The sequence below is a fragment of the Neobacillus cucumis genome (assembly GCF_023715505.1).
The window spans coordinates 1-57,671 of sequence record NZ_JAMBOH010000030.1; the positions used below are offsets into that span (position 1 = coordinate 1).

The window sequence follows — 57,671 nt, forward strand, 5'->3', positions numbered from 1 at the left end:
TAAAACCAAAAAAGGAAATAAGTATTTGAGATCAGCATTAACTGAAGCAGCTCATTCAGTAAAAGGTTCGAAGAACTATCTCGGAGCACTGTATCGACGAACAGCATCACGAAAAGGCAAAAAACGATGGTTGTCTTAAATAGAAATGGACAAACATGGAGTATTAGAAAATATAAGAAACCTTTTTAGGTTAATGTTTCAGCCAGTAAAAGATGCAAACTCGTCTTTTCCTTCTTCAACTAAACTGTCCGTTAGCACAAGAGGCGACTGTTAGTTAAATAAGATTTATCCTTTTTATTTAGATAAGGTAAAAGTTCACTTGAGGAACTCATCAAGTGAAACAACGTATTCAATTTCGTGAAGTTCCTTATTTAACTCCTGCATATAATACGTTACAGCTTCTACTAATGCAGTTGTAGTAATGTATGTGTGTGTTTCAAACACCTGCCAAATTGAATAAATCCTCCAATTGTCATTACCTTTATAAATAAAGTTAATTATCGCCTCATTATGGTCAATTGTGTCGTAGTTCATATTTTCTCTAAAACCACTACGAATCTTTTGTAACCATCCACCTAATTGGATACCTAGCTCAGCAAGATTGACATATGGCTCACCGAAAAACAATTTTTTATCCGCATAAATGTTTAAAGTACCTTCTATAAAACCTTGTTCGTAAGCAGTATATTGTAGTCCAGTTGGTACATTTTTGTCTAAAGCAAACGAGAATCTTATATCCATAGAATCACTCCTCAGGCAAATATTCTATATTCAATCACTATTCCCTCTTCTTCAAGTAACCTGCTAGTTAACACAAGAAGAAAAGCTGCCTTTGATTTCAGCAAATAGATCTTCAAACAGAGCACCCCGTTAGTTCAATATCTACCCCAAAACTTTTCAATTTCATCTGAAGCTTTCCTTGTTTCAGTACCCATATACTTATATGCGGTTTGTAGCAATTTCTTGGAGTCGCCAAGTCGTGCAAGAATCGTAACACTTAATAATTCTTTAACATCATCATCACCTTCAGTTGCCATCAGTTCAAGAAAATTAAATAATTCTTTAATCTTGGCTATATCCTGCTCTATACCAATTAATTCAACAAAATAATCGTTACACTCACCAAAGAATACGTGATTTAAAACTTCATCGTTTAAGTCCATATGTTCCTGTAATAAAGGCTTATACTCCTTGAGGTTTTCAGTAAAATGCTTTGCTAAGTCATTGAAATTCATCTTTTTCTCCCTGTTTCAAAACGTGTTTACACTTATCGTTCTCTAAAGTGGATAGATTCTCCTTCTTCAACTAACCTGCATCCGTTAGTTCCATAAGAAAAGCTGCCTTCGATGGCAGCTAGATCTTCAACATAAGCACCCGTTACTTTAAGTGCAATTTTTCACAATCGCTCCAAAGGAACAGTACCCTGCAAAATTATTTCCCCCTATATTTGAATAAATCATTTAGAGGGAGATTGGTGCTGTGTTACTCTGTCCTATTTTGATAGAGGTAAAGCCCAAAATCTTGCATAACGGAGGTGTGCCCCATTTGTCGTAACATAGTAGCTATATTGCCACGGTGATAGGAACCGTGAGTGACAACGTGTAGTACCGTCTCAGAAATAGAAGTTTCAAGTAACCCAGCATATGGGTTATCAACTACAATCAACTTTTCAATATCTTTTTGATTGTCCAGAAGTGCTCTGTATCGTTCGGATAAGTCTAGAAATATTACTTTCATTTCCTCAATACTTTTCATTTCCACCTGTTCTCTTAATTGATTCGTGGTCGCCATTGCTTCATTCATACTTTTACCTGAGATAATGTCAAACCAAGTATAATCTGTGAGATAAATGTGAGACAACACCTTTGATACCGAAGAAAAACCACTCTGAATATCCTTATGATAAATATCCTGTGGAAGTTCTCTCAAACGGTCAATTATAACTTCATTTGCCCAAACGTGGTAGTTGTACATTTTTATTACGGGGTGTGTCATATTAATTTTCCTCCATTTCTATTTGTTCTTCCTTTGTGACAAACGGTACTTAAAAATCTAAATTTTGGAAAAACCATTAACTTATATATTCTGTTTTATTAAAAAAAATTCCTTTAACTAAACTGCATCATTAGTTGAATAACAAAAGGGATTGCATGAGTAATTCCTTCTTCCACATAAGCACCCGTTACTTTAAGTGTAGTATTTCACAAAGTTAGTAAAGAAAAATTAATAAAAGCAATCCTATTTTATTATTGATAATGGTACTTTTTGGATATTATACTGGAGGTGAATAACTATTTAATAATGGAGGGAGATTTACCATGGAGGTAACATTTACAGTAAGCAAATGGGATGAAAAGCCAGTAGACGATACTAGAAAAGAATTCCCTATTAATATTGCCCATGTCGAATATGATATTGAGGGTGAATTAACAGGAAAAGCTTTTGTTGAATATTTATTATTTTATATAGACTCTACAATGGATGATGGTCACTTAGCCACTTCTAAAATTTCCGGATTTCTGCATTTTGAAGGAACTTACAAGGGAAAACATGGAACATTTACGGCTTTAGAGCAAGGAATATTTGATAATGGAAATCTAGATTCTCCAGGAACAATCATCAAAGCTACCGGTGACTTAGAAAGCTTGAAAGGGTCTTATAACTATAAGTTTATAGGTGAAACCAGTAAGATGATTCTAGACTTTAAATTCTAACACAACAGTAAAAAAGGGCATTTCTGTACTACCAGGAATGTCCTTTCGTCGAAAGATCGATCTACCAGATATTTAAACAAGAAAGTATATTTTCTCCTGTTTGTAAGCAATATAAAGGAAACAATGCTAAGGAGTTTTATTAATGTTGGCAACAATAATCAGAATCGGTCTATTATTAATACCGTGGTTAACTGTTTTCTTTATTCCAAAAAATGTGTTTAAAAAATATTCGCCCGTTGCAATTTTCGCCTCTTTATTAGTTGCAATTAATTGTATGTTTTCTGTTCCTTTTAAATGGTGGACAGTAAAAGGTGGTTTAATAAATAAGGTTATTAATGATTTGAGCTTTATATTAGGACCATTCTTTATAGGAACCATTTGGATTTTTCGTTTGACTTTCGGGAAATTCTGGTTATATCTTTTGACTAATATTCTAATAGACTTATTTCTTGCTTATCCAATTAACTGGATAATGCAAAAATTAAAGGTCTATAAATTAGTAAATTATAAATCAAAACACGTTTTTTTCATTGCTATCTTTTTTGCTCTGGTTATTTACCCCTACCAATTATTCATAACTCGAACAAAATCCAGTAAATGAAGCTGGATTTCTTTATTTTCTCTTTGACTTTGCCTCCCACACTAGTGCAAATTGAAATTCTAATATCCACAAGTGTACAACAGTTACTGTCAAACTAAACTGCCAGTTAGTTTTAGTGAAATATTTCACAAACTTCTTTTCTTCCCAGTGAATCGAGGAGAATCTTTTTCGAGATGGTGGATAGAATTCAAAAATTGTCGATAAGATCTAAACTAATATCATGGAAAAAAATGCTAAAATAAAGTAGATGTTAGAAATTTGAATAGGTTAATAGATAGAAATTTGAATTTGGAGGGATTCATGTTGCCGAGAAAATGGTTTAGTCATTTTGCCATGGCGTTTCTTCTGGTGTTTAGTTTAAGTATCGTTGTACCTCCAGATTCCGCATCCGCGGCTGGATCCTCTGCTCTTGTTAGTACAAGTGGGGCCATTCTTAAAAGAGGAAGCCGGGGACCTTCTGTAACAGAGCTACAGAGGAAACTAACATCGCTTGGATACAACACAAAAGGAATGGATGGGATCTTTGGAGTAAACACAGAAAATGCTGTTAGGCAATTCCAAAAAGCTCGTCATCTACAAGTAGATGGAATTGTGGGCCCGGTTACGGCAAAAGCGCTCGGAATAAACATCCAAAGCAGCAGCATTGTATTGAATGTACCATTGATTAATCAAATGGCTACACCTCGTTTAAAAAATGGATGTGAGATGACCAGTTTAGCTATGGTTTTAAACTATCACGGTGTGAAAGTGACGAAAAATACATTAGCAAACCAGGTGAATAAAGTTCCTTGGACGTATAGTAATGGCTTAAGGGGAAACCCAAATATAGGGTTTGTAGGTGATATGGCAAACGGACCGGGGTTAGCTGTATACAATGGCCCCGTTTTATCACTTGCAAAAAAATATGTAGGAAATAAAGCTGTGAACCTAACGAAGAAGCCTTTTTCTGAAGTATTAAGCTATGTCGGCCAAGGGCTTCCAGTTTGGATTATAACGACAACCACTTTTGCACCGGTATCAAATTTCCAATCGTGGAATACCCCACAAGGGCCGATTCGAATTACGTTTAGCGAGCATAGTGTTGTGATTACCGGTTATGATCAAAACTATGTTTATATTAATAACCCTTATGGCAGTAAAAATCAAAAATTAAACAAGACTACCTTTATGAAAGCTTGGGAACAGATGGGGAGCCAAGCGATAGTCATATTAAAGTAAAGTAAAGTAAAGTCACATTAAGAAAATGCGAGAATTATGTTTGTTGTGATCCATTATTTCATACAATTCCACCGGTTGCATGCTCCCTCAAACAGACTTGCACTTTTACATATCACTGCAATGAATCCGACCACTTATTCCGGGGCTGCCTCATGATTTGATGCTCCGTTTTCCCAGCCCTGGAAGCAGTTGGAACAAAGTCCAGAGCGAAGGCTGTGAGCACAAAATGGGCAGGTTTCATGCCAACCTTTTCACAACTGCCTTTTATAATTAGTCTCACCGTTCGAGGAGTCCATCGGTCTTGAATGTTCCCACGACGATCGATTCCTCGGAAAAGTGCCCCACTATCAATCTTGGATTCTTCCAATCAATCTTGTAAAACGCAAACGGGGCAGGTAAATCGGTTGCTTCCGCATGGCAAAGCAATCCAAGTTTTGAGAAAATCGTAATCATGTTATACTACCCGTTTAAGCACAATTTCTCACATAGTTATTCTGGATTATATTCCATTGTCTTACCGTACTTTCCAACCTGCGGAGTACTAGAATCAGCTGAAGGAAAAAAGTATAACGAATTTAAAAAAAGACCAGTCTCAAGTTCACCCGAATAACCAGCTATATAATGAATAGCACTCTGCTTATTTTCATCATCGGTAATGGCCTATCTAACGAAAGGTCACCGTATAGTTTATGTTGTAATTCTAATACATTCTTATTATCAAAAAATTCAATTGAGATTTTTCCTCCATCTTCTTTAACCAATTTATTTATTATGTATTTCACATCATCTATAAAAGCTGTATTATTTAATTCCCCTGGATCAATTAAGGCATAATGTTGCCAATGTCCTGATATATTGAATATTAACTTAAACCAGCTACATATATAAATGCCTTAACGCATTGATATAAACAAGAAAAAGACGTATGCCAAATTCATACGTCTTTTTGAATGCTATTTGTTCTATATACACCCGAAAACGGAATCCTTTATAAAGGTTTCAAATTATAGAAACAGCCGCTGGAACAGCCAAATCGCACCTAAAGCAACAATCGCATACGAGCCATAGGTGATCACTTTCCCAGAGTTCTTTAATTTAAATAAGTATGATAATAATGGAAGCAGTAATAAGACAATCGTCAGCTGAACGGCCTCAATTCCCAGGTTGAAATTGAGCAGTGCCACAGCTAAATGGCTCTTCGGAATACTCATCTCTTTTAAAATCGTCGCAAAACCGAGACCGTGGATCAAGCCAAACAAGAAGGTGATGCTCCAGCGATAGCGGATTTCCTTTCGAAAAATATTTTCCAGCGCTACATAACAAATACTAAAAGCAATGACTGCCTCGACAAACCGGGATGGGAGCGTAACCCAGCCCAAAACGGCCAGACTAAGCGTAATACTATGTGCAATCGTAAACGCCGTAACAATCGCTGCATACTGCTTAAAGGTTTGCTTCCTCAGCAGCAGGGCAAGCAAGAACAATAGATGGTCATAGCCAGTTAAAATATGAAGCATCCCAAGTTTAAAAAAGGAAAACCACGACGTGACAGCTGTTTTTTCCGCAGGCTTTGCCGCTGAATCTGGCTGAACGTGCGCGGCATCCGGCTGTGTGGTCTGACCTTGCTCCTGTTGGGCCTCAGTCACTAAAAACGTCCAGGTACGCTCTTTTCCTTGAATCACACCCTCGCTCGATTCGCCATAAATCGAAGCCGTGATCAGATCCACATAATTGGTAGCAGTATCATGATAATAAAAACCATCATTATAATTAATCGTGTCACCTGGTGAGAAGGCCGGAAATGTCATAGTAGTCGATAGATACTCTTTATTTTCTTTTTTTACAAGCTTCATAGACTCAATCGTTGGCGTTTGTTCCTTATTTCCTTTATCAAGGGTAAGGCCCTCCTCGATTAACTCTTCCAAATGATGCTTATTCTTGTTGATTTCCGATTTTTCAAGGACAAAGTTTTTGTTTGCATCGAGATGGGGTACTAATTCTATAACGGATAGCGTGTCAAGGGTAAAGACCACTTCGGTGTGTTTACCGTCCACAGTCATTTTTGTATAACTCGCACTATAGGCATGAGCAGAAGCTTTAGAAGGAATCGTTATCCAAACTAATAGAATAATTGCTAATAAGGACAAAATTAAAGGTCTAGAAATATAGAACATTCGATGTTTCTCGAAAAAAGCACCCACAGTTTTCCTCCTTAAATTACTATTTATATATAATTTTATGGTTGGTAATAGGTCGGGATTTAATCCAATTCTACTTCTATATAATCATATTCGAATCCCATTTGTACATATGGAAATGAATTATTGTTCATAAATCCGTCACACTTTCTATCTTTCTATTTAGAAATTTTGTAGAATAATGATGTAATTAAAATTATTCAGAAAAAAAGGGGGATTGGGGGCTGCTTTTTTTATAAAAATTATATATAAAAGGGTGGAGTTTGAATGAAGGGGAATAGTATGAAGTTCAAGCGTTGGACGAGTTCGTTTATGGCAGCGCTTCTATTGATCAGTACATTTTTGCCGAGTAGTTTAATAGGCAGAGCGCATGCGGATATGGCTGATCATGTGGTGATTTCTCAAGTGTTTGGCGCAGGAGGAAATGGCACAGGTTCTGCATCTTCACCATATGCACCATACAATAAAGACTTTATAGAACTATATAACCCAACAGATCAGTCGGTTAATTTAAAGGATTGGTCTGTGCAATATGCATCTAACACGGGGGCCTTTAGTGCTTCAACTAAACTAAACAACACAATCCCTGCCCATGGGTACTACCTAATTGCAGAGGGTGGCGGGGCAAATGGGGCCGACATTCTTCCTAGCGATGACTCAGGTACTATTGCAATGGGTGGAACAAATGGAAAGGTTAGATTAGTGAATAAGGATGCGGTTGTTATCGATTTGGTTGGTTACGGAACTGCAACAACATTCGAGGGTTCTAATCCAACAAAGGCACTTTCAAATACAACAAGTGCACAACGAAGACCGTATGCAAACACAGACCCAGCCCCTGGAAAAGGAAACGCCTGGGATACAGGTGATAACTCCGCAGACTTCTATGTTGGACCGGTCACAGCCCCAAGAAACACAGCAAGCTCAACAGAAGCCCCAATGGTTCCACAAATCAGCTTACAGCCAAAAGGAAACAATATCCAATATACGGCAGGCAAAGTGACAGGACTACCGGAATCAGTAGAAGCTGGATCAACTGTAAAAGCCTATGCAAGTGCAACAAAAGGCACTGCTCTTGGGACAGCTACCGCCAAAGCAGACGGTTCATTTGAACTTACCGTTACAGCTGATAACACATTAACATCTGTTTATGTTGCTGCAACCCAAAATGGCTTGGCAGAAAGTGCAGCCATCCAAATAAATGCCGCAACAGCTAGTAATGTTGTGGATCAAGTAAAACTAAGCTATGTAGTAGCAGATGGCGTCGGGACATTAATCGGCAGTGCAGGAGCAGCTTCTGCTAATGCTGTTGTCAATGTGTACTCACCGGATTCCACTAAATTAAATACAGAAGAAATCAAAGCAGGTACACAAGGAGACTTCACTGTTACCATCAACAATGCTCCTAATACCGTATCTGTGACACAAACAACGAGTTCCGCTAAAGGAATCATGCTAGAAAGTAAGCCAGTTTCCGTAACCAAAGCGGATACAACAAAGGTTTCGAAACTAAATGAAGTTCGTTCCTATGATTCCAATGGAAAACCTTTAAACGTAGATAAGTACTTTACGATCGAAGCAGTGGCTACAGTTGATAATCAGATTCTCGGAACACAGAAACAAAACTTCTATGTTCAGGACGATACAGCTGGAATCAACATTTTTAGCACAGCATTAGAGACACCTTTTAAAGTAGTAAAGGGGGATAAGTTAAGAATAACCGGTAAAGTACTTGTTTATAATGGCTTAACCGAGTTCGAACCTTCCTCGATTGAAAAAATAAGCGAAGGGAATCCAATTCCTGAAGCAAGACCATTAACCATCTTAGATTCAACAACCTTTGCAACAGCAGAGCCGCTTGAAGGAAGTCTTGTAACGATTACAGGTAAGGTTTCTGCGACGGCAAGCACACCTCCTAACTATAATGTGACCTTTGTCGATGAAAACAACAAGGCGACAACATTAAGGGTGATGAGCAATACAGGAATTGTTCCAGATAAAGATTTAGTAGTTGGAAAAAGCTACACCGTGACTGGAATCCTAGGTCAATATACAACAAACAAAACACAACTGACATCGGGTTATCAAATGTATCCGCGTGCGGTAAGTGATATTGCACCGATCCTTAGCATTACTCACACAGCGCTGACAGAAGTCTATAAAGGCGCGCATGTGGAATTCGAAGCCACAGCTGATGGTGCTGAATCTGTAAAAGTGTACTATCGAGCAACAGGTACGACTGAGTATACAGCACTAGAAATGGCAAAAGGCAGCGAAGGTCGTTATACCGCAACATTAGAGGCCGCAAATGTACCGCAAAATGGATTCGAATACTATATCGAAGCAAAAGCAGGTACACAAGTACAAACGTCTGGTACTAGTGCGGCTCCACATCCAGTCACCTTAATTGAGGATACCACTGGACCAGAAATATCAGGTATGACACCGCAAGACACAACAAAAGTAGAAAATCCAACACCAGAGATTTCTGCTTTGATTGATGACGCAAGCGGGGTGGACGCAACAACGGTTCAACTGTGGCTGGATGGCCAAGAGCTAACAGCACCAGCGGCAACAATAAGCAAAACACAGGTGAAATATACACCTGGACAAGACCTTGCGCTTGGAAAACATACCGTTAAGGTGGCAGCAAAAGATACAAAAGGCAACTTAACCGAAAAAACATGGACATTTGAAGTGGTCCCACGTTTTACAGGCGGAAATCACTACCGCGGTACAACGCATAACCATACAAATATATCCCATGACGGAGCAGGTACTCCTGAGGATGCGCTAAAAGCAGGTCAATACCATCATTACGATTGGTTCGCCTTCTCAGACCACTCTCACGATATCGCCCCTGAAAAATTGGGTACAGATACCGTTGAACGGAAAACAGCAGACGGTAAGGCAGTCCCTGAACGTTCCGGCGGTTCGGACTGGCAGTTAACGAAAGACCTTGCTAAAAAGTACACAACCGATGACTATGTAGTATTCCCAGCATTTGAGATGACCTCCACTACATGGGGACACTCTAATATCTTCGGTACGGATAACTTTATCGACCGAAATATAAACGGCAAACAATACCAGGACTTAAGCCAGTACTATGCATGGGTCATGACATACGACGATATCGTGGGTCAATTCAACCACCCGGATATGTCAGCCAATGCGTTTAACAACTTTAAGCCTTATAACGCGAATGTTGATAAGCTATTCACAATGTTAGAAGTCGGAAATGGTTCCGGCCACTACGGCTATGCGAATGCCGAAACGAAATTCTACTCAGCTTTAGATTTAGGCTGGCATGTCGCACCAACTTACGGGGAAGACAACCATGAAGGAACATGGGGTCAAGTCAATGCCCGTACGGTCATCGTAGCGGACGACCTTTCTCAAGCATCCCTTCTTCACTCCATGCGTAATATGCGTGTCTACATGGAAGAGGACCCTAACTTCACGTTAGACGTATTAGCCAACGGCTACTACATGGGTTCAACAGTTGACAGCAAGTCCCTAAAATTTGATATAAAGGGAAGCGACTTAGTAGCGGAAGCTCATAATGACAGTGATTATAGCTATTTACCAACAAGCTACAAATCAGATGATAGAATCCAAAAAGTAGAACTCATTACAAACGGCGGTAAAGTAGTCGATACTTATGAGCCAATGACGAAAGACTTCACTTGGAAACCAACCTATACGGTTTCAGGCGGCCAGCAATGGTTTGTTGTAAAAGTAACGCAAATGGACGGGGAAAGAATTTATTCTTCACCAATCTGGTCAAAAGAAGAACCAGTCGACGTAAAAGTAAACAGCATTGACATCGACGGCGGCGTCATCATTGGCGGCAACCCTGCAACATTAAAAGCGACGGTTGCGAACAATGGTACACAACCAGTCAGAAATCTAAAAGTAGACTTCTATTATGATGAAGTAAAAGAAGCTGATTTTATCGGGACAAACAACATTTCTTCGATTCCGACGAAAGCTTCCGCAACGGCATCTGCAATATGGGCTGCCCCGTCAACAGGCGACCACAAAATTATCGCGGTCGTGACCTCATTAGATGGTCTGGATCTAGGGGATACGAAGTTTGTTTTACCAGTGAAAATCAAACAACCGCTCGGCGTGAAAGTATTAATTGATGCCAACCACGGCAATGAAAATACTTCGGGTGACAGCGGAACGTATAAGGATAACTTAAAATCCTTTACCTTAATGCTTCAAAAAGAAGGTTATACCGTAGCTGAAAATAAAACAGTCCTTACGGATGAAGTGTTAAGCGGTGTAAAAGTATTAGTACTCACACACCCAAGATATGCACTCACTGCAGCAGAAAATGCAGCTGTGGCTAAGTTTGTGAAAGATGGCGGCTCCTTGTTAATGGCAGGGAAGAGCAATAACAACACAGACCCAACGGTTAACAACGCCCTACTTGGCGAGATGGGTTCAACCATCCGCATGGGGAACGATGGTGTCTTTGACTTAAGCAAGAGCGGTAACTTCTGGAGTGAGCCAACCGTCAGCCCATATGCAGTCAGAGTGCATCCAAGCTTGGTTTCCAACTTGATCACCGACCGCGTATCATTTATTGATTACTACAGCGGAACAAGTCTATCTGGAGCCGATAATCAGGCGTTAACAGACGGCGGTAAAGTGACAATCCTTGCAAAAGGAAATGAAACCACCTATCAAGGAAACATTAAAGGCGGATACACCTATGATGCCGTCTCCGATGAAACAGGCGGTTCAGCCATTCCGTTAATCGCGTCAGAAGAAATTGGTACCGAAGGACGTATTGTCGTTTCCGGTATGAATATCTTCAATGACAAACAAATGGATGAATCGTACGAGCCAAAAGGAAACGACGAATTCACACTAAATGCCGTCAACTGGCTAGCACATCGTGAAACGAAAGTGTCCAAAATTGCCGATGCACGTTCGAAAGAAGATGGCACGGATGTAGTTGTAGAAGGTACAGTAACAACAGGAGCAGGCAATTTCTTCGATGCGTTCTACCTGCAAGATGAAACCGGCGGTATTATGGCATTCCAGGAAGTTCCGGAAGGCTCGCTGAAACTAGGCGATAAAGTACGTGTTCATGGGCACATCAAGACATTTGAAAATAACAAAGAATTAGAGTTTACTAGCTTTGCAAGTGACGTGATTAAAATTGGTTCAGGGAATCCAGTCCAGCCTAAGACAGTGGCTACTGGTGAAGCGACCAGTGCGGCCAACCAAGGATTACTGGTTAAGGTAACAGGAACCGTTAAATCAAAATATGACGATAATTCTTATGTAATCAACGATGGTTCAGGAGAAGTATTAGTCTTTACAGACGGATATATCGTCAACCAAAGCGGTCCTGTTCCAGCTCTTAAAGTGGGCGACACGTTAGAAGCAGTCGGTCTTTCTGGGTCATTTTCAGAAGGGACACGAATCCGTGTTAGAGATACAAAGGAATTAGTAGGATATGATAGAACAGCTCCAGAAGCACCAGTAGTTACTGGTGTAACTGATCAAGCTGTGGAGATCACTGGAACAACGGAAGCCAGTGCCACTGTAAAAGCAACAGTTAACGGTGAAGAAATAGGTAAAGCAATAGCGGATGGGGAAGGTAAATATACCATCACCATTCTGAAACAAACAGCAGGAACTAAAGTTGCTGTAACAGCTACAGATGCTGCTGGCAATGCTAGTGTAGCAACGGAAGTAACAGTAAGTGATGTAACAGCACCAGAAGCACCAGTTGTAAATGAGGTAACAGATCAAGCTATTGTAATTACTGGTACGACTGAGGCTAATGCTAAGTTAGAAGCAAGGGCTGCTGGCGAAGTGATCGGTACAACAACAGCAGATGCGGACGGTAATTATAAGATTGACATTGAAAAACAAGCAGCAGGAACCAAAATTGCTGTAACATCAACAGATGCAGCAGGTAATGTTAGTGAAGCTGCTGAAGTAACCGTAAGCGATGTAACCGCACCGGATGCACCAGTCGTAAACAATGTAACAGATAAAGATGAAGTCATCACGGGTACAACAGAAGCCGATGCGACTGTAAAAGCTGTGGCAGGCGGTCAAGAAATTGGTACAGCAACATCTGATGGTGATGGTAAATTTACCATTACAATTGTAAAACAAACAGCAGGAACCAAAGTTGCCGTAACAGCTGCAGATGCTGCTGGCAATACTAGTGCAGCAACAGAAGTAACCGTAATCGATGTAACGGCACCAGATGCACCAGCCATTAATCCAGTAAACGATAATGATGTCGTGATTACTGGAAAGGCAGAGGCTGGCGCAACAGTTGTGGCAAAGGTGAATGGCCAAGCTATTGGTACAGCAACTGCTGAATTTGATGGAACATATTCCATTGGTATGGCGAAGCAAACAGCCGGTTCCACGATCTCTATTACAGCAGTCGATGCAGCTGGAAATAGTAGTTCAGAAACAACGATCACGGTGTTAGATGAAAAAGTAACAAAAGTAAGTGTCACAACAGCTAAGCCTGGTACGCAGGTATTTAAAGAATCGATTCAATTTATCGCAACTTCTGAAGGAAGCAGAACTCCTCAATATCGTTTCTATATCATTGATAAAAAGGGAGATACGATCTATTCGCAAGCCTATGGGGTAAGCAATACATTGATTTGGACAGCTAAAAATCCTGGCACCTATACCATCGTTGTCGAAGCGAAGGACAAGTACAATTTCGGTTTATTCGCAACCTATTCTGAGGCGAAGACGCAATTGACCTTTGACGTGGCAGCTGGCAAGGCAAAGAAATAGTTTTTAAAAACTTAAATGTTTTTTCATAGTTTATTCATAAACAGAAGATAGAATAAGGTCATGGAGAGGACAAGCTAATTCAACCCTTTTTCATGACCCCCTTTTGTATATCATATTTATCCGGCCTAGTGCCGGATATTTTTTTTCTAAAAAATGTACTAGTTTTAGAAATTGGCAGGTCAATTATAAAAATTGGCCGGTAAAATTCAAAAATGGCAGGTATTTTTCCAAACCGGCAGGTATTTTCGCCAAAGTGTCCGGTAAAAGACTCAAACTGGCAGGTACCCCCCAAGACCCCCATTATATAAAAAAGGACCCTTACAACGAATGTAAGAGTCCTCCATTTTTAATATACCTTTACAAAAACCGAGCGACTTTGATTACCCGCTTTGTCCATTGCGGACACATCAAGAGTAGATCCCTTTGCCTGTGCTCTTATGGCAGCTTTATAATTACCGTACCGGTCGGAAACCGCTTTTCCTACCAGGCTAGTGCCCTTATAAATATAAACCGTTGCTCCAACCTCCGCTTTCCCTGTCACAGTCGTTGATTTATACGTCACTTTATTAACACTCGGAGCGGCAGGAGGAGTCTTGTCAACAACCGTTACCAAAGTTTGGCTCTGATTACCTGCTGTATCACTCGCATAAATCGTGACAACCGTCCCTGCCTTTTGGGCACGAACCATTTTGACTACGAAAGTTCCTGAGCCAACAGCATAACCTTGGCCTAAGACAGTGCTTCCGGCCTTGATGACTACCTTTGCACCCGCTTCTGTCTTTCCGATAATAACCGTTTGATTATCTTTAATAGTTGTTGATACAGCTGGTTTTATAGGCGCTGTCTTATCTAAGACGATAATCGTCACATCAGTACTTTTATTGCCTCCGCCGTCCTGAGCATAAATAGTCAGTTTGGTTCCAGCCTTTTGCGCTATGATTTTTACCGAAAACCCTGTACTAGTAGCAGTAGCTGTTCCTAACACGGTTGAGCCAGATTTTACGTATACCGTTGTTCCGACTTCTGCTTTACCTGTCACAGTTGTTTGATTATCACTGACAGGATTGACACTTGGTGCAGCCGGTGGGATTGTATCTTTAACTGTTATGGAAGTGGTACTACTTGGGTTCCCTGCTGCATCTACAGCATAAACAGACAAGATGGTACCGCCAGTTTGTTTAGAAATAGGTACGCTGAAATTACCTGAATCATCAGCGGCAGCATATCCGAGTTGTGTGCTGCCTTTCTTTACATAAACGGTCGCCCCAGCCTCTGTTATGCCTGTTACGGTGGTATCCTGATCACTCACTTGATTAACCGTTGAAAGGACCGGTGCAGTCATATCAGTATCGTCGCCTAAGAGCGTATAAGTGATATCCGAATCCTTATCTTCTGGTGCTGTAAATGGTAAATCAGCTATTTTAACGATTGCCCCGCCACCGTGCAGATCGGTTCCATAACCGTTGTAAATCTTTGGATTCAGCGCAGAGAACGCAGTATCCCCTTTAAAACCATACAGTCCAGTTGCCTGCTTTAATAATAAGGCTTCTCTGAATGAGGTCATAAACTTTCCAAATGTCATAGTAGGGTCAATGTATTTATGGATCACATCTTCGACTGCTCGATAATTATTGTTTGGATCTTCCAGTATTTCCTTAAAGATCTTGTCGCCTTGGTTTGCTTGCAGCTTGAGATATTCGGCAAACAAATAGGACAAGGAGTAATTCGCCAAAACGTCACCTTCGTCATCCCAATACAATAACGAATGGCCATCTGTGATCGAATCAGAGTAATTATAATAAGCAATCCGATCCGTTAATGCTTGACCAGTATAGATCTGTTCAGCTGCCATTGATAATCCTTCATCTAACCATGTATCCATTTGGGAAGTACTGTTTTCAATAAAGGCTGTGCGGTTAAAGTTGACCATGTGTTGAAATTCATGGGCTAACGTACTATAAGCCTGTGTCACATCCTTAACCGAACCCGTTCCCATTGATGGGTAGGTATCGATGTTAAAGACCTCCATTTGATTGGAGTCAGGTAAATCAAATAAATCATAAGGGTTGAAATATCCTGCCACATAGCCGCCGCTTCCGCTAAAGCCATCCTGGATATCATAGCAGAGGATATTGACTTTCCCATTCCCATCTACATCTGATTCAACTCCAAAGTTGGTATTGACGATCGGTTTAATTTTATTATCAAACTCTTGACCAAGCTTTTGAGCATCTAAAGAGCTAATTTGATTATTGTAGACCCATACATTGGATTTTGTGCCGCTGTATAGTAATTTCGCCGTAATGGAATAATCCGAATCTGATTCAATATCGGTTACCCAAAAGGCTTTACTGTCTCCTACAGCAAAAGGAGTATACATCGTTTTTCGACGGATTTTACTATCTTTGTGTTTTGCGATATTAAAAGGTTTGACTAAATCCATTTTATAAGCACTAGGCTGCAATTTCTTATTCATCGTATAGTTCTTGTTTTTTATCGTAAAAGATCCTGTATAGGCGTATCCATCAGCATCTGTCGATTCGTTATTAATGATCACATAGCCCTGACCTGCTGTTAGAGCATGAGCCGTTTCTCCAGCTGAAAAAGAGAATAGTAGAAGGCTGGATAAGACGATACAAAATAATCGTTTGAATGTTTTCATAAGAGCTCCTCTCAAATCATTGGTTTCTATCTAGTAAGTTAGTTAACGGTTGCCCAAGCAGAATTACTTTGATTGCCGCTTTGATCGATGGCCAGCACTTCTAATTTTATGCCCCGCTTCTGAGGAGGTATAGCTGCTTTGAAGTTTCCATAACGATCACTTGTTGCCTGTCCGATCAGGTTGGATCCATAAAAAATATAAACCCCTGAACCAGCCTCTGCTTTTCCAGTTAGAGAGGTCGAGGTAGTTGTCACTTTACCTACGCTTGGAACAGCGGGAGCCGTTACATCCGTCACCGTTACGGAAGTACCTGCACTGCGATTCCCCGCTTTATCGATCGCATAAACGGTTAAGATGGTACCTGCTTTCTTTCCTGCTGTGAGTTTAATAGTAAAAGAACCTGTACTTGAAGCAGTGATTTGACCTATCAAGGAGGATCCTTGTCTAATCTCTACTCGCGCGTTTCCTTCAGTCGTTCCATTAATAATCGATTGGTTATCAGCTACTGAATAAACAGTTGGTTTTCCTGGAGCCGTTTTATCAAGCACCGTAACGGTAGTGCCTGCACTCTGATTTCCGGCAGCATCTTTCGCATAAACGGTTAGTTGTGTACCTGACATTTGTGTGGGAGTTGTTACAGTGAAGTATCCAGCCGAGTTCGCTTTATTACTACCAATCGTGGTACTTCCTTTTTTTACAATAATCGTTGAATTCGCTTCTGCCTTACCGCTAACACTTTTATCATTATTGTCAACTGCATAAACAGTTGGCTTTGCAGGTGGCGTTCTGTCAACAACTGGCGGAGTATAGAAAGGGTTCGCTACTCTAAATTGAGTAACATCTTGGTAATACAGATCACTCGTATACTCTGAAACACCTACTCTCATATAAATGTAGGGCTGGCCTTGGTACATTGATTTAGGAACGAAAGAATTTAGCGTACCGGCAGTCGCTCCATATGTATTAAAATTAGTTTCACCTGTGTACTGTAAAGTTCCCCCATTATTTTTTAGGAACTCAACCGTAAGATATGGGTCTTTTAAGTATCCGTATTCAGATTGGTATAAAATTTTAACATTCATTTGTGTGGTGGAATAATTGGAAACCGAATTAAAGGTTAGAGTGTGATATGTATACCAGCTATCTAACAAGTAATCTACAAATGTGTTGTTTGTTTTTAGGGGATAATCTCCCGGGTTTACGGATAAGGATTTCTTCAAACCTTTTCCAGGTAAATTGATTGTGGTCATCTTGCTGCTAAAACTTTTAAGTACGGGTTTAATTTCCTGCGCGTGTGCATTAATCGGTACTGCGATGAAACAAAATAATAATAAACCTAGTAAAAACCTAAATTTCTTCAAACCCATCTACTCCCTTAATCATATATTCCTAAAAAACTATAGTTCTTTATAAGGAATATTATAAACTATATTTTCCGTAAAAAGAATGAAGTGGAGGTAAAAATTTGAAGATTAATAAATAAATTCTACTATTCCGAGAGATGGAGATTAAATACTATAAACCTATATTATTTAAATTGGGGGAAGTTGAAGCTGCATCGAAAGGCCTCTGAATATTTTGAGAGTCATTTGGTATAATTACTGTTAACTCACAAGTGGCCGGTTGATGAAAAATAGAAAACCTCTGAATCAACTAACTTTTAAAAAATAAAAAAACCGAGTTTCTTCTATTATATATTCAATAATAGCGTTTACATAAAGTTGATTAAAAAAAGCAAACTCTACGGAAGAGTTCGCTATTGGTTAGTAAAATATTTAATTAAGTAATTACTCCATACCTCATATCCTTTTGCGCTTGGTGCGCTTCCATCTGGCAGAAGGTAATCTTTAAATGCATTTGTATTGGGATCCGGCCAGGCTGTCCAATGATCAAGATAGGCAATCTTATTTTCCTCTGCGAACTTCTTCAACACGGCTACCTGATTAGGATAGAACTTAGCTTGAAACAGTGGATAGGATGGCTGAAGTATAAATGTTGTTTCAGGCTGCTTAGCTTTAATATCATCCATAATCTTTGTTATATCCTTTAGGGTGTTCTCTGGTAATACTTCCCCGTTATTAAGTAAAATAAATGGCTCTAATACAATTACATCAGCCTTTTCAGCAGCTAAATCAGCCTGTTTATTATCACTGATAAACTTGGTGGAAGTTGAATTAAAAGTTTTTAACTTAACTTGAATGTTTTTTTTGCCAAATGTCTCTATTAGCTTTTCTTTAACGCTGGGATAGCTGCCAGCAGTATCAGAACCAATGGCTGGAGATCCAACAAAAAGGATCTTGTAGGCCTTTTTCTCTTTTATCGCTTTTTTAAATGTTTTAACAGCAGTTGAAGGCCAATTAGAAGTGTAGGCTACTATTTCTTCTTGATCAAAACCAGTAGTAATCTTCTGCGAACTAACCCCATCGGCCTGCGTGAAAGAGGATAGATGATTCGAAGCAACGGCGATTTTTTTATTCCAATTGGAATGGCCCCAAACGACCACCGTAAGGCAGGCAATACCTAATAGTATAGTAAAAAAAGTCTTCATTTATGATACCCCCAAATTATTCTGCACATCCATTATAACAAAAAGATTTTGAAAAATAATTCCAATTACACTTTTTAACTACAAAATATTACAATACAGTGTAAAATAAGAAAGTGGTGAAAGAAATAAACAAATATATGACAAAAACAACAAAAACTTTACAAATAAAGTCAACATTAGTCGAAATATTTATGCTATAATACACATTGGCTTATTTTTGGAAATAAAGGGAGGACAACATGGAAGAAACCATTAGCTTAAAAGAGTTGTTTGAAACATTACGCAAACGACTAAGTTTAATATTGAACATTACATTTATAGCCATACTAATCAGTGGTGTGATAAGTTATTTCTTCATAACACCTATCTATCAAACATCCACACAATTGCTAGTCAATCAGGCAAAAAATGAGCAGTCTCCGTACCAGAACAATGAAGTACAAACGAATCTCCAGTTAATAAATACCTATAACGTAATTATAAAGAGTCCTGCCATCCTTGAAAAAGTGATTAAAGAATTGAATATAGATATGACAGTTTCGGAGCTAAATGGAAAAATTACCGTTCAAAACGAAACGGATTCACAAGTAGTGAACCTATCTGTACAGGATGAGAATGCTGAAAGGGCAGCAAAAATTGCCAATACAACAGCCGATGTATTTAAAAAAGAGATTGTAAATATCATGAATGTAGATAACGTTAGTATTCTGGCAAAAGCAACCGTAACGGACCAAATATCCCCAATAAAACCAAGACCTTTATTAAATATTGCTATTGCTATGGTAGTTGGTCTTATGGTTGGAGTAGGATTAGCTTTCCTTTTAGAATACCTTGACAATACCGTCAAAAATGAGGAAGAAATCGAAAAATTGCTTGGGGTATCAGTGCTAGGTGTCATTGCTGCGATGGATGATTCAAAATTAAAAGACAGTAAGAAAAAAAGTTCTGAGAAAAATGCTAGATTAAGAGGTGAGACGATTGGCTCTTAAAAAGAATAAGAAAGCTTTAAGTAATAAAAGAAATATCATTACCAAGTTTGACTCAAAATCCCCAATTTCAGAGCAGTATCGAACAATCCGTACAAATATTCAGTTTTCTTCAGTAGATAACGAAGTTAAATCGTTAATGGTAACATCATCTGGACCAGGGGAAGGTAAATCGACTACAGTTGCAAATCTGGCTGTTGTATTTGCACAGCAAGGAAAAAAAGTATTGCTTGTAGATGCTGATTTGAGAAAACCAACGGTTCATTATACATTTAATCAAACCAATACATTCGGCCTAACAAGTGTGTTAACTAGGCAATTGACGTTGGATAAGGCTGTTGCTGATACAGGAGAAAAGAATCTTTTTGTCTTAACAAGCGGACCAATCCCTCCTAATCCAGCTGAATTATTAAGCTCGAAGGCAATGGAACAATTTTATCAGGATGCACTAGATTTATTTGATATTGTTCTATTTGACACCCCGCCATTATTAGCAGTAACAGATGCGCAAATATTAGCTAATAAATGTGAAGGTACTATTTTAGTAGTTTCTAGCGGAAAAACAGAGAAAGATCAAGTAGTGAAGGCAAAAGAATTACTAGATTCAGCTCAAAGTAAACTATTAGGTGTTGTTTTAAATAATAAGAAAATGAAAGACACAAATTACTACTACTATTATGGTGTAAAGTAACAAGATTCGACATTTTGCACCACTTTACCTTAATGAGGTAAAGTGATAATATGAAAAATGTTGTGTTTTACTGACAATATTTTGTAAAGGGTGTGCGTATTATGGTGGATATTCATTGTCATATCTTGCCTGGTATTGACGACGGAGCAAAAAATATATCAGACAGTATTATGATGGCAAAGGAAGCAGAAAAAGAAGGGATTCATACCATCATCGCCACCCCTCATTTAAATAACCAATATGATAACCGAAAAGATTTGATACTAGCAAAAGTGAACAAGTTAAACACAGCTCTAAAAGACGCAGGAGTAAATGTTACCATCCTTCCAGGACAAGAACCAAGAATATATGGTGATATCATTGGAGATTTTGAAAAGAATGATATTCAAACGCTAAATAATAGTCAATACCTTTTTGTTGAATTCCCTTCAAACCACGTCCCACGATATGCAGAAAAATTATTGTTTGATATCCAAGTAAAAGGGTTAACCCCAATCATTGTCCACCCTGAAAGGAATTCTGAGATTATAGAGAGGCCTGAAATACTGTATCGCTTTGTTGAAAAGGGGTCCTTAACGCAAGTAACAGCTTCAAGTCTTTCCGGTTATTTTGGTAAAAAAATCAAGAACTTCTCCATGCAAATCATAGAGGCTAATTTAACTCATTTTATTGCTTCGGATGCCCACAACATTAACTCCCGTTCCTTTAAAATGATGGAGGCATATGATTTGATAGACAAGGAATATGGTACAGACTATGTTTATCTATTCAGTGAAAATGCTGAGATGTTGATTACTGGAAAGTCTATTATAAAAGAAATTCCAGAACAAATTAAAAAGAAAAAGAAGTTCATATTTTTTTAATTAACCAAATGCCGAGAGTTACTGATTATTATTAACTTTATTAATTAGGTCAATACCTAATTTGTCAGGCTACCCTGTCCGTTTTTCATGGGGGCACTCGATTATGCTGTGGGAATTAGAAGTTATTTCTCTTTCCTTCGAAGCTCTTCTGCGAGAGCATGGTGCGAGGGATGGAATATATGCCCAAAAAATTAACCTAATAAATATCTAATGAAAAGGCCAGTCTGAGAGCAATTACAGTTCCATTAGATATTTATTTTTGCCAATACATTAACTAGGAAAAAAATCAAATAGATAATTAAAATAAAAAAATGGGGGATTAAAGATGAAAAAAGTAAGAAAAGCGATTATACCAGCAGCAGGTTTAGGAACTAGATTTTTACCAGCAACAAAGGCTATGCCAAAGGAAATGTTACCAATCGTTGATAAGCCAACAATCCAATATATTGTAGAAGAAGCTGTAGCTTCTGGAATTGAGGATATTATCATTGTCACTGGTAAAGGTAAGCGTGCAATTGAGGACCATTTTGATATGGCGATGGAACTTGAGGAAAACTTAAAAGAAAAGGGGAAACTTGATCTTTTAGAAAGAGTTCAATTTGCTACCAATCTTGCAGATATCCATTACATCCGTCAGAAAGAGCCAAAAGGACTTGGACATGCCGTTTGGTGTGCTCGTAACTTTATTGGAGACGAACCTTTTGCTGTCCTATTAGGAGATGACATTGTTCAAGGTGAAACTCCATGTTTACGCCAATTGATTGATCAATATGAAGAAACTTTATCTTCAGTGATTGGGGTTCAAACCGTTCCTGACCATGAAACGAATCGCTACGGTATTATTGATCCCGCTTCACAAGATGGCAGATTATACCAGGTGAATAATTTTGTTGAAAAACCAAAAGCGGGCACAGCGCCTTCAAATTTAGCAATTATGGGCAGATACGTTTTAACTCCTGAAATCTTTATGTTCCTTGACCAACAAGAACAAGGAGCAGGCGGCGAAATTCAATTAACAGATGCCATTCAAAAATTAAATCAGATTCAAAGAGTGTTTGCTTATGATTTTGAAGGTAAAAGATACGATGTTGGGGAAAAGTTTGGTTTTGTTAAAACAACCGTTGAATTCGCACTTCAACATGAAGACCTTCATGATGACATGATAGATTACTTAACAAATCTAGTTTCTTCATTAGAAAAAGAAAAAGTAATGTTATAAGGGAAGGAAGAGGTCTAGGGTGTCTGATTTGGCGAATCAAGAGGCAACGTCTATTGTTAAGAAGGATGTAACGAGTCTAGCAAAAGAGAGAAAGTCATATTTACTAGCAAAGAGGACTATTGACATCTTCGGTTCCTTATGTGGGATTATGGTATTATGTTTTCTATTTATTATTGTAGCTATTCTGATTAAATTAGAAGATCCAAAGGGTCCAATTTTCTTTTCCCAAAAGAGAATAGGATTAAATGGAAAAGAATTTAAAATGTATAAATTCCGTTCCATGGTATCAGATGCAGAGGAAAGATTAAAAGAACTTTTAAAATATAATGAAGTGTCCGGTGCTATGTTTAAAATGAAGGACGACCCACGAATCACAAAAATAGGGAAGTTTATTCGAAAAACAAGTATTGATGAACTGCCACAACTTTTTAATGTGCTAAAAGGGGATATGAGTTTAGTGGGACCTCGTCCCCCTCTTCCTCGTGAAGTTGCTCTCTATACTGAGTTTGATAAACAGAGATTACTGGTTACTCCAGGCTGCACCGGACTTTGGCAAGTAAGTGGGAGAAATAGTCTGGGATTTGAAGAGATGGTTGAATTAGATATTCAATATATTCAAAAACGTACGGTACTTTTTGATTTAAATATAATTCTAAAAACAGTACTTGTGTTATTTGGATCAAAAGATGCTTTTTAATACAAATTACTTGTTATAGGAATAACAGAGGTTAGTTCATATAACATATTCTACTTGGGATAAAGAGGAATACTTTATCCCATATTTTTAGAAGTCTTATTCCTTTTGTGTATTTACTTTATCAAGATGTTTTTTGTGTAGCTATATTTTATTTATTACTTAGTTTATGAAGGGAAGTATTCCTTTTGAAAAATATATGTATTGTAAACGAAGGATTCGGTATGGGGGGAGTAGAAAGAGTAGCGATTCAATTAGCCAATTCCTTTCAACAATTCGGTATTAATACATCATTAATTGATTTTTCAGCTAAAAATCAATTTTATTACGATATAGATAATCAGATTAAGGTACCCCATGTAATCAATCCAAGAAAGATTAAGAGAAAGATAGTTTATAAGTTACATGAGGCAAAGTATAAAATAAATAATAAACCATTAGAAGTTTATTTTCTATATAAAGAACAAACAAATGATTTAATAAACTATCTTAAGGAAAGTCAATGTGACATTTTGATATTGTGTCAGGGAATTCTTACTGCACTGATCCCAAATATTAAAAAAGCATTGCCCAATATAAAGATAGTAGCTTGGCAGCATAATGATTTTGATATCTATACTAAAAATTACTATCAAAACATTTTAGATGATTATTTTAGGGGTTTAAAATCTGCTGATTTAGTTGTTTGTTTAACAGAAGAAGATATGCAAAAATTTAAATCGTATAATTCAAACTCGTGTTATATATATAATCCGTTAACGCTCAATAATCCAAAGATTAGTAATTTAGATAATAAGAATATAATTTTTGTTGGTAGATTAGTTATCAAACAAAAGGGACTTGATTACTTAATAGAGATTGCCAAGAGTTTGGAACCAGGCTGGAGAATTCTCGTTGCTGGGGCGGGGTCAGATAAAGAAATATTTGAGAATATGATACAAGATAATAATTTAGTTGATAGGGTTGTACTAAAAGGTTCCCTATCTGAATCAGAATTAGCAGACTTTTATTCATCAGGTTCAATATTTATTTCCACATCAAGATGGGAAGGATTTGGGCTGGTTTTAACTGAAGCTATGGCAACTGGTTTGCCAGTAGTGAGCTTTTCGAACCACGGACCTACTGAAATCTTAAAGGATGGAATGTATGGGGTATTAGTAGAAAACTATGATATTAGCAAGTTTTCAAATGAGTTGAAAGAATTAATGCTTTTCAAAGAAAAGAGAGAAAAATTACAGCAATATAGTATAGAAAGAGCAGCTGATTTTAGCTCTCGTATTATTTTAAAAGAATGGATAAATAAGCTAAGATTACTTGAGGATTAAATATGTATTTTAAATTGGGGTGAATTTAGATTTATATCTAAATTAAAATTATGAATATATTTATTAAAAAATTAGTTGGATTTTCTGTTGGTCCAGTAGCTGGTGCATTTATTGGCTTGATAACAATTCCTTTAACTACTTATTTTATTGTACCAAGTGAGTATGGTAAAGCGAGTATGTTTGCATTATTTCAAATGATATTTGCTACATTAATATACCTTGGAATCGACCAATCTTATACTAGAGAATATCACAGTGAAAAAAACAAAAAGAATTTATTTCAGAATGCTATCATTATTCCGTTAGTGTTTTCGTTATTTATCCTACTCTTAACAATCTTGTTCTCTAAACATACTTCAATTCTGTTATTTGATAGTCCGAACTATAAATTCTCCTCTATATTATTTGGACTTATGATAGTTTTCATGGTATTAGAGCGATTTATTCTTCTATCCATAAGAATGGAAGAAAAGGCACTAGAGTATTCATTATTAAATATATTTGTAAAACTGGCAGTTTTAGTACTCACTTTGTTTTTCATTATATTTGTTAGACGTGATTTTTTAACCATTGTGTATGCAACGACAATTGGTCAAGTGATCGGGGATCTTTATCTTCTTTTTAGATATAGGAAATTATTTATTTTAAAAGATTTCAAACTAGATACTGTCTTATTAAAAAGAATGCTGTCATTCGGGCTGCCAATTTTAATTTCAGCTTCATTATCAAATCTACTCAATTCTCTAGATCGTTTGTCTCTAAGAGCTTGGAGTGATTTTTATCAGTTAGGAATTTTTACGGCTACATTAAGAATAGTAGCTACATTAACTATTATTCAAACAAGTTTCACTAGTTTTTGGGTTCCGACTGCATACCGGTGGCATGAAAAAGGTAAAAGTATGGATCATTATAAAATAGTAAGTGAGGGTCTACTTTTAGTATTGTCAGTTCTGTTTTTTGGAATACTAACTTTTAAGGGTTTAATTGTTACACTCTTATCATCCAACTATGAAGATGCCAAATTTGTTGTTGGGTTTCTATGTTTGCAACCAATTATGTACACGATTAGTGAAACAACATGTTTAGGAATCGTATTTTCTAGGAAGAGTTATTTGAATATCTGGATAGGGATCATTTCTATAATTCCAAACATTATTTTAAATATAGTGTTGGTACCGCATTTTGGAGCTATTGGTGCGGCTATAGCAACAGGGATTTCATATATTTGCTTCTTTGTAGGTAGAACCTACTTTTCGGGTAAATGTGGTATGAAATTTAATGTAAACAGACATTATCTTGTTATCTTTTTATTACTAATAGCTGCATTCATCAATTTAATCCATAGTGAAATCGTAGTGTTGTTAAATATAGTTATGTTAATTTTAGTTGTGGCTGTACAATTTGGAACCATAAAAAAATTTATAAACATACGTAAAGGAAATCATAAAGAACTTTATGATTTTTCATAGATAATGAACCTTTATGGCAAAAAATAAGTTTCATAAATTTGAAGATTGGTGGAAATAATGAAAAAAAATATTAAAGTTTTAATGGTTGGTTCAGACACTAGTGTTAAAGGTGGAATGACTACTGTTGTCCAATCTTTTCTGAATTACAGTAAAAATAGTAATTTTAAATTGATGTTTATACCAACACATATTGAGACCGATAGTCAAATGAAAAAAATTTCTTTTTTCTTATCTGGTTTATTAAGTATATTTTTTCAATTGTTATTTAATCGAGTAGATATTGTACACATGCATATGTCTGAGAGAGGTAGTTTTAGTAGGAAGTTTATTATTTTTAAGCTTTCTAAGTTATTTAATAAACGAGTAATAACTCATACCCATGGGGCAGAATTTAAAGAGTACTATAATGAAAGTAACAGTAAGGTACAGTCTAATATTAGGAAGTTATTAAAAGAATCAGATAAAGTTATTACATTAGGTGAAAATTGGAATGATATTATTAAGAGTATTGAACCACAAACAAAAACCTTAATACTTAGGAATTCAGTAATACTACCTAAAAAAATTAATACCCTAAACAGTCAAGAAATTAATGTTCTATTTTTAGCTGTTTTAATCAATCGTAAGGGAATTATAGATCTAATCAACTCATCGTATAAAGTAATAAAAGAGTTAGAAAAAGAGGGTAAGTCCATTAAGTTTTTAATAGCAGGTGATGGCCCTCTACTAGAATCCTCTATTAATTTAACCAAAGAGTTAGGTATTGCGGAAAATTTTGAGTTTTTAGGATGGATAGATGTTAATCAAAAGGAACAGTTATTAACGAAAACAGACCTATTTGTTTTACCATCTTATAATGAAGGTTTACCTCTATCTATTTTAGAAGCATTAAGTTATGGAATTCCAGTTGTTTCTACTCATGTTGGAAGTGTAAATGAAGCAGTAATTGATGGAAAAAACGGCTTTTTAATCAATCCTGGTAATGTTGAATCTCTGTCTAAGAGTATGTTAAATATTTTACAAAGTAATGACTTCCAAGAAATGGGGAGACAGTCAAGACTACTTGCTGAAGATCACTTTAATAGTGAAAAATACTTTGAAATAATTGAAGATCTGTATGCTTCCCTTATGAACACAAAAAATATTTAAATCTATACTTGCTAAAAAGATAAAGTTTTTTAAAATTACTTTTTAGATTAGGATGAATTAATGAATGATTCAAAATAAAAAAGATTATTATTATTATTTACAAGCAGATAAAGAGGCATTAGATATAAAAAGAAAATCCCCACGACCTATTGTTGATGATATTTGGAAATTCCAAAGATTACTTAGGAAGTTAGAATATACTGTAAATTGCAAGAATGGTAAAATTGCAAAATTTTATATTTTATTATTGAAATATAGATTTCATAAATTTTCAAGATTATTAGGTTTTGATATACCTATAAATGTTTTCGGTCCTGGATTATCTATTGCTCATAGAGGCACTATAGTGGTTAATGGTGGGGCCAGAGTGGGTGCAAATTGTAGAATTCATGCTAGTGTTAATATAGGGACTGGAAAAGATACTAGTACTACTCTGGTTCCTACCCTTGGTAATAACGTGTATATAGGTCCAGGTGCCAAGATATTTGGAAAGATAGAAGTCGGAGATAATGTGGCAATTGGTGCAAATTCGGTAGTCAATAAATCATTTGAATCAAATGTTACAATAGCTGGAAGTCCTGCAAAAATAATAAACCACAAAGGATCAAAGGATTTATTATTTAGATATGAAACGTTAAAGGAAAAGGAATAAAAATAATTAATTTTGTTTTTATAGCTATGATAATATTTCTAAGGAGTTAAAAATCTATGAAACAACCTTTAGTTACTGTTTTTATTCCTATGTATAATGGTGAAGAATATATACAAGAAGCTCTGGATAGTATAATTAATCAAACTTATAAAAATCTAGATATATTAGTAGTTGATGATGGTTCGACAGATAATTCAAATAAAATAGTTAGTTCTTACAATGATCCTCGAATTAGACTCTTAGTTAACGAAACTAATAAAGGTTTACCGTATACAAGGAATTTAGGTGTTAAAGAGGCAAAAGGCAAGTATTTAGCAATTATGGATGCTGACGATATTGCCCTGCCAGATAGAATTGAGAAACAAGTTAAATATATGGAAGAAAATATAGATATTGATGTGGTCGGTACTTATTATCAAGAGTTCGGTGGTAGGTTTAATAGAATTAGAAAATCAAGTGCAGATAATCAGGAAGAATTAAAAATTTCTTTAATTTTTCATAACTATATCGGTAATTCTACTTCCCTTATTCGGTTAAATACTTTAAAAGAAAATAATCTGAGTTATAATCCCAATTTTTTTGTATTACAAGATTATGACTTATGGATCCAAATATCAAAAGTAGGAAAATTGTTTATTATGCCAGAAGTATTATTAAAATATAGGACTGGGCATACTAATATAACAAAATTGTCAAAAACTGAAAAGGCCGCAAGAAGAAAGAAATTAATGGATTCAATTCATAATGACATATTAGATTTTTATAATTTTGAATTAACAGATCAAGAAAAAAATACATTTAACGAAGTTTTTAATGACGATTTTTATGACGAAATTGGTAATGATCTCCTTAATGATATTTATTTGGTAATCAGAAGAATTACTGAACAAAATAAGGAAAAGCAAATTTTTAATGAGGTTAATTTTAATAATACAATCAAAAGAGAAATTCTTAAAGTTTTAGCTAATCCAAATATAAAACTGTCTAATAAACTTGAGTTCTATAACAAGATATGTAAGTTAGTGAATTGTAAATTAAATACAGCTGAGTTTTTCAAAATTATTGCCAAACATTCATTTAAGAAGGTCTTCTTTTAAAGACTAATTTACATTTAGGAGTGTTTTAAAATGTGGTTTTTCATAGAGATCCAAGGGAGAAAACTAATCTTCTTTAGCTTTAATCGGATTCGTCTATAAAAAAATTTAAAGAGGATGAAATTATTAAATGATTACAGAAGAATTAGGCAATGTAAAAGTAAATTTAACAGATGAGAAGGAATTGCTTCCTATATTGCATGATAGGTTAGTAAATAAAGAAAAAACCAAGGTATTTTTCTTAAATGCTCACTGCTACAATATAGCTCAAAAAGATGAAAAGTATAGAGCAAATTTAAATAAAGCGGATTTTGTCTTGAATGACGGTATTGGGGTTGATATTGGGGCTAAAATATTTAATTTTAAATTCAAAGAAAACTTAAATGGTACCGATTTAACACCCAAAATTTTAGAAGTTTGTGCAGAGTTGAGCTTAAGGGTATTTTTGTTAGGAGGTAAACCAGGAGTTGCAGAAAAAGCTTCCGAAAATATGAGAAAAAAAATACCTTTTTTAAATATTGTAGGGACCTTAGATGGGTATTTTAAAGAATCGACAGATGTTGTTTCAATTATTAACAAAACAAATCCAGATGTAATTATATGTGCTTTAGGCGTGCCTTATCAAGAAAATTGGATATCTGATAATTTTAATAAGATTAATGGTACCATGTTCTTGGCGGTTGGGGCTTTTTTAGATTTTGCATCCAATAATATAACTAGAGCCCCAAAAGTATTTAGAAAACTAAAATCAGAGTGGATTTATAGATTATTATTGGAACCTAAAAGAATGTGGAAAAGGTATTTAATTGGAAACTTTACGTTTATATATTATATCCTTAAGAATAAGGTAATCAATAATAGTCGTTAATAGAAAAAGTGGTTTGATTGAATATATCCGATAGTTAATTAATTGTAAAATTCCTTATTACTACGTTGAACCAATAATATAAAATATTATTGGTTTTATTATTGAAATGAGGAAGAGTTGAAAAATTAAAGGTGGAGTTAAATTAAAAATTGCAGTAGCTGGGACTGGATATGTAGGATTAGTAACAGGTGTTTGTCTTGCAGAGAAAAAGAATTCAGTCACATTTGTAGATCCATCGATGTGATCATCAAATTATCAATAATGACTAATTGTGATTCTTTTATTGTCTTAATCCTAGTTTGGGACTTCCTCGTTATATCCCTGGTTTTCAAGGTATGAATCAAATCTCCCATCGTTATATAGGAGACCCTGTAACCTCGTTTAATGGCTTCTAATCCTAATCCAACCGCCATGTTTGTTTTCCCACACCAGGCGGTCCCAATAGAATAAGACCAATTGATTAAACTGCTTTAAGCTTAAGGATTCTAGTTCTTCTGAATTAAATTGCTCCAACGGAGTGATACATGGAAATACTGCGAGTTTCAAGCGTTTTTACATGTGTTTCTCGTCTCTCATTTTTCGTTCATATTCTACTATATTGTTCAGGAACGTTATATAACTAAGCTGCTCCTTTTCAGCTTCTTTTGAAGTGAAGGGAGCTTTTTTGAAGTTTTCACCAACCGAAGTGTAAGCCCGAAATATAAAAAATAAGAGGCTGGGACAAAACCCACCTCTAAGATGAAAAAGCCGGTGGAATTTTACGATAAGTAAAATTTCACCGGCTTTGATTTTTTTTAAATAAAAATAAGGACCACTTCTGATAAAATAAAGTTACCACACCAAATCTTGAAAGAAGGGTCCTTATGTTTAAAAATTATATCATGAATCAATTAGTTTTGCCTTTAGATTTAGAAGTGAAATTACAAACTAATGATATTGCCTTCCATGTTGTGAGCGTCAAGTAGAAATGAACAATTTTGCTGATTATTTTTGAACACTTTCTTCATTAAAAATCCTTTGTCTGTTTCTCATTCTGTGGCTATCTTCATTGAAACTCACAATCTCAGCACGATGAATCAGACGGTCCAATATGGCTGTAGCTACACCTACATCCCCAAGCAATTCTGTCCATTCCTTCGGAGATCGGTTGGACGTAAGGATGATTGATGATTGGTTATATAGATCATTGACTAGCTGAAAGAAAAGGTTGGCTTCTCTTGGGTCCATTGCTGCGTACATTAAGTCGTCAATGATGACTAGATGTGAGTCCTTAATTCTTTTTATCCTAGTTTGTGATTTCCTCGTGATGTCCAGCGTTTTTAACGTGTGAACCAATTCTCCCATTGATATAAATGAAACCTTATAGCCTTTTTGTATAGCTTCAAGTCCTAGTCCAACTGCCAAGTGGGTCTTACCAACTCCTGGAGGTCCCAATAGGATTAGGTTAAAGATCTGCTCCACCCATGCCAATTCCTTTAATTGATTAAATTCCTTTTGGCTCAACGATTCCTGTTCTTCTAAATTAAAATCATCCAAAGGTGCTATACATGGAAAAGAGGCAAGTTTAAGCCTTTTTTCCATGTTCTTTTCATCTCTTTTGTTTCGTTCGTACTCTACCAGAGTATTTAAGAAAGAAAGGTAGCTAACTTGATCTTTCTCAGCTTTGGCCAGAATAGCGGGAAGCTCACTTGAAGCTTCCGAGAGACGGAGAGATACAAGGGCATCCTGAAGTTGCTGGATCTGTCTCATTTAACTCCCTCCATGATTGCTACATATTGATCAAATGGACGCTGCTTAGCTTCTGCGTTAAGTAAAGGCAATTCCTCTACATCGGCAGATGTTGGTTTAGTTTCAGCGATAGCGTTTGGACTGTTCATGTTAACTTGGCGCTGGCGTTTCAATAGCTGGACCACATCCTGAAAATCATTAGCGCTAAAAAGTTGTCTTTCCATACATAACGCAAGTGAATCATCAAGTACTTCGACAGAACTTACATCAATACACTTTTTTATGATACTCAACTGATCACGGAGGTATCTTGGATATCTTTTTCGTAGTTCCTGAAAATACATCTGGGTCATCTCACTGTTTGTAAAGTGGCTACCCACAACCTCCATTAGTTCCTTAAGTCCTTTAGAGCGATCACGCTGATGCGATGTATTACGAATTAGTTGACCTTTATCGGGGCTGATTGAATGACTTGCCAATACTTCTCCTGTCTCTTTAACATAAATGATTAGTTTATTTTCTTTATTTCTCATTATCTGAACTTCTGGGTGTTTCTGATAGGTGCCGAGAGGCACCGTATAACGGTTCGAAAGGAATAATACCGTGTTGTCCTTCCGTACACTTCTTGTTATACTATTATTACTATTATGATTTAATAGACTGACCTGCCTCATGTGTTGCTTTTCCAGGAGAAACACATCGGCGGGTCTTCTTTTTGTCCCATTGTGGATTTTACCGTTTCCGGTTCTGCCCAGCCAGTGCTGGCATTGCTCATTCCAGGAATCAATATTGTGAAAAACTCTATGTATTACAAAGTTTTTCTTGATGAATCCCACGGTGTTTTCGACCCTTCCTTTGCTTTCAGGATCTGCCTTCCGGCATAAAACCACCTTAAACTTTACTTCGTTGACAAACTGCTGAAGAAAAAACTGCTGATCCACTCCTGCACATATTAGGTACTTTGCTACATACTCTCCCACTTGTGCACGGTCATAATGTCCCAATTTGAACTGTATATCAATTCTTTGCCGAATGGCTGCGAATGATTGAAGACGTAGGCCGTCCCAGAGTTCGCTCTGACTAACAAGGATAAGTGCCATTGGACCATGGTCATCCATTTTGAAGTTAAGCAGGACCCTACCTCTTTAAGCATCTCCTTGTCTAATTGGTGAGCTTCGTCTATTACAACCACTGGCTGAATACCACGAATTCCTCTGAACAACTATCTCCCGATGGAGTTGCCTTTTAGCATCACCTCTATAAAACTTTGCCTCAGAGCATAATTGTTCAAGCAATCCCATGTAAAAGTGTCTAGGGGTTATAATTTTGAGTCAGACAAATAGAGTACTTGAAACTTCCCCTTATCAAGTCGATCTACAAACCTATTAATTAGCTGATTACGGCCACCTGAATGTACCACTAATAACATGATTTGTAACAAAGAATAACAAGAAATTAACCACTAATCGACAGGTTATTTACCAACCACTACTTTATATAATTAGTGAGCATATCTTACGATTTGACACTTTATATGGGAGATATTATTTTATGATCCAATATCATAAGATACTGGAATTATATGATAAGGGAATCAGTTTGAGGGGGATTTCCGCAAGTACTGGTAACTCTCGGCAAAAAGTAACAGAGGTCATTGAATTGGCTAAGAAGAAAGGATTAATTTGTCCGTTAGACGAGGAAATTGATGATAAATGGTTTAAAGAATTTCTGTTTCCAGGGTAGTCATTGGAAGCTTCCGGGAGGCAGCCTCGACTTTGAATACATTCATAAAGAGTTGGCCAAACAGAACGTTACCCTTTCTCTTCTACACTATGAATATGAAGCAGAAAGTAGGGCAAATAACAAAATCCCTTACTCTCATCGAAGTTTCATCCGCCATTATGGCCATTATGCGCTGAAATACAAAGCTACCTTACGTATCCGCAGAAAACCGGGGAAAATAATGGAGGTGGATTGGGCAGGGTCCACAGCCTTTATAATTGATAGGGATACAGGGGAAAAAGTAAATGCATATATATTCATGCGTATAAATATTTTGGTTGATCCACTCAGATTGTTGTATCGGATAATTTGAAGACGGGCGTGACGAAACATACTTCAAGGGAACTTGTATTGAATCCTACCTACAAGGAAATGGCCAGTCATTACAATCCAATCGTCATGCTGTGACTGCTAAACTAAAGTTGACAGTTTCCGCTAGATAAGAAGAAACACTTATTTACCCAAATGTACCAGTAAAATATAAGCATCTTCCATTGTAAGATAACTATAAATTTATTTATACATCAATGGAGGGTACAGAAAAGGTGGATAAGTGGGAAATGTATATGGAAATACAACAGTTAATTAAGAAAGGATTTAGTAAATCCAAAGTGGCAGAAAAGCTGGGAGTTTCAAGATCAACCGTATACCGAAATCTTAAAAGATCTCCCTCGGATATGGCTGAATGGGTCGAGTCCATACAAACAAGAAGAAAGAAGTTAGACAATTATAAGGAAATAATTTTATCCTGGCTGAGGGAACATCCTGATATGTCAGCAGCTCAGGTACAAGATTGGCTACAAGAAAGGAATCCAGCACTAGAGATAGGTGAAAGCACTGTGAGGGCCTATGTCCGGAATCTACGTAATGAATATAAGATAGAGAAAGAGACATCAGCCAGAGAATATGAAGCTATCCCTGATTCACCTATGGGGGAACAAATTCAAGTTGATTTCGGATTCACCAAACAAAGAACCATAAATAATAAGGAAGTCAAACTTAGCTTTATTGCTTTTGTTTTATCTAATTCCAGATACAAATATAAAGAATGGTTAGATAGACCTTTTACAACAGAAGATGTCATTAGAGCTCATGAAAATGCATTCAAATGGTTTGAGGGAATCCCAAGAGAATTAGTTTATGACCAAGATAGTTTAATAGTAGTAAGTGAAAATGGTGGAGATTTAATTCTTACAAAGGAGTTTCAGCAGTATAAAGATACCAGAAAGCTAAACCTTCGGGTTTGTCGAAAAGCTGATCCAAAAAGTAAAGGAAGAATTGAAAATATGGTAGGTTTTATCAAGCACAATTTCGCTAAACACAGAGTATTCTACAATATTGATTCTTGGAATGACCAAGGATGGGAATGGTTAAATCGGACAGGTAACTATAAAATACACAATACAACAAAAAAAAGACCAGTTGAAGTGTTCTCCTCGGAAAAGCAACACTTAAGACCGGTCATCCAAAAAAATAAATGTCATAAACAAATATGAGAATAGTATAACAAGAAGTGTTCATAAGGACAATACCATCCGGTATTTATCTAACAGGTATTCCCTCCCACTCGGGACGTTTAGTAAATATGAAACTGTAGGTATAAAGGAATCTGAGGATCAACATCTATTAATCTATATCCCTGAAACAGGAGAATTAATTGCAAAACATAAGATACCTGATGGGAAAGGCCAATTGATAAAGGATAGAAATCACACTCGCGACCGAACAAAAGGAATAGATGCATATCTTGATACGGTTGCGAACCAATTTAAGGATATGGAAATCGCATATGAGTACTTAACCATACTTCGTGAGAAGTATCCTCGATATATTCGAGATCAGTTACAAATCATATTAAGAGAGACAAAACAAAATAGTGATGAAATATTATCAGCAGCACTACATGAGTGTGTTAGAAGAAAATTATATAGTGCGACAGACTTCAGCGACATCGTTCAGTACATTAAACGGCAACGCCAAGTTCGTGAAACAGTGAACGACAACGCTGAGAATGTCACTCCATTAAATAATTTTACAGGTTGGATTCTAGAGACAGAAGCCCCAAAAAGAGAAGTTGATGCCTATCCGGTTTTATTGGAAGGTGATTCAAATTGATTCTACTTCAACAGCTTCAAGAACTGATGAGAACCCTTCGTATGTCTGAAACCGCAAATCATTTACCAGAACTAATAAGAGAGGCTGAGCAAAAGGATTTATCCTTTACTCAGTTTCTCCTTGAAATGGCAACATATGAGCAGAGTCGAAGAGATGAAAAGCAACTAGAAAAGCGATTTAAGTGGGCGACATTTCCCTTTAATAGCACAGTTGATGAATACGATTTAAAAGAACAAAAATCATTAAGTACTAAGAAATTAAACCAATTAAAGGACTTAACATGGATTGAGCAGCTATATAATATTATCTTTCTTGAACCGCCAGGTGTGGGTAAAACCCATCTTTCGATAGGGTTAGGAATAGAAGCTTTAAACTAGGGATATAAAGTGATTTTCACTACCATTGGAGATTTAATTCATGTGTTAAAGACAGAAGAAATTACGAGAAAATCGAAAACCAGAATGAAACGAATAAGAGAGGCAGATTTAGTTATTATTGATGATCTGATGTTTATGGCAATGGATAAGCAAGAAGCTAATATGTTCTTTCATTTAATAAATAACCTTTATAATCAAACATCTATTATCTTGACCTCAAATAAAGGTCCAAAGGAATGGGGTGAGTTATTGGGGGACCAAGCAATCACTACTGCTATATTGGATCGAATTTTACATCGTGTAGAGATTATTCATTTAAACGAAGATAGTTGGCGAATGAAACATCGAAAAACAATATTTGGTGACCAAAGTGTTTCAAATTAATCAGCAGAAATTGTGTCATTCTACTTGACGGTCACACATGCCGGCACGCGTACGTAACCCTAAAGATAAACCGAGTTTCGAAGGCTCTGTTGGGATATTTCTACATGGATCATAGCTGCATTAAGTAGTACCCACTGTTTAGTATTGAAGCGTTGAATGTAAGCCCCCAATCAAACAACGCATATAAACACACAGCGCCTCCTGGTACTATGAATGTATCAATTTAAGGGAGGTGCCTTTCGTATGCCGCAACAAAAACTAACCATTATCCCCGTTACATTACATACCGAAAACAAAGATACCTCTTCAAAAAGTCGAGCAGTCCCTTCCTCACCCCCGACTTGCGCGATCAAAACCGGCAATGTTGAAATTTCCTTCTTCAACAGCGTAGATGAGCACATTATCCAAACGATCATGAAGGAGTTGAAAGATTGGTGAAACACGATTATACAAATGTGAAAAACATTTATATCATTTGCGGTAAAACGGACATGAGAAAAGGAATTGATGGACTAGCAACACTGATTCAAGATTCTTTCGAACTTGATCCATATAGCGATTCCATTTTCTTATTTTCAGGATGGAGTAAAGATCGCTATAAATGGTTATATTTCGACGGTGATGGCTTCGCCATGCTTTATAAACGATTGGATAACGGCAAACTCCAATGGCCAAAAGATGAAAATGAAGTACGCAATCTTTCTCAACAGGAGCTTCGCTGGCTCCTCGAAGGGTTATCGATCCAGCAGCCAAAGGCAATTCAGCTATCATCAAAAGGTGTTTTCTAAATTCGTTAAAGCCATTCATTTTATCTTTATTCCACTGTTCGAACTCGTTATAATAATATAAGTGAATCCGAACGAAAAGTGGTGAATGATGTGGCTAACGCTTCTTCTACGAATGAAAATCAAAATGAGAAATTAATTCGACTGCTCGAAGAGCAATTGGCTCATTCGAATCAACAAAATAAGAACTTATCGAAACAGATTGAAGTGTTAACTGAGCAAGTTCGCCATTTAACCAAACTTTTATATGGATCAAAAACCGAAAAATCGAAATACAATACTCCGGATGGGCAAGCGTCACTTTTTGAAGATGACCCGTCTTTTAATGAACCTGAGCACACAGGAGAACAAAGCCAACAGACAATTTCTTACACTGTTGTACGAAAAGTCCAAAAGAAAAAACGAAATGATTCATTGCATGATGGTATTGAAGTAGAAGCTGTTCACCATCATCCAGAAAATACGATTTGTGACTGTTGCCTAGGAAAAATGATTGAAATTGGCAGTACAATCGTACGCGAAGAAGCAGAATTTATTCCTGCTAGAATGAAGAAAGTCCAACATATTGAACATGCTTATGAATGTAAAAGTTGTAAAGGCTCTGCATTTCATCAAGCACAAATTAAACGTGGTAAAGTGCCACAAGCTCCCATTCAACGTAGTATCGCAAGTCCTAGCGTACTTGCAAAAGTAATATATGATAAATTTTCACAATACTTGCCCCTTTACCGTCAGGTAAAGGAATGGGATCGTTATGGCCTCAATACCAATGATAAGAACCTTTCCAATTGGGTCATTCGTGCATCTCACGATTGGCTATTGCCTATTTACGAGAGATTGAAAGATTTGATGATGGATAAATCACTTTTACATATCGATGAAACGTATGGACAAATCCTCCACCGATCCGATGGGAAATCTGGTCAAACAAATGCTTATAATTGGGTGTGTCGAAGTGTTCCATACCAAGGACCGCCAATAACTCTCTTTCATAGCGCATTATCACGGGCTCGATCAGTCCTTGAAGGTTTCATTGAAGGTTTTTCTGGAACGATTATTTGCGATGGTTATTCTGCCTACGGTAAGTTAGAAGGCATTACCTTCGCAAATTGTTGGGCGCATGTCCGTCGTTATTGGCTAAAAGCGGACAGCAAACATGGGCGAATCGGTGTGAGCTATTGTGACGATTTATATCGACTCGAAAGGAAATTTAAGCATTTGTCTCCGAGTAAACGTAGAAAAAAGCGCCAAAAATACTCGAAGCCGATTGTAGATAAATTTTTTAAATGGGTGGAATCGTCACCATTCTACGGGAAAAATGCCCTCGCGAAAGTGCTGAATACACATTGAACAGGGCAAATGGGCTCAGAGCATTTCTGAACGATGGACGCATTGAAATCGATAATAATCCAGCCGAGAATGCAATCCGTCCCAACGTTATAGGAAGAAAAAATTGGCTCTTTAGTGTTAGTGAAGCAGGTGCAAAAGCGAATGCCATCTGTTTAAGTATTGCAGAAACTGCCAAAAGTAACGGTATTGATTTCTATGAATATATAAAAAAACTTTTGACGGACCTACCGAATCTCGCATTCCATCAAACCCCCGAAATTTTAGACCAATACATGCCCTGGTCAAAAACGATTCGGGCAGAATGTAGTAAATAAATGAAATAAGCCGTAATTCGATTAAAAAAATCAGAATTTACGGCTATTTATGATGCGTACCAGAAGGTACGCTTATTTTTTATATTTCGGGCTTACCGTTGAATGAGGAAGTAGGAAAGAAATTAGTGGAATTTAATCATCGTCCTTTTACCTGAAAAGAAGGATGCCGTTTTTCTGCATTTAAGAAGAGGAGAAATTTGCGCTTTCTCCTCTTCCGGACATGCCCTAACAATTTAAAATAAAAAGAACCCCTTTTTTGGGTTCTTGATAGTGTTATTCTACATTACATCATTTTTTGTTCTGTATTTGATAATTTTAGCAGGGTTTCCTCCAACAATTGCATAAGGTGGTACATCTTTAGTTACCACTGCCCCAGCACCAATTACCGCCCCATCTCCAATTGTTCTGCCAGGAAGTATAATTACTCTTCTTCCAATCCAAACATCATTACCAATTGTTACTTTTTTAGGTTTAGTCATACCCTGATTATATATAGGTGTACTTACGTCTCTAGTTTCGTGATTTTCTGTATAGATTAATGTTTCTGGACCCATCATAACATAATTACCTATAGTTGTTGGGCCTTGTACAAAACAATCTGTACCAATGTCAGAGTAGTCGCCAATTATTACATTTCTTGAAAAAGTTGCGTTTTTATGAATGTTAATATTTTGACCGGTACTACCTGTTATTTTTTTATACAAGTAACCTCTAATCTTTTTGCTAGGTTTACCGAAAAATTTGGAATAATAATTTGGTAAACGTTTCGCGATACGGTTATACAATAAGCTATAAATTTTTTCCATAAAAAGTCTTCTCCCTTTATTTAAACATAACAATTAGTATATACAGGTTTATCAAATTTTGGAAGGACTTTTTACTAACAAAATGATACATCAGCTAAATTAAAAAATAACTTTTCCGGTATCGATTGGAGTATCACATTACCGTTTTGAACATTAGATGTCCCTAAATAAATTTGTACTTTGCTGACCGAAAATGAAGCTAATAAAGTAATAAAGTTAATTCTTGAAAACTTGATGATGAAAAGGATGGAGATGTGATAGTTACCTTTTTACTAATATGATTCCATAGGCGGCATATTTTTTCACCTTCCCAAAAATGAAAAGAGCCTTTAAAGACTCTTTTTCGGAACAAATTAATTAACTAATTTATTTTTATCTACAACTATATTTGAACTGGGTTTGTTCCTCAAATAAATGACAGTTGCTTTATTTTTTACTTTGTTTCCTATTACCGAAATATTAGCGTAACTATGATCTGAATTTAAATCAATACCATTATTTTCATTGTAACGATTATCAGAAATTATATTATCAACTATCTTATAATTAGAGATAGCACGGCTACTATAATATTTAATTCCAGCGCCTTTTGTATTTTTTATCTTATTTTTCCTTACAATTACGATTTGATTAGAATCTCTCGGTTGAAATGGATAAATCCCTTCAATTGAAGGTGTTGGATGGTTAATCGTGTCAAGGCCTGTTCCATTAATTATATTACCTTCAATTATGTGGTATAAGCCTTCAATTCCATTTTCTAGTACGTTTGAAATCCGATTATTAGAAACTGTTACGTCATATGTTGACCCTGCAGAATAAATTCCATTGGCCCCTACACCTGAGTTGGTTTGGTTAATGGATCCGCAATTCCATATATCATTATCATCAATCAAGCCAGTACTAATACCCCCATAGAAGTTAATGCCTCGAAATGCTGTATCATGTATTTTATTTCGATTAATGTGAATGTTTGTTACTTTTATTAGAAATACTCCTCCGTGCCCATAAGTATGTGAAATTTCACAATCTTGAACAATGAGTTTGTTACCCACATTGGCGTAAATTCCAGAACCTTGATAAGTAGGATTTTTAGACGATGATCCAATGTTATGAATCTTGCTTTCAATAAATTGGACATTATTAAAATTGCTAAGAGTTATTCCGAAGTCTATAAAATCAATAAATGTACAATTTTCAAATTTAATATTAGCACTAGATGGTAAATCAATCTGGGAGAAATTTTTAAAAGTTATATTTCTAAATGTAACATCATTTAAATTTGAAACAGATATCTTATGTTTTCCGCCGTCAATTATGGAATTGTTATGTCCTTGAATAGTGACAGAATTTGATATCTTTGTTATATCAGCAGTTAGTGTATACGTTCCATTCTTTAATGTTACATTTTTGCCAGTTGTTAACGAAGAAATAAATTCACTTTGTGTTTCTATATGATTCGCATTGTGGTACCTAATGAGTACCACTAAAGATGCAATTGTTATGATGGCAAGAACATAAGTTAAAATCCGTGACTTGGTCAAAATTCCCACTCTCCCAAATTGGTAATATTTTTTAGTATACTTCAATATTACCTATCAGAAAATGGTGAAGTTTAGTTACTTTTGTTGGTTTAGGATCAAAAGTAACTAAAAAAGAACTCTTACTGAGTTCTTTTTAGGTCCAAATTATGCAGCTTTAACTGCCTTATTATCATTATTGTTTTCTACACGAGTGAGATATTTTCTATTAATAATTGATAGACTATTCGCTACAGATAGCAATAGTATAGCAAAAGATTCCCCAGCAACAAAAATGTTTTCAGAGTAGCTATAAATCATAATTAACAAAACAATTAGAGACAGTGAATAATATCCTTTTTGTCTTTGTTTTTTAACCGCATAGAAAAACAACGATAACAAGGCGATTACATATACTGCAGCTCCAATTACGCCAAAATCAACTAGCATTCTTAAATATTCGTTATGCATGGCCATTCCATTAAAAGCCCGAGATAAAATAGGACTCGTTTGCCATCCATAGCCAAAAATCTGATTTATAAGCGGATAGTCCCTAAATGATGAAAGCCCATCCGACCATCTCATCAATCGCCATTGATAAGAATCTATTTGACCGGGCATGGTATAACCATACGACATATTGAATATTCTTGTTGTCATTAAATATGATGAAAAATATTTATATAACGGTAATGACAAAATTGCTAATGACACTAACCCGAATATATTTAAAAGTCTCCTCTTACTAAAAATAAAGAAGTTGTATGCCAAAATAACCATTGCCACTGCAAAAGAAGTTCTTGCTCCAGTTCCAAATAAGAGTAGTAAGAGTATGAAAATGATATACGAATAGGATAAAAATTTCTTTCTACCCTCAAAATTTACTTTTTCCATAATGAATATAATCACCACTATAAGATACAAAGAGTAAAAATTAGGGTGACTAAATAGACTTTGTATTCTCCCTTGTTGCCCCATTATAACGTATTGAAATATACCAACAGCATTAAAAACAAAGGAAGAACGGATTAAGTATTTTGATAAGTCTCTTTTCTTCCAAATCATAAAAATGAAAACTGGAATATGCAGTCCTATCCTTATTACCTCGCTCAAACTATAAATTTGGCGGTCATATAGATAAAACACTAATGACGTTGTAAATATCCCTAAATATAAAGTTAGAACAATCAGAGTTGATACCCTTAATAATGGACTTACTCTTTTTAATATTAGGGGAGAGTAAAGAAAAATAATTGCATAGTCCATTGCAAATAAGGAACCATATTTAATTAAATAAAAAATATGATTCCCTGGGTCCAAAGCTAACAGAAATCCATAAAGAATCCCAATTAATAATGTCATAGAACAAACTCCTAGTGTGTTTATCGGTATTTATTTATCGATTAATTATAAACGTATTCTAGAAATTAAACAATTGGGAATTAATTGGACTATCATATTTAGATACTGTGTTGCTTGCTACAGGAACTAACTTCCTACTCAGTTACCCATATATTGTTAGGGAAATCAGTTGTTGCAAATCCTTCTTGCTTTATATTTACAAACATATTTCCAGCCATATAGGTGTTGTTCGTAGGTACAGGACTACTCGTTGGTGTATAGAATGACAACAAATGGGGAGTCGCATCTGTGAATTAGGTGGGAACAAAACTTTCCTTTAAACGACAGGATTATCAAAAAAATCCTGTAATTTAACACTATCATCTGTTATACCATCTAATTTACATCCAAATAATTTTGGGTTGTACTCTATATCCTCCTAAGATGACTTACTAAATTCAACTTTAGGACACAAAAAAGATTCCTTCCTATTTTTTCTCTATTCCACACCCCCCTTTTTAATGCTATATTAAAAATTGGCAAATTTTTTATAATTAGAAATTGTGGGGGGAAAATAGTGAAAACAGCATTTTCGTTAAATACAATCAAGAATGACAGTAAAGCTTCTAGTACTTTAGACTTATTAAGATTTTTATCAGCTTTAGTCGTATTTTTGTATCACTTTTATTTACCAGTTCCCGGATACCAAGCTGTAATGGTCTTTTTTGTTCTTAGTGGATACTTTATTTCATCTAGCGTTCTTAAAACCATAAAACAAAATAGATGGAATTGGTCAGTTTACTTGTTTAATAGGGTCACTAGGTTATGGATTGTTCTTTTACCATGTTTGTTATTAACCCTTATGTGGGCAAAATTACAGTCAGGCATTTTCGGTAATCATGAAATTGCAAATCATCTAGATATTAAAACGTTTATTGGAAACTTTTTTTTTGTACAAGATATCTTAGTTGACCAATATGGATCAAATGGTCCCTTATGGAGTTTAAGTTATGAATTTTGGTATTATATTTTATTTCCTTGCTTAATATTGGTTGTTTACTCCAAAAAAGTCAGTATGAAATGCCTTTATGCGTTTTTATTCGTTGCGATTTCATTTTTTGTCGGACAACGTATAATGTTATATTTTTTAATTTGGATGTTAGGTGCAATGATCCCGTTAGTTAAACCACTAATACTTAAAAATAAAATTGTAAAAAATATAATATTGTGGCTTTCAGTTGTTGTCTCAGTTGTATTGGCGAAATATCTCTACATCTTACTACACTTGGATCATCCGACCTATGAGCAAACAGGGAGACAATATTATGCTGATTTTGGTGTTGGTTTGGCATTTACTATAATGGTTTACTTAATCGTTTCTTTTCTAAATGAAAAAAAGATTAAAAGGATGTTTAACATAAATAAGTATCTTGCTTCATTTTCCTTTACTTTGTACTTAACCCATTACCCATTATTAAATATAGTTACTACTTGGAGAAATTCTGCATATTGGAATTTTAACCAAATCGAGACTCTTTTATTAAAACCAACAATCATACTTTCTGTTCTTTTATACGCAATTGTTATAGCATCTTTAACAGAAATGCATACGGATACTATAAAGAAATTTATATTTAAGAAGAACTCAGTAAAAATCACTAATGAATCTGTAACGAAAGCTAGTTAATGGTAAGGAGAGGAGAGACCTCTCCTTTTTTTATGCGTGCCCAGCAAGCCGTTAATTGCTAATTGGTGAAAGTCCAATCTGAGTAAGTACCAAGACGCTCAGTAGCTGACAGGCAACTGGTGAAGAAATTCTAAGGTTGAAGCCCTGTGACAAAGTAACTCTCTTGCAGAGTGCGAGCAAACTAACAGGTTGTAACATAAAGTGAATCCTACCGTCTCGTCAAAGGAACCCATCGTAGGTGGCTAAAGAGAAGTCGAGCCTTGATAAGATAGGCGAAGACCATAGAAGGTGCGAAGAACTTGGAGTAGCAGCACCGAAGAATCTCTCGGGGTAAGGGGAACGACATGTTAGGAAAGTAAATAACGGAACTGGGATACCCTCCTCGTCACTTTCTTATGAAAGTAAAGCAGAAACCTATAAGTATAAACGAAATGGTGGATGAGAGGGAGTCGGAGGGGGTCATAGTACCTATGATGACAATGACAACATAACATTGTCTAGGGAAGGACGGCGAAAGCCAGTACCCTACTTCGTTCATATGTCAGAAGGAGGTAAGAGTCAGTGAATGCCAAGAAAATGGCTAACTACACCAATAATGCAAAAGCTCAAGAACTTTGGAAGACATTATATCTTTGTGCCAAGGAACACACTGGCCGCAGATTTCATGCATTATATGATAAAATTTATCGTCCTGACATCCTATGGGAAGCGTGGAAACGTGTGAAACAAAAGAAAGGCAGTGGAGGTGTAGATGGACAGACAATAGAAAATATTGTCGACGAATATGGGGAGAAGAAGTTCTTGAACGAACTCTATTTAGAGTTAAAGGAGAATAGATACCATCCCAATCCAGTCCTAAGAACCTACATACCAAAAGATGACGGAAAGAAACGTCCACTAGGGATTCCAACTATTAAAGACCGAGTTGCACAGATGGCAATTAAAATGGTCATCGAACCTATCTTTGAAGCAGACTTTCATGACTGCTCATTTGGTTTTCGCCCTAAACTTAATGCCCATCAAGCCATGGCAAAGATACGAAAGGTAAGTAGGAAATGTTTTTGGGTAGTAGACGTCGATATCCAAGGATATTTTGATAACATCAACCAGGACAAATTGATGAAGTTGGTGGAACAACGTATCAGTGACCGAAGAGTCCAAAAACTAATTCGTAAATGGCTGAAGTCTGGCATTATGGAGGAAGGTAAAATAAGAAATCCGATTACTGGAACACCGCAAGGTGGTGTAATCTCTCCGCTTCTAGCAAATATCTATTTAAATACAATGGATATGCTTTGGGAAAAGAGATTTAACCACTTAGGTGAATTAGTTAGATATGCGGATGACTGTGTGCCACGAAAGCAACCAAAGTGTGCGTAAGCACATAAGGAAGCTATGCTGCACTCAAGATGAGAGTAGGCCTCTCGTAATCGCTATACAGGTAGAGATTACAAACCACCTTAAGGTGCTGTAGTCAAAAGCTATGGTATTGAGCGTTAAGGAAAAGGCAGAGCCAGACTTTGTCAGGTACATATTAAGGAGACGAAAACCATTGAACCGCTGAAGAAGTATCGAAAGCGTAGGGATGTCATCAAAACTGAGGGGGAGTCGTTAACTCAGGAGAAGTTCGGAGGAAACCTGTTTACTGTCCGTTAGGTGACCGGTATAAAGGCGGCGTGAACTTAATATAGGCTTGAGTGTGGAACGTGGGAACCTACGACATGGATGTTAAGGGAGAAATTCAAGTGGAAGCCCCACAAGAATCAGAGTACCAATGCCATGTATAGGGGCGGAATAACCCGTAGTAGTAATGAAACCTCCTAACGGAGGTGGAACAAAGGGGTTATGTTATTCAGTTTTATGAGCAAGTCAACCATTTTAGTGGGAGGAACTTATGAGTAAAACAAAGCCATATGCGATATCTAAAAAGGTAGTTTATGAAGCTTTTCTAAGAGTAAAGGCAAATAAAGGGTCAGCTGGAATTGATGAAGAGTCAATAGAAGAATTCGAAATGAATCTAAAAGATAATCTCTATAAACTATGGAATAGAATGTCCTCAGGAAGTTACTTTCCCCCAGCAGTAAAGGCTGTAGAGATACCGAAGAAAGCTGGGGGTACTAGGACATTAGGGATTCCAACTGTTGCAGATAGAATTGCACAAATGGTTGCGAAACTGTACTTTGAACCTTCCGTAGAACCTTTCTTTCATGAGGACTCTTATGGTTATAGACCTAACAAAAGTGCCATTCAAGCTTTAGAGATAACACGTAAAAGGTGTTGGAAATACAACTGGGTTCTAGAATTTGATATTAAAGGCTTATTCGACAACATTGATCATGGATTACTAATAAAAGCAGTGGAAAAACACACAAATATTAAATGGGTAAAAATTATATATTAATAGATGGCTAAAGGCACCTTTTCAAACGAAAGAAGGAGTAATAGAACGCACTTCTGGTACACCGCAAGGTGGAGTCATAAGTCCTGTTCTTGCAAACCTTTTTCTACATTACACATTTGATAAATGGATGACTATTAACCATCCTAATAATCCATTTGCGAGATATGCGGATGACGCAGTCATTCACTGTAAGTCAGAAGCAGAAGCAATGAGATTGCTTGAATCTCTAAACAATAGGATGAACGATTGTAAGCTTGAACTGCATCCAACCAAAACACGAATTGTATATTGTAAAGATGAAGATAGGAAAGAAAATTACGAAAATACTTCATTTGATTTTCTTGGATACACGTTCAGACCAAGACGTTCGAAGAATAGATGGGGAAAGCATTTTATTAACTTTACACCTGCGATTAGTAACAAAGCTAAGAAATCAATTAGGCAAAAAGTGAGGGACTGGAAACTACAGCTGAAAGCTGAAAAGGACCTTACGGACCTATCGAATATGTTTAACTCTAAAATCATAGGCTGGATTAATTTCTATGGCAAGTTCTACAAATCTGAAATGTACTCAACGTTAAGGCATATTAACAAAGCCTTAATAATGTGGGCGAGGAAGAAATACAAAAGATTGGCTCGTCACAAGAAGAGAGCAGAATATTTCTTAGGTAGAATTGCAAAACAAAACCCCAAGCTCTTTAAACACTGGGAAATGGGTATTAAGCCTACGGCTGAATAATGGGAGCCGGATGAGCTGAGAGGTTCACGTCCGGTTCTGAGAGAGACTACTGGGGAGGTTCCAGTGGTCTACTTGCCTCGTCATCATGTGCAAATCCAAACAACAAGCATTGGAAAGCATTAAAGTAATTCAGTCAATTAATGGGGAGACTCGACCTTTCAATCAATCGTGATAAATCCAGGTTGGTCCACCTTTGGGATGATATCGAAGGTTTTGACTTCTTAGGGTTTCATAACCGAAAGTTTCCAATCCGCAAAAAGGGCGGGTATACTCTGTTTGTCATGTCTCACATTCCGAAAAAGAACGTAATGAAGAAAATGCGAGCAAAGATTAAAGCATACACAGAGCCAAGAGCAAAATTGTATTTGGATATTCATGACTTAGTGATGGGGTTAAACAAGAAACTGCAAGGTTTCAAGAACTACTATCTCTTATCTTCCAATGCAAAGAAATGGCTTAATCGGATTGATTGGTATGTTTTAGAACGCCTTACTTTATTCTATAACAAGAAAAGAAATAGGCAGAAGAAGCATGGGAATTTAACAGACGTAAGAAAAGAGATTGGTCATATATTGGTGAGGCTATCTGGTTAATATCTGTAAAGCCAAAGAAAGAAGAACGTCGGAAAGCTGTATGAGGGAAAACCTCACGTACGGTTTGATGAGGAGGAACTGAAAGTAAAAGAGATAGCCGAAGGCTATCCCTTTGAAATCAGTTTCTTACTCTACTGTCTAACCAGCCGTTAGTAAACGCATTTTTATAGTGATGTTTATCGGCACAATTGCCGGGAACTAATACCCTTAGCAAAATAACGATGTTGTTGCCTATGTTTAATTTATACACCAATTATTCATCTTTTGTTTCCCTATGCCCACAATCTTTGCATATAAAAATCACTTCCATATCTATTGTTGCAAAAACCTCGACAATATTTGAATTACAAATGGGACAGGTAATAATAAATTCCATAAAATTTTCTCCAATTATACATTTAGCTGCTTCTTGTGAATTATGCATTTTGTAATCTTGCTTTGATACTTAAATTTGTCGGCGCAACCGCCAGGCTTGCTATACCCCTTACTAAAATTGCTGGATTATTAGCATCCCTATAAAATTGATATTTTAGTATTATCATAAGCCGCTGAGAATTTAGTGCTATCTGACGTGGCTTTTAAAATGGTCGTTTTGTCCTCTTTAACATAAAATTACCCACATTTCCGTCATCATAGGCGTTAATGTATCCGTATAAAGTTGCTGGCATTGGAAATGTGTTTCCGCTTGCTGAATTGCCAAACAGAGAACAAAATAATTGTGAACCTTTATCAAGTTTGATAGTGGTTTCTATATCCAATATACAAGGATATGTCGTTTGTAAATTTCGTCATCGTAATGAAGAATTTGGAACGGTACTGAGCATCAGAGTATTGACGTAAAAAGGGTCATTATAAGAGTTATTGATGAAAATGATTGTCCAAATGGAGTTTTTCGTGTAAACTTGTCAGAGACCTTTTAAGTGGATGTGGACAGGTTACCACCTAACTTATCCAGTATAAAGGACTTTTCTTTGTCTAAAATTATAATACTGAACCTTTTAGTACTTTTATTAGTTAAATTATAAATATTAATTAAAAATAATGTAACACTTATCATTAATATTTCGTTATCAAAAAAAGAGCAGTGGAGATGTAATGACAAATGAGAATAACAATTGCTGGAACAGGCTATGTAGGATTATCGAATGCAATTCTATTAGCACAACACAATGAAGTCATAGCCCTAGATATTATTCAAGAAAAAGTAGAAATGATTAATAATAGGAGATCTCCAATAATTGATCATGATATCGAAGAATACTTAGCATCAAAAGAGCTAAATTTAACTGCTACAACCGATAACTATAAAGCATTTAAAGATGCAGAATATGTAATCATTTCAACTCCAACAAACTATGATCCGGAAAAGAATTACTTTAATACTAGAACGGTTGAAGCAGTTATTGCCAATGTATTATCCATCAATCCAGATGCAATCATGGTAATTAAATCAACCGTCCCGGTAGGTTATACGGAAAAAGTAAAAGAGAAGTTTGAAACGGATAATATTATTTTTTCTCCGGAGTTTTTAAGAGAAGGTAAAGCCCTTAATGATAACCTATATCCTTCAAGAATTATTGTTGGAGAACAATCAGATCGAGCAAGATTATTTGCTGATCTACTAGTAGAAGGTGCATTGAAAGAAAATATTGATGTCTTATTTACAAATTCAACAGAAGCGGAAGCAATTAAACTATTTGCAAATACTTATCTAGCAATGAGAGTTGCCTTTTTTAATGAGCTGGATTCATATGCGGAGGTTAGAGAATTAAATACTAAGCAAATAATCGATGGTATTGGGCTTGATCCACGAATAGGGAATCATTATAATAATCCTTCATTTGGTTATGGGGGATATTGCCTGCCTAAAGATACGAAACAGTTATTAGCTAATTACTCTGATGTTCCAAATAATATTATGTCAGCCATTGTTGATGCTAATAGAACTAGAAAAGATCACATTGCAGATATGATTATTAAAAGGAACCCGAAGATTGTTGGGATTTACCGTCTTACCATGAAAATGGACTCTGATAACTTTAGGCAGTCAGCTATTCAAGGGGTTATGAAGCGTATTAAGGCGAAGGGCATTGAAGTGGTGGTATACGAACCGGCCATTCATGAAGATCAATTCTTTAATTCAAGAGTTATTAATGATTTTGAAGAGTTCAAGAAAATATCTGATGTGATTGTTGCTAACAGGTTATCTGAAGATTTACATGAGGTAAGGGATAAGGTTTACACTAGAGACTTGTTTAGTAGGGACTAGACAATAGTTATTCTATTAGGATATGGGGAGAGGACATAGGTCTTCTCCCTTCTTTAGATGTGAAGTGTTTTAGAAAGACCATTGCTTATTATATTTCTGATTTTTGATATGGACATGCTTCAAGAAATATTGCGTTAAAATGAATCTTTAGACCTGGTGATTTCAGGTTATTAGCGAGGCCATTAATACCAGTGTACCTCTTTTAATCCTTAATCGACCGTCCCTGAAAGAGGATCAAAATGCCATCAATATCTTATGAAACATCATCTTTATGATACCATTGATTGGGACCAGTTTAAGTTATTTCAGGTGGACCGATCCTTCAAGAATAGTATTACAAAAGAATCTAACGTGAATAGTAAATTAAACAATCATGAAGCAGATAAGATAGCTGCAGATATATTGCAAATAATAAATATTTCTACATCTTAGACGAGGGGGAACCAATTTTGACTTGGTTACGTAATGCAGAAAAATGGCTTTCATTTATTAATTTAAATTCTGATTTAAAAGAGACACTACTTAATATTGAAAACAATAAAAAATTATTAGAAGATCATTTTTATAAACATTTAGAATTTGGTACCGGTGGTATGCGTGGGGAGTTAGGACCTGGTATTAACCGTTTAAATATCTATACTATTCGTAGAGCCGCTGAGGGCTTGGCTAAGTATATCGCTGAACAAGGGGAAGAAGCAAAACAGCGTGGCGTTGTAATTGCATATGATTCTCGCCATAAGTCTCCTGAATTCGCGTTAGAAGTAGCAAAGACGGTAGGTAATTATGGAATTAAGGCTTATGTATTTGATGAACTTCGTCCAACACCGGTACTGTCATTTGCCGTTAGATATTTACATGCCTTCTCAGGGGTAGTAATCACAGCGAGTCATAACCCGCCTGAATATAACGGTTTTAAAGTATATGGGGAAGACGGCGGCCAACTTCCTCCCGAGGCAGCTAATACCATCATTAAATATGTGAATGCTGTTGAAAATGAATTAACAGTTGAAGTAGCTGAAGAGCAGGCCCTTCTTTCCAATGGATTATTAGCTTACGTTGGAGAAGAGATCGATAATGCTTATGTAGAACAATTAAAGTCACTTCAATTGAATCCTGAGGTGGTAGCTAAGGTCGCAAAGGATTTAAAGATTGTTTACTCTCCATTACATGGAACAGGAAATAAACCTGTTCGTGCTGGGTTAAAGGCGTTTGGATTTGAACATGTTCCGGTTGTAAAAGAGCAAGAGTTACCTGATGCCAATTTTTCAACTGTTAAGTCACCAAATCCAGAAGAGCATGCGGCATTTGAAATTGCTATAAAATATGGCGAGGAAATTGGTGCAGACATTCTTATGGCGACAGATCCTGATGCGGATCGGTTAGGTGTAGCAGTTAAGAACCATTCTGGTGAATATGTGGTGCTCACAGGGAACCAAATGGGTGCCTTAATGCTGGAGTATCTACTATCTCAAAAACAAGCCAAAGGATTACTTCCTGAAAATGGCGTGGTCATCAAAACTATTGTTACCTCTGAAATTGGCCGTGCGATTGCTCAGTCTTATGGCATTGAGGCAATGGATACCCTAACAGGTTTCAAGTTCATCGGTGAAAAAATCAATGAGTTTGAACAAACGGGTCAGCACACTTTCTTATTTGGCTATGAAGAAAGCTATGGTTATCTGATTGGCGATTTTGTACGTGATAAAGATGCAGTTCAGTCTGCTATTTTTGCAGCAGAAGTTGCTGCCTATTATAAATCTAAAGGCATGACGATGTATGAAGGTCTTTTAGCTATTTTTGAAAAGTATGGTTTTTACCAAGAGTCACTCCAGTCGATTACCTTAAAAGGGAAAGACGGAGCGGAACAAATTGCTGGTTTAATGGATACTTTCAGAAATGAGAGTTTGAGTGACGTAGCAGGCATTGAAGTAGAAGCAGTGGAAGACTACGCAACTTCATTAAGAAAAGCTAATGGTTTGGAAAGTAAGATTAATTTGCCGTCATCTAATGTATTGAAATACTTTTTAGCAGATGGTTCATGGTTCTGTCTGCGTCCGTCTGGAACAGAGCCTAAAGCGAAATTTTATTTTGGCGTGAAAGGCGACTCAATGGAACACAGCCAGGAGAAGTTAGCTGCTATTCAAACTGCTGTGATGAATATGGTAAATGATCGATTAGCTGCAAGGGTATAACACCTGCATTCCTTTATAAAAAGAAAACACTACAATCAGCACCCTTGTCCTATTTGGACAAGGGTGTAATTTTTATTTATATTTATTTAACTAGTATTTCTACTACGATTATGCGCCTTTTTTCGGGTCTTCCTTGAAGGAAAAGGGATCATTGTCCATTCTAACAATCATTTTTCTAAACTGCTCTGCTATTTGGAGTTTGTGGTTAAAAGAATAAAGTTTGGATGGGAGCGTTATCGTTAGTCCATTCGTAAACTCTACTTGTGCCTTTTGATTAATACTTTTTGTTCTTGCGATATGATATGGATTAAACCAGATTGTATTGGCATTTTTAGCAGACTTATCAGGGAATACACAAATTCTATGTACGGGATTTACCATTACAGGACACATATATTTATTACCAAGCAGCCAATTAGCTGTCTCCATCGCGCCTCTTAAATCAAAGCCAATGCACTTGATGCTGTCATTTAGTATTTCTAAAGGGGATCTGTCTACGACAAATGTTCTATCTAGTTCCTTTACAAGTGTACAGAGCTTTGCTTGGCGGTCATAGTAACCTACCATGTACATAAAATTTTGATTTATAATATATTCATTTTCTAAATACAAACACTCCAACTCCCCATACCTTCAAAATATGTACTTACACAAACTTTTAAATTTTTATGTGATTTTGAGCTATATTTTATTTTAGATCACATCTTGATCACATCCTTTACTAGGTCATGATATTTAAAGAAATAACATTTATAAATATATTAGTTATTTCGTTAAAACGATTACATTTTGTTAGGGATTATGATATACAAGGAAGCAGTTTTAGAGAGGTTTCTCAACATTTGAATGTTAAATTGTGAAGATGCTCACAAATGAGGGGTCAAGGAAAGAAGAGGTCATAGAGGTAGTGGCCTTGAACACCAGAAAGTGGGAAACCGTATATTGTTTTAATATGGTATTTTCTAAATTGAAACTTCACTAGGTGAAGTGGATACTGGAGCTTGGGACCATAGGTCATATTCTTGATTAAATAATATTTTAGTATTACTCATCATCATCATCTGTATCAACAAGGGTAATAATCTCATTCATATCGTTAGTATCAAATACATCAGCAATCCTTTCGAGATGACCGAAGTTAATATTTCTCCTCTTTTGGTTTGCGAGTTCATTTAGAGCTTGAGGCCTAACATCTGCCAGACGAGAAAGTTCTCGCATGGACATATTATGCTTAACTATTAGTTCAGGTAACTTTACAACAACCCTTTTCCCCATAACGCTCTAATCACCCACTTTTTATTATCTCTATTGAAAAATTACCATATAAAAAAAACGAAAGCGGAACGCCTAGGCGTCTCATTTCGTTTCATTTGTGGAGAAAAAAGTAAATTTTTGTAGAATAATGTTATTTAAGGTAATTTTAGTACGCGTGGGGACGGTTCTCTTGTTTCTTTTTACTGATTGCTCTTTGCTCTTTCCTAATTCATTACAGCTTCATTCGTTCGGGCAGATTTTGTATCGATTGGACCACTAGATCTAATTTCGACTCAATCCGGTAAAGTAGATAGAGGGTCACCACGATGGGAAATCCTACTTCGCTAATGAATGGTATAATTTGTTCCACGAGTCTTCACTCCTTTCACTTAGAGGTATGATTTTGAAACAGGTGAACCCTCACCCACGATTTAAAAAAAGGCCGGGTTCATGAGAGTCCGGCCTTGCTGTTATTATGCTAGTTCATAGTCGGTTACATTGCGGTCGATGACTCTGGCGCCTTTTGCGGAGACAAGCTTGCCGCTACCTGTAGTAAATATGTTAGCTGCAATAATCTGTCCCATGGAGAGTTTCACTAAATTTTCATCCACTGGCTCCTTTGGATTGTCGATTGTGATTTTCGCAGTTTTTCCAAACTCGGTGTCAAATTGCAATTCTAATGTTTTAGCCATTTATTTTCACCTCCCATCACTGGATTTTTTTTGAACCTTAACCGATAATCTCCGAGCTGTCATTACGTTCCACCTTGTTTAAGTCACCGTTGCATAAAACTGAGATCGCTTGGGCTGCTTGGAACAGCTGGTCAGCTGTTGCTGCTTTCGTTACATTGCTAAACGTTTTAGACTTCAAGATTGGATTTCCTTCGTTATCAATCCCCGCTTGAAATACCAACCGAAGCTTTGTCGTTTCTAGTAATCCTTGTGCCATCTTCGATCACCTCCTTTCGTCTTATATATATAGTTTGAGAGACTAAAAGGGCAGGTAGGTCGAAAATATTTTTTAGCCATTTATTTTCACCTCCCATCACTGGATTTTTTTTGAACCTTAACCGATAATCTCCGAGCTGTCATTACGTTCCACCTTGTTTAAGTCACCGTTGCATAAAACTGAGATCGCTTGGGCTGCTTGGAACAGCTGGTCAGCTGTTGCTGCTTTCGTTACATTGCTAAACGTTTTAGACTTCAAGATTGGATTTCCTTCGTTATCAATCCCCGCTTGAAATACCAACCGAAGCTTTGTCGTTTCTAGTAATCCTTGTGCCATCTTCGATCACCTCCTTTCGTCTTATATATATAGTTTGAGAGACTAAAAGGGCAGGTAGGTCGAAAATATTTATTAGTTTATAATGTTTTAATTTTGAAAACCAATAACTATATGAATATATTTACCTAAGTTACTTATGAAATTAACAAACTATATAACTATTAATTTCCATTTATTAAAAAATATTATAAAATGAGAGTGGTCTTTAGGACCTAATGCAAGAAAATCTAAGGAGCAGAATAATATCGCGAGGAGAACGTTACAATTTTTTGGGCTAGCAGAAGCTAGGACTATAATTAACAGTTTCCGCTAGATAAGATTGAACACCTTTTTATCAATATTTTTCCCAGCTAAGCTATGATACTTTATCAACTTTGTTTAGCTGGAGGATATGAAAGGTGAAAAAGTTATTTATGTATTTAGAAGTTCATCAATTAAAAGAACAAGGATTGAAGGTTGTTGCAATTGCCAAAAAGTTAAAAGAAGGATTGGTTCAAGTACCGTGAGAAATAGGAGAAAATGAATACTAATTACCTTATATTACCTTTAATCTAAGTATAAACTATCATCAGTGACTACTATATAATTAAACGTATATTAGTTATTTTCAAAGGTGGAACAAAAGGAATGGACTGGAGAGCAGAGTTTCAAAGCGGTATACAGAATTGGCTTACCCTGTGTAATAATGATAAAGAATTTCAACCAATTAAAGAAGAATTATTGGATTTACAAGAGGATGCGAATGATGAGTTAATTGTCATGGTGTCAGGAGAATTTAAAGCGGGAAAGTCTACATTTATCAATGCTTTGTTGGGGAAGGAAATATTAACATCGGATGTTACCCCTGCCACTGCCGTTGTGACGAAATTAACATATGGAAAAAAGAATCGAGTGCTGGCTCACTACTTGGACCATAGTGTCATTGAATATGACGTCAAATCGCTCGAGCAATTGACGGTGGAGAGAGAGGGCAAGTTTCAACAAATTAGAGAACAGATCTCTTATATTGAGCTTCATCTACCTATTCAGCTATTAAAAACGTTCACCATTATTGATACGCCTGGATTAAACTCTAGTCACAAACACCATACGGAAGCAACGGACAGGTTCTTGCGCAGGGCTGATCTGGCGATATGGCTATTTAACTACCGTAATGTGGGAACTTCAACAGAGGTCACTTGGTTAAAAAAATTGAAAGAGTATGGAATTAAACCAATTGCCATCGTTAATGGGATTGATAAGCACGATGAAGAAGAGGAGGAGTTGGAGGAGTTACTTGATGAAAGTTTTCGAAAACTTCAGCCATTTATAACGAGATTGATAGGTGTCTCTTCTAAGGAAGCCTTAGATGGGAAATTACAAAATAACCCGGAATTACTAGAATGGAGCAATTGGAAAGAGGTCGACGAGATTTTCCAGGGATGGTCACAAAAAACGGAGCAGAAAATCGTTCGTATTTTTGAAAGATTAAAAGAGCCACTCCTTAAATTCGACGAAATCCTAATTGAAAGAAAAGTAGCCTTGGGGGCAAATCGCGTACAACATTTAATAGAGGCTTTTATGAATCATGAGTACCCATCCTTACTCGAAGGGTTTCAGAGGGTGAAGCAGCTTACCGGTGAGTGCCAGCAATCAGAAAATAGCTGGAATCATTTTTTGAAGCCGAAAAATGATTCACTTGATGGAATGATTCAATTGATCCATGGAAGTTATAACAGACTTTCAGGGGAAAAACAAAAGGGTGCAGGGAAAGAGTTTATAAGAATCTTGAATGATAGATTATTGCCCGATATCGATGTGTTTGAATCGGATGTAGCACATTTCATGAATGAGTTCACGAAGTTAACGGAAGACGAAGAACAGTTGAAAGAAGATTGGCAGTTCATTGAGTCCGCGCATGTGCTAACCAGGAAATTACGTAGGATTAAGGAGCATGGCGAAAAGTTAACCGTATGGAAACAGCACCGAGCGGAATTAGTGAAGAAAAAACAACAGTTAGACGCATCTCATGATAGACTTAAGGATCAATTAAAAAAGATTGAACGATTGATGCAGGCATCAGTTGAGGCTGATATTGAAGAGCTCGTAAGAAAACCGCATCGGGCCGCCGCTGAATCTTGGAACGATAAGCTTGCCAATGCGAAGAAAAGGTTTGCCGCTTTGTCCTTAGATGAAATCAAAGAATTTGACTTTTTCTCAGGAATGGTCAAGAGCTGTATCGAAGGATTTATTATGCCTTTCCAAAAGGTTGGTACCGCATTGGAAAATAAACTAGCCTATGCGGATACCGACTTGATTATGAACAATATTTCAGCATTATTTGATGAAATTCCACTTAAACAGCTTGAGTATGACTTTTCAATTTTTCAGTCGTGGGAACCATCAGCAATCATTCCAAACAATGTGAAAGTACAGTTGACTATCCCGACTGAAATTGAGGGAATTGGACTGCCATCGTTGCCTTCCGATTTAGCACACGATGTGAAGAAAGCTAAAGATGATGTACATGAACAAAGAGTCCAATTTGCAGGTTGGAGCATAACTGCAGTAGTTGTCGTGTTCATTGTTTTCTTAATCATTAATAGTAAAGTAAATGACGATAGCCCTGCTTATGCAACGGATGATTCTTCCTATTCTGATTCCTTATCAGATGAAGATACCTATACAGAAGAAACGGACAGTGTAGAGAGTCTGGAATCATCCTTTTCACAGTCAGAAATTAAAGATTTTATATCAAACCTGCATCAAAAAAGAATTGATTCTGATAGCACAGAATTCTTTAATTCTGAAACTTTCAATTTAAGTGGAGAACAAGAATTCCAGGATTATTACTATGAATTAGATGGCGCTGCTTTGAAAGACCTTGAAATAAAAAATATTGACTATGACTCTACTATCACTGTGATTACAGATGAAACATATGAGAAAAGCGGAAGCGAAGTTGTATATGAAGCGGAGTATGAATTAGCCCCTAATTCGGCCAATACGGACTTGAAAGTGGAAG

Annotated in this window: 46 protein-coding genes and 5 pseudogenes (1 of these 51 running past the window's edge); 31 read left to right on the forward strand and 20 right to left on the reverse strand. The window is 36.4% G+C overall.

Features of this window, described 5'->3' with window-relative positions; translation table 11 throughout:
- Positions 1-315: 315 nt before the first annotated feature.
- The 3 genes from M3226_RS26025 to M3226_RS26035 all read right to left on the reverse strand — a co-directional run bounded on the left by M3226_RS26025 (position 316) and on the right by M3226_RS26035 (position 1,995).
- A complete protein-coding gene (locus tag M3226_RS26025) occupies positions 316-741 on the reverse strand; it encodes a DUF7878 domain-containing protein (protein ID WP_251571632.1) in 426 nt (141 codons plus the stop codon).
- A 134-nt stretch (positions 742-875) separates the two neighbouring features.
- On the reverse strand, positions 876-1,235 hold the full coding sequence (locus M3226_RS26030) for a DUF7674 family protein (protein WP_251571634.1): 360 nt from the start codon (positions 1,233-1,235) through the stop codon (positions 876-878).
- A 247-nt stretch (positions 1,236-1,482) separates the two neighbouring features.
- Positions 1,483-1,995, reverse strand: coding sequence for a DinB family protein (locus tag M3226_RS26035; RefSeq protein WP_251571636.1), 513 nt, complete (start codon positions 1,993-1,995; stop codon positions 1,483-1,485).
- Positions 1,996-2,318: 323 nt separating this feature from the next.
- On the opposite strand from M3226_RS26035, the gene M3226_RS26040 reads away from it, so the two are divergent.
- The 3 genes from M3226_RS26040 to M3226_RS26050 all read left to right on the forward strand — a co-directional run bounded on the left by M3226_RS26040 (position 2,319) and on the right by M3226_RS26050 (position 4,533).
- On the forward strand, positions 2,319-2,714 hold the full coding sequence (locus tag M3226_RS26040; RefSeq protein ID WP_251571639.1) for a DUF3224 domain-containing protein: 396 nt from the start codon (positions 2,319-2,321) through the stop codon (positions 2,712-2,714).
- Positions 2,715-2,856: 142 nt separating this feature from the next.
- Complete coding sequence (locus M3226_RS26045) at positions 2,857-3,315, forward strand: hypothetical protein (protein WP_251571641.1); 459 nt, start codon at positions 2,857-2,859, stop codon at positions 3,313-3,315.
- Between the two features lie 300 nt (positions 3,316-3,615).
- Positions 3,616-4,533, forward strand: a complete 918-nt coding sequence (locus tag M3226_RS26050; RefSeq protein WP_251571643.1) for a C39 family peptidase — start codon at positions 3,616-3,618, stop codon at positions 4,531-4,533.
- A 276-nt stretch (positions 4,534-4,809) separates the two neighbouring features.
- Here the strand turns inward: M3226_RS26050 and M3226_RS26055 are convergent, their stop codons facing one another.
- Both M3226_RS26055 and M3226_RS26060 read right to left on the reverse strand, forming a co-directional pair.
- The gene (locus M3226_RS26055) at positions 4,810-4,986 is read right to left on the reverse strand and encodes a hypothetical protein (RefSeq protein WP_251571645.1); all 177 of its coding nucleotides are present in this window, start codon (positions 4,984-4,986) and stop codon (positions 4,810-4,812) included.
- A 551-nt stretch (positions 4,987-5,537) separates the two neighbouring features.
- Positions 5,538-6,734 (reverse strand): HupE/UreJ family protein, encoded by a 1,197-nt coding sequence (locus M3226_RS26060; protein ID WP_251571646.1) that lies wholly within the window; start codon positions 6,732-6,734, stop codon positions 5,538-5,540.
- A 264-nt stretch (positions 6,735-6,998) separates the two neighbouring features.
- Between M3226_RS26060 and M3226_RS26065 the strand changes: the two genes are divergently transcribed.
- On the forward strand, positions 6,999-13,529 hold the full coding sequence (locus M3226_RS26065) for an Ig-like domain-containing protein (RefSeq protein WP_251571648.1): 6,531 nt from the start codon (positions 6,999-7,001) through the stop codon (positions 13,527-13,529).
- A gap of 346 nt (positions 13,530-13,875) precedes the next feature.
- Here M3226_RS26065 and M3226_RS26070 read toward each other — a convergent pair whose 3' ends face one another.
- The 3 genes from M3226_RS26070 to M3226_RS26080 all read right to left on the reverse strand — a co-directional run bounded on the left by M3226_RS26070 (position 13,876) and on the right by M3226_RS26080 (position 18,739).
- On the reverse strand, positions 13,876-16,191 hold the full coding sequence (locus M3226_RS26070) for an Ig-like domain-containing protein (protein WP_251571650.1): 2,316 nt from the start codon (positions 16,189-16,191) through the stop codon (positions 13,876-13,878).
- A gap of 38 nt (positions 16,192-16,229) precedes the next feature.
- A complete protein-coding gene (locus M3226_RS26075) occupies positions 16,230-17,552 on the reverse strand; it encodes an Ig-like domain-containing protein (RefSeq protein WP_251571652.1) in 1,323 nt (440 codons plus the stop codon).
- Positions 17,553-17,947: 395 nt separating this feature from the next.
- The gene (locus tag M3226_RS26080; protein WP_251571654.1) at positions 17,948-18,739 is read right to left on the reverse strand and encodes an SGNH/GDSL hydrolase family protein; all 792 of its coding nucleotides are present in this window, start codon (positions 18,737-18,739) and stop codon (positions 17,948-17,950) included.
- Between the two features lie 239 nt (positions 18,740-18,978).
- On the opposite strand from M3226_RS26080, the gene M3226_RS26085 reads away from it, so the two are divergent.
- The 12 genes and pseudogenes from M3226_RS26085 to M3226_RS26140 form a co-directional block, all read left to right on the forward strand.
- A complete protein-coding gene (locus M3226_RS26085) occupies positions 18,979-19,728 on the forward strand; it encodes a YveK family protein (RefSeq protein ID WP_251571656.1) in 750 nt (249 codons plus the stop codon).
- Positions 19,718-20,416 carry a CpsD/CapB family tyrosine-protein kinase gene (locus M3226_RS26090; protein WP_251571657.1) on the forward strand — a complete coding sequence of 233 codons (699 nt, stop codon included), beginning with the start codon at positions 19,718-19,720 and terminating at the stop codon, positions 20,414-20,416. Before M3226_RS26085 ends, M3226_RS26090 begins: the two co-directional genes overlap by 11 nt.
- Positions 20,417-20,517: 101 nt before the next feature.
- On the forward strand, positions 20,518-21,279 hold the full coding sequence (locus M3226_RS26095) for a tyrosine-protein phosphatase (protein WP_251571659.1): 762 nt from the start codon (positions 20,518-20,520) through the stop codon (positions 21,277-21,279).
- Between the two features lie 325 nt (positions 21,280-21,604).
- Positions 21,605-22,498, forward strand: a complete 894-nt coding sequence (galU, locus tag M3226_RS26100) for a UTP--glucose-1-phosphate uridylyltransferase GalU (protein ID WP_251571661.1) — start codon at positions 21,605-21,607, stop codon at positions 22,496-22,498.
- 52 nt (positions 22,499-22,550) lie between these two features.
- Positions 22,551-23,195 (forward strand): sugar transferase, encoded by a 645-nt coding sequence (locus M3226_RS26105; RefSeq protein ID WP_251571720.1) that lies wholly within the window; start codon positions 22,551-22,553, stop codon positions 23,193-23,195.
- A gap of 185 nt (positions 23,196-23,380) precedes the next feature.
- Entirely contained in the window at positions 23,381-24,517 is a 1,137-nt protein-coding gene (locus M3226_RS26110; RefSeq protein ID WP_251571663.1) for a glycosyltransferase, read from the forward strand.
- 50 nt (positions 24,518-24,567) lie between these two features.
- Complete coding sequence (locus tag M3226_RS26115; RefSeq protein WP_251571664.1) at positions 24,568-25,986, forward strand: oligosaccharide flippase family protein; 1,419 nt, start codon at positions 24,568-24,570, stop codon at positions 25,984-25,986.
- Between the two features lie 57 nt (positions 25,987-26,043).
- Positions 26,044-27,135 (forward strand): glycosyltransferase, encoded by a 1,092-nt coding sequence (locus M3226_RS26120; protein WP_251571666.1) that lies wholly within the window; start codon positions 26,044-26,046, stop codon positions 27,133-27,135.
- A 64-nt stretch (positions 27,136-27,199) separates the two neighbouring features.
- On the forward strand, positions 27,200-27,787 hold the full coding sequence (locus M3226_RS26125; protein ID WP_251571668.1) for a serine O-acetyltransferase: 588 nt from the start codon (positions 27,200-27,202) through the stop codon (positions 27,785-27,787).
- A gap of 56 nt (positions 27,788-27,843) precedes the next feature.
- Complete coding sequence (locus M3226_RS26130; protein WP_251571670.1) at positions 27,844-28,884, forward strand: glycosyltransferase family 2 protein; 1,041 nt, start codon at positions 27,844-27,846, stop codon at positions 28,882-28,884.
- 127 nt (positions 28,885-29,011) lie between these two features.
- Positions 29,012-29,749 (forward strand): WecB/TagA/CpsF family glycosyltransferase, encoded by a 738-nt coding sequence (locus M3226_RS26135; protein WP_251571672.1) that lies wholly within the window; start codon positions 29,012-29,014, stop codon positions 29,747-29,749.
- Between the two features lie 124 nt (positions 29,750-29,873).
- Positions 29,874-29,981: pseudogene (locus M3226_RS26140) on the forward strand (hypothetical protein); the annotation flags it as partial.
- Here M3226_RS26140 and M3226_RS26145 read toward each other — a convergent pair.
- The 3 genes from M3226_RS26145 to M3226_RS26155 all read right to left on the reverse strand — a co-directional run bounded on the left by M3226_RS26145 (position 29,968) and on the right by M3226_RS26155 (position 32,577).
- Complete coding sequence (locus M3226_RS26145; protein WP_308211991.1) at positions 29,968-30,210, reverse strand: ATP-binding protein; 243 nt, start codon at positions 30,208-30,210, stop codon at positions 29,968-29,970. The pseudogene M3226_RS26140 and the gene M3226_RS26145 overlap by 14 nt on opposite strands.
- A 523-nt stretch (positions 30,211-30,733) precedes the next feature.
- Entirely contained in the window at positions 30,734-31,498 is a 765-nt protein-coding gene (gene istB, locus M3226_RS26150) for an IS21-like element helper ATPase IstB (protein WP_251571676.1), read from the reverse strand.
- The gene (locus M3226_RS26155; protein ID WP_251571678.1) at positions 31,495-32,577 is read right to left on the reverse strand and encodes a hypothetical protein; all 1,083 of its coding nucleotides are present in this window, start codon (positions 32,575-32,577) and stop codon (positions 31,495-31,497) included. The genes istB (M3226_RS26150) and M3226_RS26155 overlap by 4 nt, the downstream gene beginning before the upstream one ends.
- Positions 32,578-33,028: 451 nt before the next feature.
- Here M3226_RS26155 and M3226_RS26160 point away from each other — a divergent pair, with 451 nt between their 5' ends.
- The 7 genes and pseudogenes from M3226_RS26160 (at position 33,029) to tnpC (ending at position 38,584) form a co-directional block, all read left to right on the forward strand.
- Complete coding sequence (locus M3226_RS26160) at positions 33,029-33,220, forward strand: integrase (RefSeq protein WP_251571680.1); 192 nt, start codon at positions 33,029-33,031, stop codon at positions 33,218-33,220.
- A 605-nt stretch (positions 33,221-33,825) separates the two neighbouring features.
- Positions 33,826-34,755, forward strand: a complete 930-nt coding sequence (gene istA / locus M3226_RS32565) for an IS21 family transposase (protein ID WP_308211992.1) — start codon at positions 33,826-33,828, stop codon at positions 34,753-34,755.
- A gap of 196 nt (positions 34,756-34,951) precedes the next feature.
- Entirely contained in the window at positions 34,952-35,374 is a 423-nt protein-coding gene (locus M3226_RS32570) for a hypothetical protein (RefSeq protein ID WP_308211990.1), read from the forward strand.
- A gap of 26 nt (positions 35,375-35,400) precedes the next feature.
- Positions 35,401-36,135: pseudogene (gene istB, locus M3226_RS26170) on the forward strand (IS21-like element helper ATPase IstB).
- Positions 36,136-36,378: 243 nt separating this feature from the next.
- Entirely contained in the window at positions 36,379-36,573 is a 195-nt protein-coding gene (locus M3226_RS26175; RefSeq protein WP_251571682.1) for a hypothetical protein, read from the forward strand.
- Positions 36,570-36,923 carry an IS66 family insertion sequence element accessory protein TnpB gene (gene tnpB / locus M3226_RS26180; protein WP_251571722.1) on the forward strand — a complete coding sequence of 118 codons (354 nt, stop codon included), beginning with the start codon at positions 36,570-36,572 and terminating at the stop codon, positions 36,921-36,923. Before M3226_RS26175 ends, tnpB begins: the two co-directional genes overlap by 4 nt.
- Before the next feature lie 90 nt (positions 36,924-37,013).
- A pseudogene (gene tnpC / locus M3226_RS26185) lies at positions 37,014-38,584 on the forward strand (IS66 family transposase).
- 287 nt (positions 38,585-38,871) lie between these two features.
- Here the strand turns inward: tnpC and M3226_RS32865 are convergent.
- The 3 genes and pseudogenes from M3226_RS32865 to M3226_RS26210 all read right to left on the reverse strand — a co-directional run.
- Positions 38,872-39,039, reverse strand: a pseudogene (locus M3226_RS32865) (DapH/DapD/GlmU-related protein); the annotation flags it as partial.
- A 704-nt stretch (positions 39,040-39,743) separates the two neighbouring features.
- A complete protein-coding gene (locus M3226_RS26205) occupies positions 39,744-40,931 on the reverse strand; it encodes a right-handed parallel beta-helix repeat-containing protein (RefSeq protein ID WP_251571684.1) in 1,188 nt (395 codons plus the stop codon).
- 144 nt (positions 40,932-41,075) lie between these two features.
- Entirely contained in the window at positions 41,076-42,269 is a 1,194-nt protein-coding gene (locus M3226_RS26210) for an O-antigen ligase family protein (RefSeq protein ID WP_251571686.1), read from the reverse strand.
- Between the two features lie 556 nt (positions 42,270-42,825).
- Here M3226_RS26210 and M3226_RS26215 point away from each other — a divergent pair.
- From M3226_RS26215 to M3226_RS26245, 7 genes and pseudogenes are all read left to right on the forward strand, one after another.
- On the forward strand, positions 42,826-43,935 hold the full coding sequence (locus tag M3226_RS26215; RefSeq protein ID WP_251571688.1) for an acyltransferase family protein: 1,110 nt from the start codon (positions 42,826-42,828) through the stop codon (positions 43,933-43,935).
- Positions 43,936-44,496: 561 nt separating this feature from the next.
- Positions 44,497-45,288 (forward strand): annotated as a pseudogene (gene ltrA, locus M3226_RS26220) (group II intron reverse transcriptase/maturase); the annotation flags it as partial.
- A gap of 541 nt (positions 45,289-45,829) precedes the next feature.
- Positions 45,830-46,336, forward strand: a complete 507-nt coding sequence (locus M3226_RS26225; protein WP_251571692.1) for a reverse transcriptase domain-containing protein — start codon at positions 45,830-45,832, stop codon at positions 46,334-46,336.
- Positions 46,337-46,376: 40 nt separating this feature from the next.
- Positions 46,377-47,075, forward strand: a complete 699-nt coding sequence (locus M3226_RS32580; RefSeq protein ID WP_251571726.1) for a reverse transcriptase domain-containing protein — start codon at positions 46,377-46,379, stop codon at positions 47,073-47,075.
- A 140-nt stretch (positions 47,076-47,215) separates the two neighbouring features.
- Positions 47,216-47,668 (forward strand): group II intron maturase-specific domain-containing protein, encoded by a 453-nt coding sequence (locus M3226_RS26235; RefSeq protein ID WP_251571693.1) that lies wholly within the window; start codon positions 47,216-47,218, stop codon positions 47,666-47,668.
- Between the two features lie 1,102 nt (positions 47,669-48,770).
- Positions 48,771-49,937 (forward strand): nucleotide sugar dehydrogenase, encoded by a 1,167-nt coding sequence (locus tag M3226_RS26240; RefSeq protein ID WP_251571695.1) that lies wholly within the window; start codon positions 48,771-48,773, stop codon positions 49,935-49,937.
- Positions 49,938-50,386: 449 nt separating this feature from the next.
- On the forward strand, positions 50,387-52,129 hold the full coding sequence (locus M3226_RS26245) for a phospho-sugar mutase (protein WP_251571697.1): 1,743 nt from the start codon (positions 50,387-50,389) through the stop codon (positions 52,127-52,129).
- Positions 52,130-52,237: 108 nt separating this feature from the next.
- Here the strand turns inward: M3226_RS26245 and M3226_RS26250 are convergent, their stop codons facing one another.
- The 6 genes from M3226_RS26250 to M3226_RS26275 all read right to left on the reverse strand — a co-directional run bounded on the left by M3226_RS26250 (position 52,238) and on the right by M3226_RS26275 (position 54,667).
- Positions 52,238-52,741, reverse strand: coding sequence for a competence protein ComK (locus M3226_RS26250; RefSeq protein WP_251571699.1), 504 nt, complete (start codon positions 52,739-52,741; stop codon positions 52,238-52,240).
- Positions 52,742-53,173: 432 nt separating this feature from the next.
- A complete protein-coding gene (locus tag M3226_RS26255; RefSeq protein ID WP_251571700.1) occupies positions 53,174-53,404 on the reverse strand; it encodes a helix-turn-helix domain-containing protein in 231 nt (76 codons plus the stop codon).
- Between the two features lie 211 nt (positions 53,405-53,615).
- A complete protein-coding gene (locus M3226_RS26260) occupies positions 53,616-53,753 on the reverse strand; it encodes a YvrJ family protein (RefSeq protein ID WP_251571702.1) in 138 nt (45 codons plus the stop codon).
- 103 nt (positions 53,754-53,856) lie between these two features.
- Positions 53,857-54,075 (reverse strand): DUF2922 domain-containing protein, encoded by a 219-nt coding sequence (locus M3226_RS26265; RefSeq protein WP_251571704.1) that lies wholly within the window; start codon positions 54,073-54,075, stop codon positions 53,857-53,859.
- 37 nt (positions 54,076-54,112) lie between these two features.
- Positions 54,113-54,331 carry a DUF1659 domain-containing protein gene (locus M3226_RS26270; RefSeq protein ID WP_098996041.1) on the reverse strand — a complete coding sequence of 73 codons (219 nt, stop codon included), beginning with the start codon at positions 54,329-54,331 and terminating at the stop codon, positions 54,113-54,115.
- 117 nt (positions 54,332-54,448) lie between these two features.
- Complete coding sequence (locus M3226_RS26275; protein WP_098996041.1) at positions 54,449-54,667, reverse strand: DUF1659 domain-containing protein; 219 nt, start codon at positions 54,665-54,667, stop codon at positions 54,449-54,451.
- 627 nt (positions 54,668-55,294) lie between these two features.
- Between M3226_RS26275 and M3226_RS26280 the strand changes: the two genes are divergently transcribed.
- On the forward strand, positions 55,295-57,671 hold the 5' portion of the coding sequence (locus tag M3226_RS26280) for a dynamin family protein (protein WP_251571706.1). The gene runs 605 nt beyond the window's last position; only the first 2,377 of its 2,982 coding nucleotides appear in the window; the start codon lies at positions 55,295-55,297; its stop codon lies beyond the right edge, outside the window.

What these genes read in the sequence shown, in the direction of transcription:
- M3226_RS26025 (WP_251571632.1), bottom strand. Translation starts at nt 741, where the DNA reads ATGGATATAAGATTCTCGTTTGCTTTAGACAAAAATGTACCAACTGGA.
- M3226_RS26030 (WP_251571634.1), bottom strand. Translation starts at nt 1,235, where the DNA reads ATGAATTTCAATGACTTAGCAAAGCATTTTACTGAAAACCTCAAGGAG.
- M3226_RS26035 (WP_251571636.1), bottom strand. Translation starts at nt 1,995, where the DNA reads ATGACACACCCCGTAATAAAAATGTACAACTACCACGTTTGGGCAAAT.
- M3226_RS26040 (WP_251571639.1), top strand. Translation starts at nt 2,319, where the DNA reads ATGGAGGTAACATTTACAGTAAGCAAATGGGATGAAAAGCCAGTAGAC.
- M3226_RS26045 (WP_251571641.1), top strand. Translation starts at nt 2,857, where the DNA reads ATGTTGGCAACAATAATCAGAATCGGTCTATTATTAATACCGTGGTTA.
- M3226_RS26050 (WP_251571643.1), top strand. Translation starts at nt 3,616, where the DNA reads ATGTTGCCGAGAAAATGGTTTAGTCATTTTGCCATGGCGTTTCTTCTG.
- M3226_RS26055 (WP_251571645.1), bottom strand. Translation starts at nt 4,986, where the DNA reads ATGATTACGATTTTCTCAAAACTTGGATTGCTTTGCCATGCGGAAGCA.
- M3226_RS26065 (WP_251571648.1), top strand. Translation starts at nt 6,999, where the DNA reads ATGAAGGGGAATAGTATGAAGTTCAAGCGTTGGACGAGTTCGTTTATG.
- M3226_RS26070 (WP_251571650.1), bottom strand. Translation starts at nt 16,191, where the DNA reads ATGAAAACATTCAAACGATTATTTTGTATCGTCTTATCCAGCCTTCTA.
- M3226_RS26080 (WP_251571654.1), bottom strand. Translation starts at nt 18,739, where the DNA reads ATGAAGACTTTTTTTACTATACTATTAGGTATTGCCTGCCTTACGGTG.
- M3226_RS26085 (WP_251571656.1), top strand. Translation starts at nt 18,979, where the DNA reads ATGGAAGAAACCATTAGCTTAAAAGAGTTGTTTGAAACATTACGCAAA.
- M3226_RS26095 (WP_251571659.1), top strand. Translation starts at nt 20,518, where the DNA reads ATGGTGGATATTCATTGTCATATCTTGCCTGGTATTGACGACGGAGCA.
- galU (WP_251571661.1), top strand. Translation starts at nt 21,605, where the DNA reads ATGAAAAAAGTAAGAAAAGCGATTATACCAGCAGCAGGTTTAGGAACT.
- M3226_RS26115 (WP_251571664.1), top strand. Translation starts at nt 24,568, where the DNA reads ATGAATATATTTATTAAAAAATTAGTTGGATTTTCTGTTGGTCCAGTA.
- M3226_RS26120 (WP_251571666.1), top strand. Translation starts at nt 26,044, where the DNA reads ATGAAAAAAAATATTAAAGTTTTAATGGTTGGTTCAGACACTAGTGTT.
- M3226_RS26125 (WP_251571668.1), top strand. Translation starts at nt 27,200, where the DNA reads ATGATTCAAAATAAAAAAGATTATTATTATTATTTACAAGCAGATAAA.
- M3226_RS26130 (WP_251571670.1), top strand. Translation starts at nt 27,844, where the DNA reads ATGAAACAACCTTTAGTTACTGTTTTTATTCCTATGTATAATGGTGAA.
- M3226_RS26135 (WP_251571672.1), top strand. Translation starts at nt 29,012, where the DNA reads ATGATTACAGAAGAATTAGGCAATGTAAAAGTAAATTTAACAGATGAG.
- istB (WP_251571676.1), bottom strand. Translation starts at nt 31,498, where the DNA reads ATGAGACAGATCCAGCAACTTCAGGATGCCCTTGTATCTCTCCGTCTC.
- M3226_RS26155 (WP_251571678.1), bottom strand. Translation starts at nt 32,577, where the DNA reads ATGGCACTTATCCTTGTTAGTCAGAGCGAACTCTGGGACGGCCTACGT.
- M3226_RS26160 (WP_251571680.1), top strand. Translation starts at nt 33,029, where the DNA reads ATGATCCAATATCATAAGATACTGGAATTATATGATAAGGGAATCAGT.
- istA (WP_308211992.1), top strand. Translation starts at nt 33,826, where the DNA reads ATGGAAATACAACAGTTAATTAAGAAAGGATTTAGTAAATCCAAAGTG.
- M3226_RS26175 (WP_251571682.1), top strand. Translation starts at nt 36,379, where the DNA reads ATGCCGCAACAAAAACTAACCATTATCCCCGTTACATTACATACCGAA.
- M3226_RS26210 (WP_251571686.1), bottom strand. Translation starts at nt 42,269, where the DNA reads ATGACATTATTAATTGGGATTCTTTATGGATTTCTGTTAGCTTTGGAC.
- M3226_RS26225 (WP_251571692.1), top strand. Translation starts at nt 45,830, where the DNA reads ATGAGTAAAACAAAGCCATATGCGATATCTAAAAAGGTAGTTTATGAA.
- M3226_RS26235 (WP_251571693.1), top strand. Translation starts at nt 47,216, where the DNA reads ATGGGGAGACTCGACCTTTCAATCAATCGTGATAAATCCAGGTTGGTC.
- M3226_RS26240 (WP_251571695.1), top strand. Translation starts at nt 48,771, where the DNA reads ATGAGAATAACAATTGCTGGAACAGGCTATGTAGGATTATCGAATGCA.
- M3226_RS26255 (WP_251571700.1), bottom strand. Translation starts at nt 53,404, where the DNA reads ATGGGGAAAAGGGTTGTTGTAAAGTTACCTGAACTAATAGTTAAGCAT.
- M3226_RS26265 (WP_251571704.1), bottom strand. Translation starts at nt 54,075, where the DNA reads ATGGCTAAAACATTAGAATTGCAATTTGACACCGAGTTTGGAAAAACT.
- M3226_RS26270 (WP_098996041.1), bottom strand. Translation starts at nt 54,331, where the DNA reads ATGGCACAAGGATTACTAGAAACGACAAAGCTTCGGTTGGTATTTCAA.
- M3226_RS26275 (WP_098996041.1), bottom strand. Translation starts at nt 54,667, where the DNA reads ATGGCACAAGGATTACTAGAAACGACAAAGCTTCGGTTGGTATTTCAA.